The sequence below is a fragment of the Streptomyces sp. NPDC055254 genome, assembly GCF_053606025.1.
Genome location: NZ_JBSGQV010000040.1, coordinates 1 through 54759 on the forward strand (window position 1 = coordinate 1; position 54759 = coordinate 54759).

Consider the following 54759-nt stretch of genomic DNA (forward strand, 5'->3'; position numbering starts at 1 on the left):
TGTCCGCTCGTGCCGAGGTGCTCGATGACCTCGGCGAGGGTGCAGAGCCGGACGCCGGGCGCGATGGTGCAGCCGCGGGTTGCGAGCAGGGGCCGAACCTCACCGATGGCGCGCGTGATCGTGGAGCGGTCTACGCCGAACCAGCAGGCCAGCACGTCGTGAGTGGCACCGTGACGAAGGTGCACGAGCGTGGCCAGGAGCCGGTCGATGAAGACCAACCGGTGCTTCGCACCTGCGCCAACGGCCCGCTGGCGTGGCCTGGACTCCAGTCTCGCCTGGTGCCGTTCGTGCCATAACGGCCCTACCTCCGCGACGAGTTCGGCGATCACATCGGCCGAGAGCCCTGTGATCCTCCGGTCGCTGATGATCGCTGCACGAGACCCGTTCCCCACCACACCAACATGATCAGGGACCACGATCCAGCGCCGTACCGCCAACCATGCACGAGCTCGTTAGGCTCTTTGCGGTGACGACCGAGAACCCAGCTGCAAACCGCTTCCTCGGCGAATTCAGGGAACTGGAGCACGGGAACCCGGACGGACCCTCCCTGATCGCTGCTCCGCGCAGTGAAGGTGACCCGCACGAGGAGGACCTGGTGCGATACCTGCGTGCCGGCAGCGTGATCGCCGCTACTGGATCAGCCGTCTACGACTTCCTCAGTCCCACCAACGAGCCCATCGACAGCCTTCAACTCCTCACCGATGGTGCATGGTTCTGGTACACCGACCTCGCCTACTACGTCGAGCGGTACCACGTTCCCGTTGATGACCGATTCGTCGATCACGCACGCCTCCGTGGGTGGGTTCCCGCGCAGCTGAGTGACGACCGGCTCGTGCATATCGCGGACACCTTCTTCCCCGACGGCGAAGCATGAGACGTGACTCCGCGCGACCCCAGCAGAGCGGAGCTTGACGGTTTAGCTGCAATGAGCTGTCTTTCCAGGACGGCGGAGCTCGCGCCATGGACCGCCTCCTGCACCACTGCGACGTCATCTCCATCAACGGCCCCAGCTGACGGCTCAAGAACCGGCTCGCCGCCATCGAGCGCGACACCGACGCAAGCTGATCACGACCAGGACTCCCTCGCCGAGCCTGCCCAGAACCCGCTGGGTCCCTGACCCGTCCAGCGGGGCGGCGTAGCCGCTCGGCTCCGCCAGTAGTCCGCATCATGCGGATCCACCAGCCAGCCGACCAGTCGCTCAGAGCCTGCCGCAAACGCCTGGACCAGTGACGTCCCCTCGTCGACAACAAGCGTGAGTTCGTCGATGTCATGGGTGGCGTGGTCGGTCTCGCACCAGCAAGCCACGTTCACCGCCGCGTGCACGGCGATCTGCCCCTGATCCGTCCAGAACACCTGCAGCCAGAACTCAAGCTGGTCGCCCCCGTCCGCAGCCACGATGACGTCGGCCATGAGGACAACGGCCACACCGGGCTGCGGACCAGGACACACGGCCTGCCCCGGCGCCCATTCCCACTGCGGCGCGTCTTCTTTGACGCGAGCCGCATCGGCAGCGCCGGCCACGACACGCATGACTTCCAGGTCAGCGGGTGTCAGCTGCGGGAACAGTGCGGACAGCGGAACATCATCGAACGTACCGCGGCTCATGAGCATGGACCTGATCATTCATGCGAAACGGACCAGCGAACAACGGGCTCGCCTAAAGAGTTTGCGGTACAGTCCCGCCCGCTCACGTCATCTGGGGGCCAACGAAGTGAGCACCCTCGTCGGTACATGCCTGAGACTTCAACACGTACGCCGACAAACGACCTTCTCCGGGATGACGGCATCTGCGCCAACGGGACGAAGCGTTGGCGTTCCTAGGCGCTGGGCGACAGGCGGTTTGCGGCCTGGTCCCATGAGTGCGGTTCGATCAGGGCGTCCCTGTCGGAGGCGTCTTCCTCGAACCAACCAGTTCCCGCAAGCCAGGTCTCCAGCCATGCTGCCAGGCTGGGGGAGTCGAGAAACCAACACTCCTCCCACGACCCGCCGCTATATGGGTTCGGCTCAAAGAGCAGGACCTGACCAGCCTCACTGAGACAGTCAACACCTGCATACATGGCACAGCCCCAGGTCAGGATCGGCGCGACGCCTTCGGGCCACTCCGGGTGCTCTACTCCAACGGACGCCTCACGTCGCGTGAGGTATTCGCCGACGACGCTGGAGCCCGGACCGAAGCAGCGGCAAAAGACAATAGTCGGGACCGAAGCCACCGTCAGCGACTTCGAGATAGAGGCGCGTAAGCAGGGGATGCAGTGCGAAGCCCAGTTGGGCTTCGGCCTCCGCAATCTGCGCATCGCCGACGGGCGCGGGAAGGTCCTCGTTTTCCGATGCGGCCCGGATGGCGACGCTTTGCACTATGTCGTCAATGTCGATCATGACCGTGATGCTGTCACAGCCCACTGGCACGTCGGCGACCAGCCACCGACAACGAAGAGGGGCTGCGGCCACGGGCTCGCCGTCGCACGAGAGCGACCTCCTCCACGAAAGCTCTGTGGGGCTGGAGAACCCCCGACGACCTCGATACGTCCGCCAAGCGCTCGACGAGACCGCCCAGCGCCGCGGCAAGCCCCGCTACCCCCGGGACGGCTTAACCGCATGAGTTGTCTTCCCCACGCAGTTGCCGTGGGCAAGAGGGGCGCCGCATTGCCCGGCCGGCGACGAGGACGACGCTGACGAAGCGCCTGCCCCGTGCTCTCGCTCGCCCGGTCCCGTGACCGTGTCTCCACCGGGGAGACGGCATGCGTGTACGGGACGGCGCCGCCGAAGGGTCGCTCGCTGGTGCGGTGTTGGAGTGCCGACGGAGCGGGCCCGCATGGTGACGGCGACGTCGTGCCACCAGGACCGGAATGCTCCCGTGGCGTGGGAGCGCGGAATGCGACGAACCCGCCGAGGGTGAGGACCGGGTCGAGCTGCCGGGCCATCCAGCGGAGCCTCGAAGATCACCGCACGGGACACACCACTGACGCACGCCTGGGGCCCGCCCGTGAAGATCCTCAAGGCTCCGCCCGAAAGCGTTGGGCCTGCTGCTGCCGACCTGCGATGATGAATCTCAAATCGCATCCGGACAAGGCGGCTCGCTTCGCACGTGAATGTGTATAGAAATGCTAGAGAGGGAATCCATGACAGTCCCGGAGGCGCGCCTTGATTGAGATTTCAAGGTCGCTGCGGAGAGCGGTTGCGTTGGGTCCTCTCTGGTCCGAAGGCGCCTCAAGTTCTTTCGCGTCTGCGCTGTCTGAATCCGTTGCCGGACTGGTTGACTGGGATGGGAGCGTGCCAGAAGACTGGATTAGCGTGGTGGTGGGGGATGTGAAGGTGGGCATGGTTGCCGTGCGTTTTCCATTGATCATCGCGACTGAAGGCATCTCGCGCGAATTCGCGGCCAGTTCTTTGGGTGGAATTCTGATACTCGTGCCGTCGCTCGACGCCCCAGTCCTCGAATGTGATGTCTCGACACTCGAGGATGTGTTCGGTGCAGGTGGTGGTTTGTCGACCTTCCGCGCTGATAGATTCTCGGCGAATGATTTGTGGTTTGCCACGGTGTAAGCTCGAATGGGATCGGCGGTAGTCTGCCGGGGCATGCTAGCGCGTTGTCCACGAACGTTCGCCGGGTCGGGTGACAGGGGCGATTGGAATTCGCGGTAAGGGGCAGCTCAGAAGGGCTGATCCGTTGGCCCCGCACGGAGTTGGGGCCCAGCAGCGCCTTCACCTGGATCGGCGCGGGATCCTCCTGTACCCCGGCACATCATCCGTGGAAGCGCCGTCGTGGCCACGCGGTTCACGTGTCGCCCACTCCCGAAGCCCCGCGGACCCACGTCGGCGTCGTCGCAGGCGGGACGTACGGCGTGGCCAGGGAGGGCCGGCTGGTCTCCGTACGCGTCCTCGACTGCCAGGGCTCGGTCACCACCGCGGGAGTGATCGCCGGCGTGGACTGGGTGACCGCGAACGCGGTCCGCCCGTCCGTCGCCGACACGACCCTCGGCGGCGCCGCGAACACCGTGCTCGACGCCGCGGTACGGGCCTCCATCCGCGACGGCGTCACCTACACCGCAGCGGCCGGCAGCTCGGCCCGCCCCGACAGGGCCTGCACCCTCTCGCCCGCCAGGCTGCCCGAGATCATCACCACCCGGGCGAGCGGGAGCCTCGACGGTCGGGCCGCCCCTCCAACTACGGTAAGTGCGGCGCCCTGTTCGCGCTCGGCGTGCCGTCCCCTCGGGCTGGAAGGACGGCGACACCGTTACGGGCACGCTCAGCGGCGCCTCGGCGGTGACCGCCCACACCGCCGGCGCCGCCGCACTGCGCCTGGCCGTCCGCCCGGCGGACACCTCCGCCCAGGTCAAGCAGGCCCTCGCCGCTCACGCGAGGGCCGGCGTGCTCCGGGGGACACCGCCGGTCGCACCGAGCCGGTGGCTGTACACCCTTTACCGGCCGCGGCGCCCGGTCGGCGCCGCGGGGAGCCGCGGTTCAGCCGCTCCGTACGGACGCCGCCGCGTCGAGCGGCGTCCGCACGGGCCGCCGCGGCGGGGCCAGCGCGATGGGCCGCCGGAAGCCGCCCGAGCGGGCGATCTCCTGCACCGTCAGGCGCAGCGCCTCCTGGAAGTCCCCCATGGTGCGGCGGGCCTGCGGGGTGTCGACGTAGATCGAGTTCATGTGGAGGCCGTCCTCGTCCCGCTGGAACCAGGAGCAGGCGCCGTTGGCCCGGGCCGACCACACATGGGTGGTCGGCCGCCATTCGACGTGGCGTTCGGCGCCCTCGCACTTGCGCATGTCGATGTACGAGAAGAAGTTCACCGGGTACGGCCAGGACCGGGCGGCGAACTCCTCGGGCGCCAGCAACTCCCAGGCCCGGACGAACGGCACGTCGATGTGGCCGATCATCTCGCCGAACCCGCTTCGGACCGAGTCCATGACCTGGCCGAAGTCCCGGCCCGGCGAGGCGTCGAACTCGATGGGCATGGTGTTCACGAACCAGCCCACCGAGTTCGTCCACATGCCCCGCCCGCGCTCGCTCACCGGCATGAACCCCCGGTAGACACCGGGGCCGCCGGCGTCGCGCAGGCACACGGCGACGGAGGCCAGCACACCCATGAAGGCCTTGCCCCCGACCGTCATGCAGGTCTTCTCGAACACCTCCGCCTCGCCGGCGTCCAGCAGCGGCGGGGCTTCGTTGACGATCGGGTACATCTCGCCCGGCTCGACGCCGAGGTCGAGCGGGAAGCGGGGGAAGAACGCGCCGCCGCGCGCGATGAATTCCTTCCAGTAGCCCAGCCGTTCGTCGCGCGCGTCGATGGAGAGGTAGCGGCGGCGCTGCTCGTCGGCGAAGTCGAGATAGCTGGGCGCGGGCGGGAGCTGGGCGTCCTCGCCGCGGCACAGTGCCTCGTAGGCGGTCAGCACCTCGCGGACGACGATGGGCATCGACATGCCGTCGCACACGATGTGGTCGAAGGCCAAGTACACCGTGGCCGAGTCCTCGCGGAGCACCGCACCCATGGTGAACAGCGGCCAGGACAGGGTGTCGATGCTCCGCTTGAACCGCTCGACGAGGAAGTCGCCCAGCTCCTGCGAGGTCGCGAAGGTGCCCACCCGCTCCGCTTCGAGGGCCAGTTCGGTCGGGTCGAAGGGCTCGCAGGCCAGTTCTCCGGCAAGCCGCCGGAACGCGCAGCGCAGCACCTCGTGGCGCTGGACGAAGGCCAGCAAAGCCTGGGCCAGGGCGCCTTCGTCGAGAGCCCCGGTCACCTCGAAGGTGATCGCGATCCACGACGCGACGGGGTCGTCGGCCGCCCGGCTCTCCTCGGCGACCGTGAAGTGCTTGTCCTGGTTGAAGGAGGCCCTCCTGCCCGCCGCGTCGATCCGCGCGGCGGGCAGGCCGCCGGGGCGACCTCCCGCCTCCGCCGCCGTGGACCGCAACCGCCACTCGACCACCCGGCCGGGTGCCACCTGGTGCGCCTCCAGAGGAAATTGCCGCATACCGTCATCCCTTCGCCCCCGAGTCAACCCCCTGCCCCTAACGACCCCCGGGGCGCGGAGGTGACGCACACCGCCGGGGACAGGCGGTCCGCCAGGGACAGCAGCAGAGCGACGGCGCGGGAGGCGGTGGCCAGTTCGACGCGGAACCCGGCCCGGGCCCAGTGGTCCAGTACGTGCAGCAGGGCCGAATCGCAGAAGGTGACCCCGTCCGCGTCGAGGGCGAGGCGGCGGGCGCCGTGCGCGGGGCGGTCGTCGAGGAGACCGCGCAGCGGGGCACACGTGTAGTGGTCGAGCTCCCCGGCCAGGCTGACGGTGAGGACGCCGTCCCCGCCGAGCGCGGCCCGTACGCGGGCAAGGGGGGCGGGGCCCGGGCCCTCCGGCCCAGCGTCGGAGGAGTCGGGAGGGTCGGAGGAGTCGGGAGGGTCGGGGGAGCTGGGGGAGCCGGGGGAGCCGGGGGAGCCGGGGGAAGCGGTGACCGCGAGGGTCGCCCGGGCGTCTATCGGGGTGTCTGTCGGAGTGCACATGGACCCCCCAACGGCCGCCGGGGCGGGCGGGAAGCGGCGGTGGCCGGTCTTTCACCCGCGCGGGCCGCGCGCTGCGCCGTTCCGGCGATCTTTTCCGGCAACCGGCGGCGGAGTGCTGCGAACGGCGGCGCACGGACCGGGCGCGTTCCCCCGTCCACGTGCGCCGATGTCGGACAGTGGGCGGCGTGGATGTGGACGAGGTCATCGACGAGCTGTACGCACTTCCCCCCGCGCGCTTCACGGCGGCGCGGGACGAGGCGGCGGCCCGCACGAAACGCGCCGGGGACCGTGCGGCGGCGAAGCGGATCGCGGGGTTGCGCCGCCCGACGCTCGCGGCGGGGGCCTCGAACACACTGGTGCGGGCGAAGCCGGAGGAGGTCGAGCAGTTCCTCCGGCTTGGGCGGGCGCTGCGGGAGGCGCACCGGTCGCTGGACGGGGAGCAGTTGCGCCACCTGTCCCACCGGCAGCACGTGGTGATCGGGGCGCTGGCCCGTGAGGCGCTGCGGCTGGCGGAGGCGGCCGGGACGCCGGTCTCGGAACCGGTACTGCGGGAGGTCGGCCGGATCCTCTACGCCGTGCTCGCCGATCCGGACGCGGCCGATACCTGGGCCTCCGGCCGGCTGGCGAAGACCCCGGAGCCGAAGACGGACTTCCCGGTACCGGACCCGGACGCGGTGCCGCCCCCGCCACCCGCCCGGCCCGAGCCGCGGACCCCGGCCGACTCCCCGCCGCCCGCGCCGCCCCGGCCCGTTCGCCGGAGCGATCCGAGGCTCGCGGCGGCCCGTGCCGCGGCGCAGGACGCGCGGTCGGCGGTGGCGGCACGCGAGGACGAACTCGGCTCGGCGCAGGAGGCCCGGCAGCGCGCGGTCGCCCGGGCGACGGCCGCCGACGCGGAGCTCGAACGCGCCCAGGGCCTCCGGGACGACGCGTACGCCGTGCTGGCGGAGGCCGAAGGGCGCCACCGCGAGGCGGCCCGGGCGGCGCAGGAGGCCCGCCGCGCGGCGGAGGCCGCGGGGGAGCGGGTGCACGCGCTGACGGCCGGGTCGGCGCCCCCGCCGACGAAGGGGGGCGGCAGCGGCCGGGGCGGCCCCGGCGGCGGCTGATCACCGCCGGTACCGCGCCGGTACGGGTGCTCCGCCCCGCGCGGGGAGGAGCACCCGTATCCGGAGCCGTCCACGGCGGTATCCGGCAGCCGCCCGGGCCGACGCGCGGCAGCTCAGGCGGCCGCGGCGGCGTCGGCGAGGGCTGCGGCCAGCGCTTCGGCGCAGGGCCGCGCGCGGCGCCGGCGCGGGGTCACCACGCCGATGTGCCGGGCCGGGCGCGGCGGTTCGACGGGGACCACGACCCGGCCGGGAGCCGGTGCCAAGGAGACCTGCGGGACCAGGGAGACGCCCACCCCGGCCGAGACGAGCGTCTGCGCGAAGAAGTAGTCGGTGGTGGAGGCGGCCACTCGGAGCTCGAACCCCGCGAGGGCCGCGTACCGGCGCAGGAAGGCCTCCGTCTTGAGGCACCCGAGCACCCAGCGGTCGGCGGACAGTTCGGCGGGGCTCAGCGAGGGGCGCCCGGCGAGGCGGTGGCCGGCGGGCAGGACCAGGGACAGCGGGTCCGGCATCAGCGGGGTCCAGTCGAGCCCCGGGCGCTCGTCGGGCCGTACCGGGGGCGGCCCGTCGAAGTGGTAGGTCAGGGCGAGGTCGGCGGCTCCCGAGCGGACCATCGGCACGGCGTCCTCGGGCTCGCGCTCCACCACCGTCAGCTCCACGTCCGGGTGCGCGGCCACGAAGCGGGACAGGGCGGCGGGCAGCAGGTGCCGGCCCCCACTGGTGAAGGTGGCCACGGTCAGGCGCGGGCGGGGCGCGGTGAGCCGGTCGATCTCGCGGCGCACCTGGTCCAGTTCGGCCGAAATCGTCTCCGCGGCCTCCACCAGGAGCCGACCGGGCTCGGTCAGCGTGACGCCCCGGGGGCCGCGCACCGCCACCGGGTGACCCAGGGTGCGCTCCAGTGAGGCGATGTGCTGCGAGACGGCGGAGGGGGTGAGCAGCAGGGCGCCCGCGGCCTTGTTGAAGCTGCCGTGTTCGGCCACAGCGCGCAGGACGCGCAGCCGCTGCACATCGATCACGGCTCTTCCCCCATGCCTTCCCCCGTACCCGTACCCGTACCGGCATCCGCACCGGCACCGTACCCGCATCCGTACCCGTCCGCGTTCGTCCGGCCGCCGGTTCCGCCGGCCCGCCGGTTCACCCGGTCCGCCGCTTTCACGCGTTCCACGCGTTCCACCGCTCCGCCGCGACGATACAGCGGGCGCCGCCATGCGGTCCGGTGGGCAGGGGGCCGGCCACCGGCTGTGCGTCACCGGTCGCCGGTGCGCCGTTCCAGCGGCGTGGCCGCTGCCGAGTTGCTCACACTGAAGGTGACGCTGCCGGCGCGGTACCGGTCGTCCGACCACTCGATCGGGCGGCCGGTCGCGGTGGCCGACACGTGCCGCTGGCGCAGCAGGGGGGCGCCGCGCCGGATTACCAGCAGCCGGGCGTCCTCACTGCCCGCCGGGAGCGCGTCGATGAGGTGCTCGCCGTAGTGCGCGACGACCCCCGAGTCCCGGGCCAGACCGTCCATGACGGACCGGCAGTCCTGCGGCATCGCCTCGACGGCCCCCGCGACCCAGTCCGCGTAGGCGGTCCGTTCCACCATCGTCGGCTCGCCGTCGAGCAGCCGCAGCCGCAGTACGGCCAGGATCTCCGTCTCCGGGGGCAGGGCGAGCCGTTCCGCCTCCTCGGCCGTCGCGGGCCGCCGGGTGCGGGACAGGAAGCGGCTGTCGGCCCGGTGCCCGACGCCCTCGGCCCACTGCGCGAAGCTGTTCAACTCGCCGAAGCTGTGCCGCCGCTCGTGGCGCAGGACGATGCGTCGGGCGCCCTGCCGTGAACCGATCAGGCCCTCCGCGGCCAGAGTGGCGACCGCTTGGCGGACCGTCCCCCGCGAAGCGGACCAGCGGGCGGCCAGATCGCTCTCCGAGGGCAGGCGCGCGCCCACCGGGATCTCGCCGGAGGCGATCGCCGCGCGCAGTGCCTCGGCGATCTCCAGGTACCGGACCGTTGCCATGCCGTTCGCCCCCATACGCCGCGTGCCGGCTCCGTGCCGGGCACCCATGATCACCCCGGTGACCACCCCATTGATCATTTCAGCACGTCTGTCACGACCTCTTCCGGTCAATCTCGTCTCTTCGTCGAGCCGTGCCCCCGGGGACGGGCGCCGTTCACCGCCCGTACAGCGGGGCCGGGCGAACTGGAGCCAACTTGTTCAGACAAGTCAACTCCTGCCTTCACCCTCGTCTCCGGGAGAGACCGTGCTCAGTTCCTCCGCCCGTCGCGGTGCGGCCGTACTGCTCGGCGCCGCTGTCCTCACCACGCTCAGCGCCTGCGGTGCCGCCCCCGACCAGCAGCCCGCCGGCGGTGCCAAGAACGGCGTGCAGCCGGGCGCCGCGTCCTCGGTGGCCGATTTCGGCTCCATGGACGCCCTCGTCGCCGCCGCGCAGAAGGAGGGCCGGCTCAACGTGATCGCGCTGCCGCCGGACTGGGCGAACTACGGCGAGATCATCAAGGCCTTCGAGGCCACGTACAAGATCAAGGTCAACAGCGAGAACCCGGACGCGTCCAGCTCCGACGAGATAGCCGCCGTCAAGTCCCGCAAGGGGCAGGACCGCGCCCCCGACGTGCTGGACCTCGGCATCGCCTTCGCCCGCAGCGGCGCCGCCGAGAACCTCTTCGCCCCGTACAAGGTGGCCGCCTGGGACAAGATCCCCGCCGCTCAGAAGGACGCCGACGCACGCTGGTACAACGACTACGGCGGCTACGTGTCCATCGGCTGCGACGCGGCCCGCGTCGCCGTCTGCCCGCAGACCTTCGCCGACCTGCTCAAGCCCGAGTACAAGGGCAAGGTCGCCCTCAACGGCAACCCCACCAAGTCCGGTTCGGCCTTCGGCGGCGTCTACGCCGCCGCCCTCGCCAACAAGGGCTCCTTCGCCGACATCCAGCCGGGCATCGACTTCTTCGGACAGCTCAAGAAGAGCGGGAACTTCATTCCCGTCGAGTCCACCCCGGCCACCGTCGAGAAGGGCGAGACGCCCATCTCGATCGACTGGGACTACCTGAACGCCGGCTACGCCGACCAGTTCAAGGGCAAGGGCGTCGACTGGAAGGTCGCCGTCCCCACCGACGGCGTCTTCGCCCAGTTCTACTCGCAGGCCATCAACAAGGAGGCCCCGCACCCGGCGGCCGCCCGCCTGTGGATGGAGTTCCTGTACAGCGCCGAGGGCCAGAACCTGTGGCTCAAGGGCTACGCCCGCCCCGTGCTGCTGCCCGCCATGACCCAGGACGGCACCGCCGACAAGGCCGCCGTCGGCAAGCTCCCCCAGGTCCAGGGCACCCCCGCGTTCCCGGCCTCCGCCGAGCTCGACCAGGCCAAGGCCACGCTCGCCGAGAAGTGGGACAAGGCCCTCTCCTGATGCCGACCACCGCCACCGCGCCCGTCCCGCAGCAGGGGTCGGCGGGTGCCCCGGGGCCCCGCGCCGCCGACGGCAGCCGCCGCCGGCGGCGCGGGCCGCGCACCTGGCTCGCCGCCCTTCCGCTCCTGGTCTTCACCTCGCTCTGCTTCGGCGTCCCGCTCGGCGCGATCGCCTTCGGCGCCGTCACCCGCACCGACCCGGCCGGCGGCGCCACCCGGCTGACCGGCGAGCACCTCGCACGCTCCCTCCAGGGCCCCTACCTCGGCTCGCTCGTCGGCAGCGTCCAGCTCTCCGCGCTCACCGCCCTGATCGGCGCCGTCCTGGGCGTCCTGATCGCGCAGGCCGTGGTCACCGGCTCGCCGGCCCTGCGCGGCGCGGCCCTGACCGCCTCGGGCGTCCTCGCCAACTTCGGCGGGGTCCCGCTCGCCTTCGCGTTCATCGCCACCGTCGGCATCTCCGGGGTGGTCACCCGGCTCGCCGACCTCGGCGGCCTCGGCTGGAACCTGTACTCCTTCACCGGCCTCGCCGTGGTCTACCTGTACTTCCTGATCCCTCTGATGGTGCTGGTGATCGCCCCCGCGCTGGACGGACTGCGCCCGCAGTGGCGCGAAGCCGCCCAGAGCAGCGGAGCCACCGGCCCGCAGTTCTGGCGGCACGTCGGGCTGCCGGTGCTCGCACCCTCCCTGCTGGGCGGGTTCGTCCTGCTCTTCGGTACGGCCTTCGCCGCGCACGCCACGGCGGCGGCGCTCGTCGGCGGTTCCGTGCCGCTGGTCACCCTCAAGATCGCCGACGCGCTGTCCGGCAACGTGCTCACCGGCCAGGAGAACGTGGCGCTCGCCCTCGGCCTCGACATGATCCTGATCGCCGGCCTGGTCATGGCGGTCTACCTGCCCCTCCAGCGACGGAGCGCCCGATGGCTGCGATGACCTCACCCCCCGAGCCCGACGTCGACGCCGGCGCACCGTCCGCCGGGCGGGCCCCGAGCAGCGGGACCCGAGCCCCGGCCCGGCCCGGCGTCCCACGGGACGCCCGCCCGGACACCCGGGCCGTCCCCCGGGGCGCGCGCCGCCGGCCGCGCCGGGTCTGGCGGGGAGCCGTACTCGCGCTGGCGGGCGGGTACTTCCTCGTCCCGCTCATCGCCTCCTTCGTCTTCACCGTGCACGTGCCCGGCCGGGGAATCACCTTCGCGGCCTACACCGAACTGCTCGCCGCCGAGGGCTTCACCGAGAGCCTGCTGCTGTCCCTGGGCCTCGCGGCGGCCACCATCGCGCTGTCGCTGCTCCTCGCGGTGCCCGCCCTGGTCGCCGTACGCCTGGGCTCCCCGCGACTGCGGCCGGTCGTCGAGGTGATGTGCATGCTGCCGCTCGTGGTACCGCCGATCGCGCTGGTCACCGGGATCAGCACGGTACTGCGCTGGGGACCGGAGCACCTGTCGCGCACCCCGCTCTACCAGACCTTCCTCGCCGTCCAGAACGAGAAGTTCCCCCTCGTCCTGGTCCTCGCCTACACCGTGCTGGCGCTGCCCTTCGTCCACCGCTCGCTCGACGCGGGCCTGCGCGCCGTCGACGTGCCCACCCTCGTCGAGGCCGCCCGCAGCTGCGGCGCGAGCTGGCCGTACGTCGTCCTGCGCGTGCTGCTGCCGAACCTGCGTGCGTCGCTCGCCGGCGCCGCGTTCCTCACCCTGGCCCTGGTGCTCGGCGAGTTCACCATCGCCTCCCTGCTCGGATTCCAGCCCTTCGCCGTGTGGATCGTCTCCATCTCCGGAGCGCAGGCCCGGATGTCCGTGGCCGTCTCCGTCCTCAGCCTCCTCATCACCTGGCTGCTGCTGCTCGCCCTCTCGCGGGCCGGTACCGCCCCCGCCACGACCGCCGCCGCGCCCGCCACCTCCTCCCGCAAGGAGCCCTGAGCCCATGCCCACCACGCCCACCCTCCGTCCGGCTGCCGGGAATCCGGCGGACTCCGGCGCCCCCGCGGGCGCGCGCCTCCAATTCCGCGGCCTGCGCCGGGCGTTCGGGACCACCGTCGCCCTCGACGGCCTCGACCTGACCGTGGAGCCCGGCGAACTGATCGCCCTGCTCGGCCCGTCCGGCTGCGGCAAGACCACCGCGCTGCGCGTCGTCGCCGGCTTCGAGCAGCCCGACTCCGGCGAGGTACTGGTCGACGGACAGGACATCACCCGGGTCCCGGCCAACCGCCGCGACGCCGGGATGGTCTTCCAGTCGTACAGCCTCTTCCCCAACCTCAGCGCCCGTGACAACGTCGCCTTCGGCCTGCGCGTGCGCAAGGTCGCCGCGGCGGAGCGCCGCGAGCGGGCCGCCGAACTCCTCGACCTGGTGGGCCTCCCGGACCACGGGGACCGCTACCCGCACCAGATGTCCGGAGGCCAGCAGCAACGCGTCGCGCTCGCCCGCGCACTGGCCCTGCGGCCCCGCGTGCTCCTGCTCGACGAACCCCTCTCCGCGCTGGACGCGAAGGTGCGCGCGAACCTCCGCGAGGAGATCCGCCGGCTCCAGCTCTCCCTCGGCATCACCACCGTGTTCGTCACGCACGACCAGGAGGAGGCCCTCTCGATGGCCGACCGGGTCGCCGTCCTGAACGCCGGGAAGCTGGAGCAGTGCGCCGCCCCGGCCGAGCTGTACGACCGCCCCGCGACGCCGTTCGTCGCCGAATTCGTCGGCACCATGAACCGGCTGCCCGGCCGGCTCGCGGACTCCGGCCTCGTGGACGTGGCCGGGGCCCGGCTCCCGGTGGACGGCCCCGTCCCGGCGGCGCGTGAGGTGGAGGTCCTCGTGCGCCCCGAGAACGTGACGGCGACCGCCGACGAGACCGGCACGGCCACCGTCGTCTCGGCCTCCTTCTTCGGCTCCGTCACCCGGCTCCACCTGGAACTGCCGGGCCGCGTCCCGGTGAAGGCGGACCTCCCCTCGCGGGACGCCGGCGCCCTGGTCCCCGGTGCGCGCGCCACCGTGGGGCTCGCCGTACGCCCCGTGCTCGTCGTAGCGAGGAAGGGGTGAGCACGCTGGGCGCCGTCCTCTTCGACATGGACGGCACCCTCGTCGACACCGAAGCGCTGTGGTGGCGGACCGCCGAGGAGATCGCCGGCGGCCTCGGCCACCGGCTCACCGACGCGGACGCCCCGGAGGTGGTCGGCCGGGCGGTCGCGGACACCGCCGCACACCTCGTCCGGACCACCGGCCGCGGAGCCCAGGCGGCGGTCGCGGCCGCGCTCACCGAGGACTTCCACCGCCGGGTCCGGGAAGGAGCGCCGATGCGGCCCGGCGCCGGGCGGCTGCTCAGCGCACTGGAAGCGGAGGGGGTGCCGTTCGCGCTGGTCAGTGCCTCACCCCGGGTGGTCGTCGACACCGTCGTCGGTGGCTCGCTGGCCCAGGTGCCGTTCGCCCTCACGGTGTCCGCCGACGACACCGCACGGACGAAGCCGCACCCGGAGCCCTACCGTGCGGCCGCCGAACGGCTGGGCCTCGTACCGCAGGCCTGCGTGGCGGTGGAGGACTCGCCCGACGGCGCCGCCTCGGCGGAGGCCGCCGGCTGCGCGGTCCTGGTGGTCCCGTCCCTGCTCCCGGTCCCGGACTCGCCTGCGCGGACCTTCGCACGGTCCCTGGAGGAGGTCACCGTGGCGCTCCTGCGCACGTGCGCGGGGTCCGGGGCGGCGCGGCCCTGAACCCCGGCGGGAGCATCCGCGGCCGGACCGCGCCGGACGGAACCGCGACCGGGGGGCCTTCGTCTGAGACCCCGTGTGGACGAGACGAAGAATTCTGGCCCTGCTGTTCGCCCTGCTCGCGACCCAGTTGGGTTCGCTGATCAGCCCGGCGTACGCCTGCGGCTGCGGGGCGATGGTCGCGGACGGGCAGTCCCGCATCGGAGTCGCCCGGGAGACGTCGGTCGTGCGCTGGGACGGCCGCACCGAGGAGATCCTGATGCGGTTCACCGTCGGCGGGGACGCGAAGCGGGCCGCCTGGATCATGCCCGTGCCGGGGCGCGCGGCGGTGGAGCTGGGTGACGGGGCCGTGTTCGGCGAACTCGACCGGCTGATCCGGCCCGAGCGGCGCACCCGCACCTACTTCTGGCCGCGCGACGGCGACTGGCCCTTCGCCTCCGGCCGCGGGGACGGCGCCGGAGCCGTGCCACCCGGCGCCGGGGACCCGGCCGTCGGCGTCATCGGCCGGGAGCAGCTCGGCGACTTCGACGTCGCGCGCCTGACCGCCACCGACCCCGGCGCCCTGAAGCAGTGGCTGGAGTCCAACGGCTTCGTGCTCCCCGACCGCCTCGCCGCCGAGGTCCAGCCGTACGTCGACCAGAAGTGGGAGTACGTCGCGGTACGGCTCGCCCCCCGGGACCAGGGGAAGGTGCTGCGGGGCGATCTCGACCCGCTCAGGATCCGTTTCGACAGCGACCGGCTCGTCTATCCGATGCGGCTCTCCCGGCTCGCCCGGACCCCGCAGTCCCTCGGCCTGTACGTACTGGCCGACCACCGCATGGAGCCCGCCTCGCGGATCGGCGGTTCCGCGCCCGAGGTGACCTTCGCCGGGAAGGTCACCCCCGAGCCCGGCCGCCCCCTGGCCGAACTCGCCGGCGGACAGGAGGTGTTCCTGACCGCCATCGACCAGCGGTTCCCCGAGCCCGGCCGCATCGACGCCGACCACGAGCTGCGCGCCACCGCCTCCGACACCCCGTACCGGCGGGTCGTGCACCGCGAGGAGCTGCTCACCGTGGGGGGCGGGGTCCCGGTCTGGTTCCTGACCGTAGCGGTCGCCCTCGTGGCCGCCGCCCTGTCGGTGCTCACCGTGCTGCGCGGGCGGCGGCGCAGGCGGCTGCGGCTCCGGCTCCGGGAGGAAGCCGCGTAGCTGCGTAACGACGGGAGGGCGGCACGCACCGCGCACCGCCCGCCCCGCCGGAGATTGGTTACGGGCGCAGCCCGCGCCGCGCGGGGTTATGCCAGGGCTGCTGCGAGCGCGGAGCCGGGGGCGCGGCCCAGCAGCTGGCGCAGATCACCGCCGGTGCGGGACATGAACCCGGCCGCGATGGCGGAGTAGGTGCCCACCAGCATCGGCACCTGGAACGGCTCGGCGTCGGAAGCGGCAAGACGTGCGCGGGCCCGGGCGAGGGTTTCCGGCTCGTAGACGACGTGCGGGCCGTGCGTGCGGGCCAGTTCGGCGCCGCCGATGGCCTGCTCGCCGACGAGTTCATAGATGCGCCCCGCATGAGCGGGTGCCTCCACCGTCACACGTACCGCGGCATCGGCCAGGTCCGCCCGTGCGACGGCGGCCAGTCGGCCCTCACCGAGCGGGGCGGTGATCCGTCCGTCGGCCGACGGCGCCGCGAGGCCACCCAGCAACTCCGCGTACAGGCCATTGCGCAGGATCGTCCAGTCCATGGTGCTGTCCTGGAGCCGACGCTCGGTCCAACGGTGCGCCAGCGCGTAGGGGAGGTGGTCACCGTCGGCGGTCAGGCTCGTATAGACGACATGCCCCACACCGGCCTTCTCCGCGGCGTCGATGGCGGCACCGTGCCGGGCTATGACGGTGTCGTCCTCGCCGTAGCCCGCAGAGATCATCAGCAGCACATCCACAGCCTCGAAGCCCCCGGCGAGGGTGCCGGGCTCGTCGAAGTCGATGCGGCGGACCGGCAGCGGGGCCTTGAGCTGCTGAGGGGCGCGCGTTCCAAGGACGGTGTCGTCGCGGTCGGCCAGCCGCTCGGCGATCAGCGTGCCCAGGGCGCCGGTGGCGCCGGTAACCAGGATCATCAGGGTCTTCCGTTCCGGTAGGTTCTCTTCCGTAACCGGGATCATCCTGCGGTTTCGCACCAGGGAGCGTAAGGGGGCACTTCCATGTCAGTGGGGCACACCGGGGTAACCGCCGAACCCGTCGTCAGCTGCGGCGACGAGCACGAGGACTGCGGCATCCGCGAGGTACTCGACCGGATCGGCGACAAATGGTCGGTCCTGGTCATCGTCGAACTGGCCCAGGGAGTCCGCCGTTTCCGACAGCTGCAGCGCGCCGTCCCCGGTATCTCACAGCGGATGCTGACGCTCACCGTGCGCCGGTTGGAACGCGACGGCCTGGTCACCCGGACGGTGCACCCTACGGTGCCCCCGCAGGTCGAGTACGAGCTCACGACGATGGGCCACAGCCTCACCCATCTGGTCAAAGCCCTCACGGACTGGTCGGCAGAACACCGCGACGCCATCGCGCAAGCACGCCGAGCATGGGATGCCGAACATCCCGACTCCGGAATCCGGTAAGCAGGCCGGCCGCCCGCGAGAAGTGGGCGGAGGCCATCAAGTAGCCCTACGGGCAGGCAGGGGCGCCCGGTCCCGTTCACGGTGCGCCCTCCCCGGCCCGCGCGAGTGCGAGTACGGCCGCGCAGATCAGCGCGACGCCCAGCACCTGGGGGAGCAGCCACCAGCCGCCCCGCAGGTGCTCCTCGTACAGGAGCACGCCCAGCGCGACGCTCACGCCCGCGTCGCCGAGGGTCAGCGCGGGCTGCGAGGCGACGAGGGGGCCGCCCTGCATGGCGTGTCCGAGCAGGAGCAGGGCGCAGATGCCCGTGGCGCCGAAGGCGTACGTCTCCCAGGTCGTCAGGAACGCCTCGAAGCCGCCCTCCTGCAGTACGTGCACGGCGGACTTCATCAGGGCGGCCGTGAGCGCGTAGCAAACGGCCGTGGCGGCGCCGAGACAGCCGGCCCGTGCCCGGCCGGGCGGCCGCCGCAGTCCGGCCCCCGCGAGGGCGGCGACCGCGACACCGCACGTCACCAGGGCCACGACCCACCGGCCGAGCGGTACGTCGGTACGGTTCCCGGCGGGCGAGGCCGCGACCAGTGTGATCCCGAGCCCAGCCACCACCCCCGCCACGGCCCACCACAGGGATCCGGAGAGCCGCTGCCGCGCCATCAGTGAGGCGATGAGCAGCGCGAGCGGCAGCTCCAGTACGAAGAGGGGCTGTACGAGGGCCAGTGGGCCGGTGGCCAGCGCCGCGGCCTGTCCGGCACCGGCCGCGATCACGGCGAGGATGCCGCCGAGCCACAGCGGCCGCCGCAGCAGGTCGAGGATCAGTCCGAAGCGGAAGCCTTCGCTCTGCGGCACGGTGAGGGAGGCCCGGCGCTGGAGCACCGTACCGAGGGCGTTGCTGAGCGCGGCGAAGAGCGCGAAGAAGACCGGCAGGACGACGCCCATGGCCCGATCCTCACGGCGCCCGCCGCCCCGGCACCTTCCGACACCGGGCGGGGCCCGGGGTATTCCCCCGTCCGGCCCCGGCGGCCGCTCGCTCCACCGCGGTCCGAAGGGGCGCGCCCACACGAACGCGGTGTCCCGGCCGGCCGCACCGCCGCCCCCTGCTGACGCCGCCCCGAGCCCGGAAGCGCGCACCGCCCGCCCGGAAGCGCGCACGTCATCCGCCGCCCGCCGACCGCCGCCCGCCCCCGAAAGCCCGCGGCCGTCCCGCCGTCCCCCGCTACCGCCCGCCCTTGGCGGCCCGGCGCAGGGCCAGGGCGGCGAGGGCCTGCGGGGCGCCGTCCTGGCCGCGGATGCCGGGGAAGGCGTTGACGTCGACGATCAGCGGGGTCCCGGCACCGGCGTCGATGAGGTCCACACCGTAGACGTCCAGTCCGAACACCGCGCCGACCTCCCGCACCAGCGGGGCCCACCCCGCGGGCAGCTCCGCCAGCGGCAGTGACCGGGTCGGGCCACGCCCCTGCGGCGCGAGCTCGGAGCGGCGCAGGGCCGCGAAGACCCGGTCCCCTATCGCCCACAGTTTGTGGTCCCAGCCGCTGTTGGGGGTGAAGTCCTGCACGATCACCGGCTCCTGCGGCCAGAGCGCGGCCAGTTCCCCGAGCCGGACCGCGTCGTCCACACGGGCGACCAGGTCGCCCCGGCGGCTGAGGCGGCTCTTGACGACGACGGGGGAGGGCAGGACCGGGGTCCCGGCGGCCCACGCCGCGAGGGAGCGGTGGGTCCGGGTGGCCGCGAACGGCAGCCCGGCCCCCAGGGCGCGCTCCGCCATCAGCGTCCGGTCCTGGCACAGCGCGGTCGCGGCGGCGGAGTTCACCACGGGTACCCCCCGCTCCTCCAGGTACCGGGCGAGCCCCAGGGCGGCCGGCGTCCTGGCCTTCAACAGGTACACGTCGGCGAGCGGCGGCGGCACGTCCGCGACCACGACGGGATCCAGCGCCTCGACGACGTGCTCCGGAGTCAACAGCGCGGTGGCGGCCGCCAGCAGCGGATGCTCCGGTTCCGGGGTGATCAGGCCGATCCTCACGCGTGCTCGCCCGCCCTCGCCGGCATCTGGAGCGGAACCGGTGTCGACGCCTGTGCCGGAATCGAGAGGGGCAGGGCGTGCGGCGCGAGCGCCGTGGCCGGGGCCGCCGAGCCGCCCCCGCCTCCCGCCAGCCCGAGCACCGCGCGGGCCACCCGCGCCGCCGCGTCCGGTACCTGACGGAAGCTCGGGAAGTCGTTCACGTCGACGACCACCGGACCGTCCGGGCCGAGCAGCACGTCCACCCCGTACAGGTCGAGTCCGTACACCGAACCCACCCGGGCGGCGATCTCCGCGACCTCCGTCGACAACGGCACCCGGCGCTCCCGCACCGACGGGTCCGGGTGCAGCGGGGAGCAGCGCTCGGTCGCGAAGAGCTCTCCGCCGACCCCGTAGACCTTGATGTCGGTGCCCGAGTTGGGCACGTACGGCTGGGCGACGAGCATGCCCTCACCGGCGAGTAGCGGAAGCATCGCCTCCAGGTGCTCCGGCGAGGAGACCAGGTGGACGGCCCGGCCGGAGCTGCCGTCCGCCGGCTTCACGACGAGGGGGTACTCGGCAAGCGGTATCTCGCGGAGCAGCTCGGGGAGGGCCACGGCGTAGGTGGGCGGTACCGGCAGTCCGCGGCCGTGGCCGATGGCGGCGGCCAGCGCCTTGTCCCGGACCCCGCGGATCGAGCGTGCGTCGTTGACCGTGGTGATCCCGGCCGAGGCGGCGGCTTCGAGCAGGGTCAGTCCCGGTCCTCCGGAGACGGTCTTGAGCACCCAGGCGTCGTGCGCGCCGGCGTCCAGCGTCTGCGACATGCGCAGCAGCGAGCCCCCCGGCCGTACCACGTCGACGCGGTGTCCCCACGCGGTGAGCTGCCGGATCACTTCGTTGGGCATGCCGTCGTGGCGGTAGTGCTCCTCCACCAGGAAGCAGAGCCTCATGGACCTTCCCCATATTCCGCGGACGTCCGCCGATTCCGTCCGGCGAGTTGTGACGTCACAGGATGTCATGAACCCCAATGTGATGATCGGTCCGACTCCGTCCGGCCCGCGAGACGCGGACCCATGAATTGATCGGAAACTGCTTCACATCGACCTCAAGCGGTCGTTACGGAGCGTGATAGTTGCCCGGGGCTATCCAAAACGATCAGTAACTCTCTTATAGTGAGCCCTCGTTACCCACAGGAACCCTCTCTTCCATATACGCCCGGTTTGAGGCTTTGATTGATGACGGCGTCGCCCTCCCCCCTTCGCCCCTCCGCACTCGCCCTGCTGCTCACCGCAGCGGTCGGCGGCGCGTTCTCCACGGCGGCGGTGGCCGCGGCCCCGTCCTCCGTCGCCGTGCCCCTGGCGTGGTTCTCGGCCTCCGGCGTGCTGCTCCTGTCCGTGGCGGCCTTCGCGGTCACCTGGACGGCGCGCAATGCCCGGCTGCTGCGGGGCCGGCTCTCCGGCCTCACCGCCGAACTCGACGCCCGTGACGCGTACATCGCCCGGCTGACCGCCGACGCCGCACGCGCCGCGGCCGCCCACGCCGCCGAGCGCGGCCGGCTCACCGCCGCGCACGCCGCAGAACTGGAGCGGCTCACCGGCGCACACGCCGCCGAGCTCGACCACCTCGCCGCCGCCCAGGCGGTCTCCCGGGAACGGCTCGCCGGCCAGCTGCGGCGCGCCGAGTCCGGGCGGGCCGCGGCGATGGCCGCCGCCGCCAACGCGGCCGGCCGGATGCAGGCACTCGCCACCGGCATGCTCGCCGACCTGCGCGACATGGAGCACCGGCACGCCGACGAGGACGTCCTCGGCGACCTGCTCCACCTCGACCACCGCACCGCACAGGCGGGCCGTCTCGCCGACTCCATCGCCGTACTGACCGGCGCCCGTTCGGGTCGCAGGTGGGCGAAGCCCATCGTCATGGAATCGATCCTGCGCGGCGCGATGGGACGCATCGGGGGCTACCAGCGGGTCCGGTCGCACTCCACCAGTGACGCCGCCGTCGCCGGCCACGCCGCCGAGGGCGTCATGCACGCCCTCGCGGAACTCCTCGACAACGCCGCGAACTTCTCCCCGCCCACCGCCGAGGTCCACGTCTACGTGGAAGAGGTGCCGGCCGGGATCGTCATCACCGTCGAGGACAGCGGTCTGGTCATGAGCGAGGTCCAGCTGCGCCGCGCCCAGCAGGCCGTGTCCGCCGAGTCGCTGGACCTGGCGGGCCTCTCCGGCACCCGGCTCGGCCTCGCCGTGGTCGGCCGCCTCGCCCGCAAGCACGGCCTGACCGTCTCCTTCCGCCCCTCCGCGCGCGGAGGTACGGGCGCGCTGATGATGCTGCCCCAAGACCTGATCAGCCGGACTCCGGCCGAGACCGGGGCAGCGCCGGAGGCGACCGCGGTGACCCGGGCGACCCCCACCACCACCCCGGCCCTCGCCGCGCGGGCGACCCCGGCCGCGCTGCCCGCACCGGCCGTCGAGGCCGAGCCCGAGGCCGCTCACGACACGGCCCCCGCTCGGGACGCGGCGACCGCGCCCGACACCGCCGCGCCCGACGCCGAGCGGGCGCAGGACCGTACGGCCGCGCGGGGCGCGGAGCGCGGTGCGCCCTCGGACACCGCCGCGCCGGGACGGTCCTCCGCCGGGTCCGCGGCCCCCGGCCCCGATTCGGCTGCCGTGGAAGGTGGTCTCCCGCAGCGCAGGCGCGGCCGGACCCTGGCCGCCGCCCACCCCGAGTGGCCCGACCCGGCCGGCCCGGGGACCCGTACGGCCGCGCCCGGTACCGCGTCCGCCGCCGCTCCCGCCGGCGCGTCCCGGTCGGCGGCCCGCTTCGGCAGCTTCCGCCAGGCGGTCCGCGGCGCCGCCGCCACGACATCCGCACAGCCCGAACCGTCCCCGAACCCCCCGCACCCGGAAGGCATTACGGAATGACCGGCTCCACCACCGACGAGACGCTCAGCTGGCTCCTGGAAGGGCTCCTCGAACGCACCCCCGGCGCCCGCCACGCCCTCGTGCTCTCCCGCGACGGCCTCAAGCTGTGCCGCACCCCGGAGCTCTCCGTCGACCAGGCCGACCAGCTCGCCGCGATCGCCGCCGGCATCCAGAGCCTCTCGCACGGTGCTTCCATCGAGTTCGGCGACGGGACCGGTGGCGTCCGCTCCGCGATGGCGGAGTTCTACGGCGGCCTGCTCTTCATCGTCGAGGCCGGTGAGGGCGCGCACCTCGCACTGGTCGCGGCCGAGGACGCCGACGCGGGCCTGGTCGGCCACAACATGTCCGAACTGGTCGAGCAGATCGGCGAACACCTCGTCGCCCGGCCCCGGGGATGAGCCGGAGCAGACCGGGCCGGGACGACTCCCCGGACCGGCTGTACACGCTCACCGGGGGCCGCAGCCGCGCCGGCTGCGACACCTTCGACCTGGTCACCCTGATCGTCACCGAGTCAGACCCGGTCCCCGGCATGCAGTCGGAACACGCGGCGATCCTGCGCATGTGCCGCTTCCCGACGGCCGTGGTGGAGATCGCGGCCGAGCTGGGCCTGCCGGTGTCGATCGTCCGCATCCTCCTCACCGACCTGCTCGGCACCGGACGCATCAGCGCCCGGCACCCGCGAACCACGACGTTCCGCCTTCCCGAACCCGAAATCCTGGAGCAGGTGCTCGTTGGACTCCGCAACCTCTGACCAGAGCGAACCCCGCCCGACCCTGCAGAGCACCGCCGACAACGGTCTGAAGATCGTCATCGTCGGCGGATTCGGCGTGGGCAAGACGACCATGGTGCGCTCGGTCAGCGAGATCCGCCCGCTAAACACCGAAGAGACCATGACCAAGGCCGGCGAGCACGTCGACCACACGGACGGCGTCGCCTCCAAGACCGCCACCACCGTGGCCTTCGACTTCGGCCGGATCACCCTCGACGCGCGCAACGTGCTCTACCTCTTCGGCGCCCCGGGGCAGGAACGATTCTGGTTCCTGTGGGACCGCCTCTTCGCCGGCACCCTCGGCGCCGTCGTGCTCGTCGACACCCGCCGGCTCGCCGACTCCTGGTACGCCATCGACCGCCTCGAACACCACGGCACGCCCTTCGTGGTGGCCTGCAACGACTTCGGCGGCCCCCAGCACACCCCGGACGAGATCCGCGCGGCCCTCGACCTGCCCGCCGGCGTCCCGCTGGTGTTCTGCGACGCCCGCTCCCGCGAGTCCAGCAAGCAGGTCCTGATCTCCCTCGTCCAGCACCTCCAGACGGCCCTTGCGCCCAGCCCGCAGAAGACCCCGGAGACCACCCCGTGACCTGCCCCGCCGCACCCGAGCACCGGCCCGTCTATCTCGGCGGCCCCCGGTTCCAGACCGAACCGACCGAGCTGTACCGCGAGATGCGCCGCGACCACGGCGCCGTCGCCCCCGTGGTCCTCGACGGCGACGTACCGGCCTGGCTGGTGCTCGGCTACCGCGAGCTGCACCAGGTCACGAGCGACCCGGTGCTCTTCTCCCGCGATTCCGACCTGTGGAACCAGTGGGACCGCATCCCCGCCGACTGGCCGCTCCTGCCGATGATCGGCCGCAAGCAGCCCTCCATCCTCTACACCGTCGGCGCACGCCACAGCGAGCGCGCCGCCGTCATCTCCGAGGCCCTGGAGTCGGTGGACCCCTTCGAACTCAAGGGCCACGCCGAGCGGTTCGCCGACGAACTGATCGACGCCCTGTGCGGCAAGGGCTCCTGCGACATCGTCGGTGAGTACGCGATGCTCCTGCCGCTGCGCGTGCTCGCCCGCATCTACGGCTTCTCCGACGACCAGGGCCCCGGGCTCGTCACCGCCATGAACGACATGATCAACGGGCGGGAGGGCGCCCTGGACGGTCAGCGCCACCTCGGCGGTTCCATGTACGCGCTGCTCGCCGCCAAGCAGGCCGAACCCGGCCCGGACGTCGTCTCCAGGATGCTCGCCAACCGGGCCGGCTTCACCGTCGACGAGATCGCACAGGACCTCATGGTCATGATGGCCGCCGGCCACCAGCCCACCGCCGACTGGATCGGCAACACGCTGCGCCTGATGCTCACCGACGACCGCTTCGCGGCCTCCCTCGCGGGCGGCCGCCACAGCGTCGGGGAGGCCATGAACGAGGTGCTGTGGGAGGACACCCCCACCCAGAACGTGGCCGGCCGCTGGACCTCCCGCGACACCCACCTCGGCGGCCGGCGCATCGCCCGCGGCGACCTGCTGCTGCTCGGCCTGGCCGCCGCCAACGCCGATCCGCACGTGCGCACCGACGCCGGAGCCCTCACCGGCGGCAACAACGCGTTCTTCTCCTTCGGACACGGCGAACACCGCTGCCCCTTCCCCGCCCAGGAGGTCGCCGAGGTCATCGCGCGCACCGGGATCGAGGTCCTCCTGGACCGGCTGCCCGACGTCGACCTCGCCGTCCCCGCCGCCACGCTCGCCCGTCGCCCCTCGCCCTGGCTGCGCGGCCTCTCCGAACTCCCCGTGACCTACACCCCGACCCCCGCCCTTGGAGCCATCCGATGACGTGCCCGATCGACCACTCAGGTACCCGTGGCCCCGCCGCCATCACGCTGGACCCCTTCGTCAGCGATCTCGCCGCGGAGGGCGCCGCGCTGCGCGCCGCCGGACCGCTGGTACCGGTCGTCCTGCCGGGCGCGGTGGGCGTCTACGCCGTCACCCGCCACGCCGAGGCCCGCAAGCTGCTGACCGACCCGCGGATCGTCAAGGACATCGGCGCGTGGGGTGCCTGGCAGCGCGGCGAGATACCGATGGACTGGCCGCTGATCGGCCTGGCCAACCCCGGCCGTTCCATGCTCACCGTCGACGGTGACGAGCACCGGCGCCTTCGCACCCTGGTGGCGCAGGCCCTGACGGTCCGCCGGGTGGAGAAGCTGCGGGCCGGCATCGAGGCGCTGACCACCGGGATGCTCGACCGGCTGGCGCAGCGGCCGGCCGGCGAACGCGTCGACCTGAAGGCCGAGTTCGCGTACCCGCTCCCGATGAACGTCATCAGCGAGCTGATGGGCGTGGACGCCGCCGACCACCCGAGGATGAAGGCGCTCTTCGAGAAGTTCTTCTCGACGCAGACGCTGCCCGAGGAGGTGCCGCAGATGATGGCGGACCTCGGCGCGCTGTTCTCGCGCATCGTGGAGTCCAAGCGGGAGAACCCGGGCGACGACCTCACCAGCGCCCTCATCGCCGCCTCGGAGGACGGCGACCGCCTCAGCACGGAGGAGATCACCAACACCCTCCAGCTGATGGTCGCGGCCGGTCACGAGACCACCATCAGCCTCATCGTGAACGCGGTCGTCGCGCTGGAGACCCACCCCGAGCAGCGCGCCCTCGTCCTCAAGGGCGAGGTGCCCTGGGAGAACGTCGTCGAGGAGACCCTGCGCTGGTCCACGCCGACCTCGCACGTCCTGATCCGGTTCGCCGCCGAGGACGTCGAGGTGGGCGACCGGGTCCTGCCGAAGGGCGAGGGGCTGATCGTCTCCTTCGGGGCCATCGGGCGCGACGAGGAGCAGCACGGCGAGACGGCGGGGGAGTTCGACGTGACCCGTACCCCGAACCGCCACATCTCCTTCGGCCACGGCCCGCACGTCTGCCCCGGGGCAGCGCTGTCCCGGCTGGAGGCCCTGGTGGCCCTCCCTGCCCTGTACGCGCGCTTCCCGGACCTCACGCTGGCCGTGGCCCCCGAAGAGCTCCGCAACAAGCCCGTCCTGACCCAGAACGACCTCTTCGAGCTGCCCGTCCGGCTGGCCTGACCGGCCGGGCGTTGGGTGGCAAGCAGGGCCCGGGAGCTGGACGTGCTCCCGGGCCCCGTCACCTCCCCGGCGCCGTGCCGGCCCCGGTCACACCGGTACGGACACGAACGTCCTGCCCGCCTCGTTCTCCACCAGGACGGCTTTCACGTCGCCCGGGTCCACGGCAGCCGAGCCGTCCAGGGCGGCACCCTTGCCCTCGCCGTTCTCCTGGCCGCCGACCACCCAGCCGCCCGCGACCGTGCGCGTCCCGTCCGCGGAGACCACGACCAGCCGGCACCGCTCGCCCCGGGGAACGCCGGTGACCGCCGCGTGCACCCGTACCCACTTCGCGGCGGGCGTCATCCGTACGGTCATCCGCGCCCCGGTGCCCCGGTCGACCGCGGAAGCGACCTTCGTCCCGGGCACGGGCGGCACGGGCGACGCCGAGGACGTCGGCGGGGGCGGCGGCGGAAGGGCGAGGCCGCCGTCCCGGTCGCCCGTGCCCCACTGCGTACCGGCCCAGAACACGGCGGCCAGAGAGGCCGCCGCGGCCAGTCCCGCGAGCCCCGCCCGGCGGCGCCGGGCGCCGTCCCGCTCGCCGCGCATCTGCCGCAGCGTGCGCTGGAGCAGCAGGTCCCCGCCCTGCGGCGGGCCGTCGAGGAACGCCTCCTCGGGCACCTCTCCCAGGGCCGCCTCCATCTCGCGCAACGCGGCCACCTCCTCCCGGCACCGCACGCATCCGGCCATGTGCTCCTCGATCCGGCGCGCTTCCTCCTCGTCGAGGACGCCGAGCACGTACGGGCCGAGCAGTTCCTCCTCGTGCAGCTGCCGGTTCATGCCACCACCTCACGCAGTCCGGCGGGCTGCTGGGGCGGCCTGCCCGATCGTTTGCCTTCTCTGGAACCGCTGTCCCTGCCGCCGCCGTCCCCGAACACCTCGCGCAGGGCCTTGAGGGCGTAGTGCGAGCGCGATTTGACCGTACCCGCCGGGATGCCGAGGGTGTCGGCCGCCTCGGCCACACTGAGCTGCCGGTAGTACAACTCCTTGAGGACGTCCCGGTGTTCCGGGGACAGCTGGTCGAGGGCCCCCAGGACCGTCATGCTGTCCACCACCGCGTCGGCGTGGTCCATCTCCACCGGCGGCGCCGCCGACGCCCCGGAGACCTCCGGAGGCCGCGCGGCCTTGGCCCGGTACCGGTCGGTGATGATGTTGCGGGCCACCGTGAGCAGCCAGCCGCGTACCGAGCCCTTCCCGTTGACCAGGACGTCGGAGTGCCGCCAGGCCCGGATCAGCGTCTCCTGGACGACGTCCTCGGCGGCGGCCCGGTCTCCCGTCAGCCGCGTGGCGTACGCGAGCAGCGCGTGGCCGTGCTCCTCGTACACCGACTTGATCAGTGCCTCGTCGGTCGAGCCCCGCCGAGTGCGGGGCCGCAGTGGTCCGGCCATCTCACCCTCTCCGTCTTCCTCGTTGAGGTAGTGCGAACGGAACACGCCATCGGGGCCGACTCGGTTCAGGTGATGTGCGTCACTCAGGTGCGGCAGGTGCGGCCTTCGTTGAGGCACGAGACGACCGCCTCCATCTGCTCCTCGCTCATCGCGTTCACGAACATGGCGTGGTCCGTCTTGGGGCTGTGCCGCTGCTCCGGGAAGGAGTCGAGGGCGGTCAGAACGCCCGGGGGGACCTCGTAGGCGAGCGTGATCCGCAGCTCGGGCACGGGGAAGGTGTCCTGCGGGCAGACGCCGCCCGGCGCCGGGAACCGCAGGTGCGAACGGTGCCCGGCGGAGGTGGTGTCGAGGCCGTTCCAGCAGCTGGGGAAGGCGAGGGTGCGGGTGACCCGGTCGCCGGCCGGGCAGCGCGGGTAGCGGGTGGTGGCGCGGTCGGGGGAACCGGAACAGCCCCAGCGGGCCCGCACGTCGCTGTCGCCGCCCGCCGTGAACGCCACCGCGTCACCGGTCGTCCCGCGCAGGAAGCGCGGCATCGCCACCACCTTGCTCACCGGGTTGCCCCGGAACTCCACCAGGACCGAGGCCTCCGCGAGGATCTCGCCCGCGTTGCCGTGCCCGGCCGCGCGCTCGTGCGCCCGCGTGCCCGGACGGTCGAGGCGGCGCAGGACGGGCCAGTAGTAGGTGGAACGGTCCCCGCCGCGGCAGCTCGTGGCGGCCGCGTCCAGGGAGGCGTCGGTCGACATCGCGTCCGCGGACAGGTTCCCCACGTACGCGTGCGTGTGGTGGGCGCCCGACCGGAGCCCGGGGGAGACCACCGGGTTGTCCTCGTTGTAGTGGCCCTCCTCGTTGCGGCCGCAGTCCACCCGCACCGCGCCCGCCGAGGCGTCGGGTCCGGCGACGGGGGAGTGGGCCGTCTCGCGCGGGACGTCGCGCATGTCCACGTAGTCGGCCGCCGCCGGGCGCACCGCCGCTCCGGAGGGGGACCCCGACCGCGGGCCGGCCACTCGCGAGGCCCCGAGCGCGGCGGCGGTCAGCGCGCCGCCCAGGACCAGGCAGACGGCGAGTGCGAGCAGTCGGTTCTCGATCCCCATGGCGGTCACGGTTACCGGTGGCGACGGCGCCGTCAACCCGGGGCCGGCCGGGCGGGCCGCAACTTTTCATTCCGGATGGCGGTTTATACGCAAAAGCCACCATCCTGCGCAGGCCTCCTCATCGCCGGAAGGAACTCCCCCTCCGTGACAGCTGCCAACCCCCTCCTGCACCGGGTGATCCAGGAGACCGGCCTGACGTACGAGGCCCTGGCCCACCGGCTCAACGCGAGCGCCCGGGCGGCAGGCCTCAGCACCGCCTACGACCGCACGTCCATCGCCCACTGGCTCCGCGGCAGTACGCCCCGCGACCCGCTGCCGGGCCTGCTCTGCGAGATCCTCTCCCGCCACCTCCGCCGGCCGGTCGGTCCCGCCGACATCGGCATGGGGCACGCCCCGCCGTCCGGGCCGCCCACCAGCGCGGCGGACCTGCTCGCGGGCGTACCGGGGCTGCGGCCGCAGCCGCACCGGCGTCGCCGGGCCGACCACGGGGGCCTCCGCGTGCCGGAACAGCGCGAGACGCCTGACGGCCGCGGCGGGTCCGGCGCGCCCCCCGCACTCGGCGAACCCCGCCCGCCCGGCGAACCGGTGCGGTCCGGCGCCTCCCACCCGCCCGGCGCGCCCCACTCGCCCCGCGCGTCCGGTCAGGGCTCTCCCGCGGGCGCCCGCATCGCGGCCCTCTCGCACAGTGGACTGCGCCGGACGGCCGAGGTGTTCTTCGCCGGGCAGGCCGACGCCCTCGGCGGGGACGCCACGGCCCCCGTCCTCCTCGCCTACCTCCAGAGCACCTTCCGCCCCGTCCTCACCGCTTCCGTCGGCTCACTGACGCCGCCCGAGCTGAGCCACGCGGCCCGCACCGTCCTACTGCTCGCCCGCAGCTACGCCGACCAGTGCGCCTTCGCCGCGTCCCGCCGGACCCTCGGCCGGGCCGCCTCCCTCGCCGAGCTGGCCGGGGAGAGCGCCACCCGGGCCATCGCCCTGCGGATGCTGAGCCAGGACGCCCTCGACCACCACCAGTCCGCCGTCGCCCTCTCCTACGTCCGCCAGGCACGGGAGGCGGCCTCGGGCGCACCCGCCGCCGTCCGGGCCTACGTAGCCGCCCAAGCGGCCCACGTACACGCAGCCCTGGGCCACCGGGACTCCGCCCTGGCCTGGCTCGACACGGCGGGGCGGCTGCGCGGCCGACTCCCCGTGGACCCCGACCCCTTCCACACCTACCGTCCGACCGCCCTCGACTTCAAACGGGCCGTCGTCCTGGGCCTGCTCGGCGACTACGAGGCCGCCCACGCCGCCCTGGACGCCTCCCTGGAGACCCGCCCCGAGGAGCAGGAACGGGCGATCACGCTCACCCACGTGGAACGGGCCCGGCTGTACCGCCTGGACGGACGGGAAGCGGACGCGGCGGCCGAACTGCGCCGCGCCCAGCACCTCAACCGGGGCGTCCGCTCGCCCCGGGCCGGCCGCGAGATCGAGCGCCTCGGCCCGGCGGCCCACCCGCGGTGATCGCGCCACGGGAGCCGCCGGATCGACCGCGCGCACGGTTGCCGACCGCGGGCGCGGCGCAGCACAGTACGGCCCATGACCTCCGCGCCGACCTCCGCCATGACGCCCGCCGAACTGCTGCGGGCCTTCGCCCGCACCCGTGCCTCGCTCGACGGCGCCGAAGTGACCTTCTGGTGGGCCGGCGACGTCCACTCCTGGGGTCCCGGTGAGCCCTACCGGCGCCTCTTCGGCTTCGAGGGGGTCAACGTGGCCCGCCTCGTCCCGGACGAGGAGACCGGCGGCTTCCAACTGCTGAGCAGGGAAGCGGCCTTCTACCTGGACCCGGTGACCCGCGAGATCGTCGAGACCTGGGAGGGCAAGCCGGTGGTGCACGTCTGGAACGACCCGGCCAACCAGAAGCTGCGGCCCCACCCGGTCCCCCTGACCGACCTGGGCGACCAGATCTGCTTCAGCCTGGAGATCCCGCTGTCCTACCCCTCGCCGCTGCTCGTCGCGCAGTACCCGGCCCACTCGGCGGACGACACCTACCGCGCACTGGAACTCTTCCAGTTCTTCGCGCCCGCGACGGCGCTCACCACCGACGGACCGAGCGTCCCCGCCACGATGTCCTGGACCCGGATGTCCCCCTGGCTCCCCTGGATGGAACAGGGTGACCGGCCCGGCGGCCTCGCCTTCCACTGCCGGGGGCGGAAACTGGCGTCCTACGCGGAGGTCCCCGAACGCACTCGCTCGTACATCGCCGCCCACCATCCGCAGTTCGCACACGCACCGCGCAAGTGGTCCGAGCCGAACGAGACCAGCTGGACCTACTTCCGCAAGCTCTTCCCGCCCCGGACCGCCTGAGGACATCCCCGGCAGGGGCCGCCGGACGCGGCCCCGACGAGCCCCGCAGGCCTCCCTCAGGGGGTACGGGAGGGGCGGACAAGGGTTTTCCCCGTATCGAGTTCACCCCGCATTTGCCTACTGTCTGCCCACCGGCGATCATCTCCTGGCCGCATGGCCCACGCGCCAACCCCACATGGCGTGATGCCGCGCGGACCAGGAGGAGCCGCCGGTAACGCCGTTGCCCTGCCCCGCCGTCGCGGCCGGAGCAACGAGGCGCGCGGCGGCGGCCGGGGCGGGTTCGACCAGCCCGCACCGGCTCCGCAGCCGCCGGTACACCTCCCACACTGCACCGACCGGCCGATCCGGCCCGCCCGGAACGGCCCGCGAAAGGGAACACTGTGCACGCATCCAGACGAAGGCTCATATCCGTGGTGGCGATGTCCGTCACCCTGCTCGCCGGATCCGCCACCACCTCCGTGGCCCTGGCCACCGCGGACCCCGCCGCCGCCCCCGCCGCGGTTCCCGCGCCCGCCGCACCGGTCGAGAACCTCATCGTCGGATACAAGTCCTCCGCCAGCGAGGCCAGCTCCAACACCGCGGCCGCCGACGACGCCGCCGCCAAGGGGAAGAAGGCCGGCAAGAAGGCCACCTTCGACCGCCGCCTCGGTACCGGAGCCGCGCTCGTCAACCTCGGCTCGGCCGTCGCCCCCGCCGAGGCCGCCGACGTGATGGCCCAGTTCCGTGCCGACCCGGACGTCGCCTACGTCGAGCCGGACTCGCGCGCCTACGCCCTGGCCACCCCGAACGACACCGAGTACGCCCGCCAGTGGGACCTCTTCGAGCCGACCGCGGGCATGAACGTCCCCGCCGCCTGGGACAAGACCACCGGCTCCGGCGTCACCGTCGCCGTGATCGACACCGGCTACGTCGCGCACTCGGACCTCGCCGCGAACGTGGTCGCGGGCTACGACTTCATCTCCAGCTCCACCGCGTCCCGTGACGGCAACGGCCGCGACAACAACCCCGCCGACGCGGGCGACTGGAGCGCGGCCGGCGAGTGCGGCGTCGGCTCCAAGGCCAGCGACTCCTCCTGGCACGGCACCCACGTCGCGGGCACCATCGCCGCGGCCACGGGCAACGCGAAGGGCATCGCCGGCATCGCGTACGGCGCGAAGATCCAGCCCGTCCGCGTCCTCGGCAAGTGCGGCGGCGCCACCTCGGACATCGTCGACGCCATCACCTGGGCGTCGGGCGGCACCGTCCCCGGCATCCCGGCCAACGCCACCCCCGCCAAGGTCATCAACATGAGCCTCGGCGGCTCGGGCGCCTGCGGCACCAGCTACCAGAACGCCATCAACGCCGCCGTCGGCCGCGGCACGACCGTCGTCGTCGCCGCCGGCAACAGCAACGCCGACGCGTCCGGCTTCTCGCCCGCCAGCTGCAACAACGTGGTCAACGTGGCCGCCAGCAACCGCACGGGCGACCGCTCCTTCTACTCCAACTACGGCGCGATCATCGACGTCGCCGCCCCGGGCGGTGAGACCCGCCGCGCCACCGACACGCCCGGCACCATCACCACCCCCGAGAACGGCATCTGGTCCACCCTGAACGCCGGCGCCACCACCCCCGGCGCCGAGAACTACGAGCCGTACCAGGGCACCAGCATGGCCGCCCCGCACGTCGCGGGCCTCGCCGCGCTCCTGGTCGCCGCCAAGCCCACGCTCACCCCGGGCCAGATCGAGTCGGCGATCAAGACGAACGCCCGTCCGCTGGCCGGTACCTGCACCGGTGGCTGCGGCGCCGGCCTCGCCGACGCGGCCGCCACCGTGACCGCCGTCACCTCGGGCCCGACCACCCCGGCCCTGGAGAACCTCACGGACTACACCATCGCCGACAACGGCACGGTGGAGAGCCCGATCACCGTCTCCGGGATCACCGGCAACGCCCCGGCCACCCTCAAGGTCGGCGTGACCATCGCGCACACCTACATCGGTGACCTGAAGGTCGACCTGGTCGCCCCCGACGGCTCCGTGTACGTCCTGCACAACCGCGCGGGCGGCGGCACGGACAACATCAACACCACCTACACGGTCAACGCCTCCACCGAGGTCGCGAACGGCACCTGGAAGCTCCGCGTGAACGACAACGCCGGCGGCGACACCGGCAAGATCGACGCCTGGAAGCTCACCTTCTGATCCGTCCGGTCCCGCCCGGTCCGGTCCCCCGACCAGGCCTGACGGGGCGATAGTACGGACCAACGCAGCCCGTCGGACCTGCCTGTACACCCGTACCGGCAGTTCCGGCGGGCTTTTGCGCGAGCCGACTGATTTCTGCGTCACAATCCGGGTCCACCCGGCATCCGACCTCGTATTGTCGCGTCTCACAGGAAAGGCACAGGAGCTGGGGATCGAGAGGCTGGTGGCTGTGCGTGGTGGCGGCGACGGGGCACGCTGACACAAAGGTCGGACAGGGCGAACTGATCAAAGCGGTGGACCGCGCGCTGACCACGCACGGCCGGGCACTGCTCACCGGGCCGGCCGGCGCGGGCAAGACCGAAGTGGTGCGCGCCGTCGCGGCCGCCGCCGAGGCGCGCCAGGAGACGGTGCTCCGCCTCGCCCCCGAGGCCGCCGACCAGTGGATCCCCGAAGCGTCCGCCGCCGCACTGCTGGCCTCCGTACCCGCCGCCGCGCTGGAGGGGCTCTCCGGACCCCAGCGCACCGCGATCGCCCTGCTCCGCCGCGAGGCCGACGCCCCCGGCGCCGGCCGCGACCACGTCGCGCTGCGCCTGGCCGTCGTCGAGGTGCTGCGCACCCTCGCCGCCCGCCGACCCGTGCTGCTCGTCCTCGACAACGCCCAGTGGCTCGACGCCGAGAGCACCGGCCTGCTGCGCTTCGCGCTCCGCCTCACCCCGCCCCGCGTCCGGGTCCTGGTCGCCGAGTGCGTCCAGGGCGGAACCCCGGTGGGAGAACCCCTCTGCGGCCCCGGTACCCCCGCGATACGGGTCCCCCCGCTCGGCGCCGACGAGGTGGCCGAACTCCTCTCGCGCCGGGGCCTGCCCGCCCGCCTCGCCGGCCGCATCCACCAGGCGAGCGGCGGAAACCCACGCCTCGCCCTCGCCCTCGGCCACTCCCTCGCCGAGTCCCGCGACGGCTCCGCCCACCACGCCGACACCCTGCCCATTTGCGGACAGGCCCGCGAGGTGGCCCGCCGCCTGCTCGCCGAGGCCCCCGCGCAGGCCCGCCGCACCCTGCTGCTCGCCGCCCTCGCGGCCCGCCCCACGACCGCACTGCTGCGCCGGGCCGGCCGCCCCGACGCCGAGGCGGAACTGGCCGAGGCCGAACGGGCCGCGCTGATCCGTGTGGCCGAGGACGGCACGGTCGAGTTCACCGCCGGGGCCCTGCCCACCGCGCTCGCCGCCGACGCGGGCTGGCCCGAGCGCTCCGCCGCGCACGCCGCGCTGGCCTCCGCCGTCGACGACCCGATCCAGGCCGTACGCCACCGCGCACTGGCCGTCGACACCCCCGACCAATGGCTCGCCGCCGAGATCACCGAGGCCGCCGCGGCCTGTCGCCGGCGCGGTCAGCGGGCCCTCGCCGCCGAGCTCGGTCTGCTCGCGGCCGACCGCACGCCGTCCTGGCTCGCCGGGGAGGAACTGGCCCGGCTCGTCGGCGCCGCGGAGGACGCGGGCTGGGCCGGCCGCGCCGACCTGGCCCGCCGCGCGACCCGGGCGGTGCTGGCCCGCGACGCCTCCCGGGCCGACCGGGTCCGGGCCCGCCTCGCCGTCATCGACGCCGCCGGGCAGGCGCTCGGCGCCCTCGACGAAACCTTCGCCTGCGCCACGGACGACGCGGCCGGGGACCCCTCCCTCATGGCGGCCGTCCAGCTGCGAGTCGCCTGGAAGAACAACCTCAGCGACGGCGACCCCGTCCGCTCCCGCGACGCCGCCGCCGAAGCCGGCGCGCTCGCCGCCCTCGGCGGCGACCAGGTCGCGGAAGCGATGGCCCTGACCGTACGGGCCCGGATGGGCCGCATCCTCGGGGACCCGGACGCCGAGGAGATCCTCGCGGAGGCCCTCGCCCTGCCCGCACCCGAGGTGCCGCTCGGCATGCGCCACGCGCCCCAGTACCTCGCCGTCCGGCACGCGCTCTTCGACGACCGGGTCGGCGAAGCACGCCGCCAGCTGATGGTGCTGCTGCCCGCCGTGCAGCGGACCGGTTCCGCGGAGGACGTCTTCGAGGTGCTGCGCAGCCTCACCGAGGCGGAGCTGCGCGGCGGCCACTGCGCAGCCGCTTCCGCGCATGCCCGACGGGCCCTGGAGCTGACGATCGAGGCGGGCCTCTCGCCCGGCCCCGCCTGGTACGTGGCCTCGAAGGCCGAGGCGATGGGCGGCAGTTTCGCGCGCGCCGCCGGATACGCGCGGCGCGGCATCCAGGCCTCGCGGGAGGAGCACGACCAGGTCTTCCTCACGCGCAACCTGCACGCCCTCGGCCTGGTCGAGCTGGCCACCGGCGAGGCGGCGAAGGCCGTGGCCACCCTGAGCCGGGTCGCCGAGCTGGAGGCCGCCCAGCAGGTGGTGGACCCCTCGATCCTGCGCTGGCACGGTGAGCTCGCCGAGGCCCTGGTCGCGGCGGACGCTCCCGGCGAGGCCGCCGAACTGATCGACCGCGTCCGTACCGTCGCCGTCTCCCTCGGCCGCACCGGGGTCGTCGCCGCCCTGGACCGGGCCCGGGGCCTGTGCCTGTCCGCCCGGGGCGACGCCGACGAGGCCGTCCGGCTGCTGGAGGACACGGCCGCGCGCTTCGCCGAGCTGCGCCTGCCGCTGGAGCGCGGCCGGACGCTGCTCGCCCTGGCCCGGGTGGAGCGCCGCCGGCGCCGGCGGGCCCCCGCCCGCGCCGCGCTCACGGCGGCGGCCGAGGTGTTCGAGCGGGCCGGCGCGACCCCGTGGGCGGAGCTCGCCCGGGAACCGGCGCCCGCGGAGGGGAGCCGTACGGAGGCGGCGGCGACCCTGACCGAGGCCGAGACCCGGCTGGCCCTGCTCGTCAGCCAGGGGGCGAGTAACCAGGAGGCGGCGGCGAAGCTGTTCCTCAGCGTGAAGACGGTGGAGGCGCGGCTGACCCGGATCTACCAGAAACTCGACGTGCGGTCCCGGGCCCAGCTCGCGACCGCGCTGCGCGCACCCTGAACGGAAGCGGCCGCCCGGCTCCGGGGAGCGGGCGGCCGGCACCGTAGGGGAGGGGTCAGCAGGTGAGGTTGCCGCCCGGGGTCACGCCCAGCAGCTGGGTGAAGCTCTGGTACTTCGAGACCCGGCTCTGGACCTGGGCGGGGTTGCCGCCGTTGCACTCCAGGGCGCCGTTGATGGAGCGGATCGTCTCGCCGAAGCCGGCGCCGTTCACCATCGCGGCGTGGGCGGTCATCGTGCCCGGACCGTTCTGGGTGTTCCAGTACCAGAGCGCCGTCTTCATGGCGATCGCCGGGTCCTGCTCCACGAGGTAGGGGTTGGCCAGGAGGTTGAGGCCGAGGGCGTCCCCGGCCGCCTTGTAGTTGAAGTTCCAGCTCAGCTGGATCGGCCCGCGGCCGTAGTACGCGGCCTTGCCCGCCGGACAGCCGTAGGGCTGCGTCGCGTCGCAGTAGTGGGGGTAGTTGGCGGTGTTCTGCTCGACGATGTGGACCAGTCCGCCCGTCTCGTGCGAGACGTTGGCGAGGAAGGCGGCGGCCTCCCGGCGCTTCACGGTGATGTCACCGGTGTTGGCGAAGGCGGGGTACGCGGACAGGGCCGAGACCAGACCGTTGTACGTGTAGAAGGGGTTCCGGTTCGGGAACATCTGGTTGAACTGGGTCTCGGAGACCACGAAGCCGGAGGGGTCGGGATCGGGGTTCTGGCCCCCGTCGCCCCCGCAGGCGCCCTGGTCCGACCAGACGCCCCACTGCCCGGTGGTACCGGGCGTCTCGCCCTGGGTCCACCACTTGGCCTGCCAGTTGCGGCCGCCGTGCGAGGCGTTCATGCCGTTCGTGTACACGGCGGACGAGCCCCAGGGGCTGGCGCAGGGGGCCGCGGCGGAGGCGGGGGAGGAGGGAAGGGCGATGGCGAGGCCGACGGTGACGGCCGCGGCGGCGGCCAGGGCCAAGGCACGGCGGCGTAGCGCGCTTATCACGGAACTGCTCCTTCGGTGGGGGGAGTTGCCATGGAGGTGGCAGTACGGCCCACTGAAGCGAAACTGGTCTGGACCTGTCAAGGTCTAGACCAAAATAAAATACGCCGACGCGACAGGGTGTCGCGCCGGCGCGGAGAGGAACGGAGCGTCAGCTGCGGTTGGAGAGGTTGCCGGAGAGGACCGGGATGTTCTCCAGGATGTGCGAGGCGGAGTCGTCACCCTTGGCCTGGGTGGAGTTCTCGGCGCACTGCTGGTTCTGCGGGTTGGCGAGGACGTTGACGTCCTGGACGCCGATGTTCGCGAGGACCGCGAACAGGGACTGGGCGTTGACCTTGGCCGGCAGGCCGATGCAGAGCTTGTTGAGGGAACCCTGGACCGCGCTCAGCTGCGGGCTCATCGCCCCGCGCGTCTCCTGGTTGCCGTAGACCTGGGCGGAGCCGTTGCCGTTGACGGTGTTGACGCCGTTGTCGTTGCCGATCGCCATCGCCGGGGCGGCCGCAGCGGCACCCGCGCCGAGCACGGAGGCGGTGACCGCGGCGGTGGCCATGAACTTCTTGAGCATGATGGGGAATCCTTCTGTCGGACTGTCGCATGAGCTAGCTGCCCTCGGCGGGACGAGCTGATCAACTGATGCGAGAGCCCGGGGTTATCCCCACTCACCCGGGCGGCCCAACGGTGGATGTGGCGCACAGGGGGCGTCCCGCCGCCGCGGCGGCGAGACCGGCCCCTCCTCCGCGAGGTCAGCCGGTCTTGCGACGGACCTTCTTGTTCTTGCCGCCGGGGCCGCTGCTGGAGCCCTGGACCTTCGCACGGCTCTGGTGCGCCTGCTGCGACTGGGTATTCGCGGCGTTGCGATCCAGCGCCTCGCGGAACTTGCGCTTGGCGGCGTCGGCCGGAGTTTCGTCCTGCGGGGTGTCGGTTTCGTCTGCCATTTGTCCTCCTGGGGTGATCAAGCCGTTTCAGTCTGTCAGGTGGCGTGTCCGCTGACCAGCGCGTTCGCTACGGGCGGGGCCGCGGGTGGGTGGCGGGGCGGGGGTGGGGGCCCGCGCCGCCGGTCGGGCCCCGCAGGTGGTCCGCCCGAACCCCAAGGAAGCCTTGGGAGGGTCATAAGTTCTGATTATGGGGTCATAAGGCGAGACCGGGTGCCGGGTTAGGATTACCTCAGTTTAGGGTTCTCCTTGATCCAGCTTGCTGTCGAAGGGAACCCTGCCATGCCTCGCCCTCTGCGGGTAGCAATCGTCGGTGCCGGCCCCGCCGGCATCTACGCTGCCGACGCGCTCCTGAAGTCCGAGGCCGCCGTGGAGCCCGGGGTGTCCATCGACCTCTTCGAGCGGATGCCCGCCCCCTTCGGCCTGATCCGGTACGGCGTCGCTCCCGACCACCCCCGGATCAAGGGCATCATCACCGCGCTGCACCAGGTGCTCGACAAGCCGCAGGTCCGCCTCTTCGGGAACGTCGACTACCCCAACGACATAAGCCTGGACGAGCTGCACTCGTTCTACGACGCCGTGATCTTCTCCACCGGCGCCACCGCGGACCGCTCGCTCACCATCCCGGGCGTCGACCTGGACGGCTCCTACGGCGCCGCGGACTTCGTCTCCTGGTACGACGGCCACCCGGACGTCCCGCGCACCTGGCCGCTGGAGGCGGAGAAGGTCGCGGTGCTCGGCGTCGGCAATGTGGCCCTCGACGTCGCGCGCATCCTCGCCAAGACGGCCGACGAGCTGCTGGCGACCGAGATCCCTGCGAACGTCTACGACGGTCTCAAGGCCAACAAGGCGCTGGAGGTGCACGTCTTCGGCCGCCGAGGACCGGCCCAGGCCAAGTTCAGCCCCATGGAACTCCGCGAGCTGGACCACTCTCCCACCATCGAGGTCATCGTCAACCCCGAGGACATCGACTACGACGAGGGCTCCATCGCGACCCGCCGCGCCAACAAGCAGGCCGACATGGTCGCCAAGACCCTGGAGAACTGGGCGATCCGGGACATCGGCGAGCGGCCGCACAAGCTGTTCCTGCACTTCTTCGAGTCGCCCACCGAGGTGCTCGGGGAGGACGGCAAGGTCGTCGGGCTGCGCACCGAGCGCACCGAGCTCGACGGCACCGGCAACGTCAAGGGCACCGGCCGGTTCACCGACTGGGACGTCCAGTCCGTCTACCGGGCCGTGGGCTACCTCTCCGACGAGCTGCCCAAGCTCCCCTGGGACGTCGAGTCCGGCACGGTCCCGGACGAGGGCGGCCGCGTGATCGAGGCCGGCGGCCACCTGCAGTCGACGTACGTCACCGGGTGGATCCGGCGCGGCCCGGTCGGTCTGATCGGCCACACCAAGGGCGACGCCAACGAGACAGTGGCGAACCTGCTGGCCGACCACGCCGAGGGCCGCCTGGGCGAGCCGGCCGCGCCCGCGCCGGAGGCCGTCGAGTCCTTCCTCGCCGAGCGGTCCGTCCGCTACACGACGTGGGAGGGCTGGTACAAGCTGGACGCCGCCGAGAAGGCGCTGGGCGAGCCCCAGGGACGCCAGCGCGTGAAGATCGTCGAGCGCGAGCACATGCTCGACGCGAGCGGAGCGTAACCGCGACGCACGGAGGGGCCCGCCGACGAGGCGGGCCCCTCCGTCGTCCTCGCCGCGGCGCTCGCCTGCTACCGCTCCAGCAGGCCCCGTACGAAGGCGGCCTGCCCGGCGTGCTGGAGGTCGTCGGACAGGACGCTGACCAGGCGCACCCCCAGGGTGACCGGGGGGTCCCAGCGTTCGTCGACCACGCGTTCCAGATCGGCGGCGGCCAGACCACGCACGAACCGCAGGGTCCGCTCGTGGACGGCGTCGAAGTACCCCAGGAGCAGCTCGCCCGAGGCGACCCGGACCGTACCGGCCTGCCGGGCCGTGTGACCGTACCCCGTGGATGCGGCGGGCAGGGGCAGCGCGAACCGGTCCGCCCAGCCCTGGGCCTGCCAGACCTGGTCCAGTTCCGCCGCGTCCGCCACGTGGTCGTCCTGGATTCGCGTCAGGTGCCAGACGAGCCAGGTGATCGAGTTCGCCCCGGGGTCGACGCGCGCGTCCAGCAGCTCCGGCGCGAGACCTTCGACCACCTCGTGCACGATGTCGTGGATGCGGCCGAATCCGTCCGCGATGACGTCCGTAGCCTTCATGCCTCCACCATGCAAGGCCCCTCGTTCCGTGCGGCGGGAGCGACACGCGGGGCCTGCAGGCCGACCCGGCCGAGGTCGAGGGTCGGCGCGCCGAGGAAGCCGTCCGTTCAAGCGACTGCCGACCGTAGGGGCCGATGGTTGAGGTGGTGAACAATGGATCATATGAGCGTTGTGCGTAGGCTCCGGACATGAGCGACACCGCCCCGGCCACCCCTGCCGAACTCCAGGTCCGCGAGCGCGACGGGGTCCGCGCCCACGGCGGAGTCCGCGTCCTGCGCGCGGCCGACCGCGGCGAGACCGTCTGGAAGAACGGCGGCGGCGTTATCCGGGAGATCGCGGTCCGGCCCGAGGGGGCCGGTACGGGAGACTTCGCCTGGCGGGTGAGCCTGGCCGACGTCCGCGCCGACGGCCCGTTCTCCGCGTTCCCCGACGTCGACCGTACGCTGACCCTCGCCGAGGGGGCCGGTATGGACCTCGCGGTGGCGGGCGCACACCGGCTCGTCGACGAGCGCTACGCCCCGCAGGACTTCGCCGGCGACGAGCCGACCGACTGCCGGCTCCTGGCCGGCCCCGTCGTGAACTTCAACGTGATGTTCCGCAGGGGGAGCGTCCGAGCGCGGACCGCCGTCGTCCGGGGGGCCCTCGGAGTCTGCGTCCCGGCCGGCGAGACGCTGCTCGTGGTCGCCCTGGAAGGGACGGCCGTGCTCGAAGGCGCCGGCGAAGCGCCCGCCTTCGGGCTGGACCCGTACGACGCGCTCCTGGCGGACGGCCCGTACGACACCACCGTCCGCACCGCCGGGCGCGCGGCCGTGGTCCGGTTCGCGCCGGCGGACCCCGGCGCGGGAGGGTGCGAGGACGCCTCCCGCTGAGCGTCAGCGGACGCCCAGCTTCACCCACTTCGCGGCGCTGGGCACGCCCTTCGCGTCGAGCAGGAACAGCATGTAGTAACCGGGCGGGGCGTCGGCCGCGCTCGGCGGGGTGCGCAGCCCGACGGCGGTACCGCGGATCCCGGTCGTCCTGAGCTCCAGATGGCGCTGGCTGGTGTTCACCGAGTGCGTGACGGTCGTCGGCGCCAGCAGCACGGCGCGCCGGACGTCCCCCGCCGTCGAGCTGGTCACCTGGAAGTCCGTGTCGTGGGCGAGCTCGCCCGCCGGGACCCGGTCGAGCGCCGGACGGCTGCCCCGGTGCAGGTAGGCGGGCTCGTAGAGTTCGATGCTGCCGTCCATCGCGTCCCGGATGTCCGGGTCGTTGGCGATCTGCTGGAGCTCGTCGCCGGTGACCATGACCCGGCCGTCCGGCATGACCAGGGCGTTGGAGTGGTAGCCGCGCGGCAGGCGCTGGACCGGCCCGAGCCGCCAGTGGCCGCGCGCGTCCCGCAGTTCGATCTGGCGGTATTTCAGGTCGGCCTTCGGATTGAAGGGTCCGTGCCCGTAGTCCCGGGTGTCCAGGGCGCCGTTGACGGTGAGCAGGGTGGCGTCCGGCAGGATCAGGGTGGCGTCCTGGGTGCGGCCGAAGGCCCTCGGCTCCGCCGCGTCCCAGTGGCCGTCCTTCAGCAGGTACGTGTTGCGGTCGCGCGGATCACCGCCGAGCACCAGCACGGAGTCCGGACCGCGGAAGCCCGCCGGCAGCGGCACGGCCGATCCGTAGCCCCGGAAGTCCGCGGGGCGCCGGGGCAGATCGGTCCGCACGTCCTTCACCGGATCGAATCGCCACTGCTGATCGGCGTCGCGGCCGAGGCCGTAGATCATCCCGTCCCGCAGCGAGAAGAGGTGCGGGTAGTCGTTGCGGAACGGCGCCTCGGACCGCAGCCGCTCCGAGGGGACGTCCACCGGGATGTCGAAGGGACGCCAGGGGACGGGCGTGCGGAGCGCCGGGAACCGCTCCACCACCGGCGTCGGAGTGCCCGTACCGCGCTCCGACTGGCCGGACATGATGATCTGACGGCCGTCCGCGGCGGTCACGACCGAGGGGTACCAGCGGCCGACGGCCATGTCGCGGTTGCGGTACCAGGTCTCGGTCCACGGGTCGAAGACGAAGGACAGCTTGGCGCCGCTGCCGCCCTTCCCGCCGACGTTGCCGCCGAAGACCGCGACCATTCCGTTGGGCAGGAAGGAGTGCCCGGCGCAGAAGAACGGCGCCGGACGCGGGGCGTAGGTGCCGTCGGGCACCAGGACCACCGGCGGCGGCACCTTCTTGAAGGCTCCCGCCCCGGTGCCGAGGGCCGGGTTCCAGAGGAAGGCGCGGCCCGCGTTGGTGCGGCCGACCGTGTTCGTGGGGCCGGTCTCCTTGGTGGGGTCGGACTCCACCCGCTCGAAGGAGAAGAGCAGCACCTTGCCCGTCGGCAGCTGGGCCACGTGGACACCGAAGTCCGGTGACGGGAAGAACTGGGCGAAGCGGCCCGCATCCGCCGCGCGGAAACGGGCGTTGGCCTGGTGCTGGGACTCCTGGAGGGAGGCCAGGCCGGCCGTGCGGGAGGCCTGCGGATAGCCCTTCGCGCCCTGCGCCGCCCGCCGCAGCCGCGCGTGCGCGCGGGCGTGCTCCTCGCCGAGTACGGCGGCCTCGCCGGCGACGGCGACGGCTCCGGCAGCTCCGGCGGTGGCGCCGCCGTCGTCGGCGTGCCGGTGCGCCGCATGCGGTGCGGCCGTACCCGGGGCGGCGGTGGCCGGAGCGGGGCAGAGCGCGGACAGGGCGAGGGCCGGGGCGATCAGCCAGGCCGCCGGCGCGGCGCATCGGTGGGCGCGGAACATGGGACTCCTCACCGCGGAAGCCCCGGCTCCGGCGTCCTGGCCGGCTCCCGGGACCCGCTGATGGGCCGACGGATATCGCCGATACTAGGACAAACATGATCAATCGAAGGATGCGACGCGAGGGGACCCGCCCGAGGACCGCGCCCGGGCGGGGCGCGAGGGGGCCCGGCCGCCCGGCCGTTCAGGCCGTCAGGCCGACGCCCGCCGCACCAGTTCCGTCGCCGTGATCACCGGACCCGGCCGCACTCGGTCCTTCCCGCCCCCGTTCAGGGTGCGCATCAGCAGCCGCGCCATCAGGCGCCCCATGCCCTCGATGTCCTGGCGTACGGTCGTCAGCGGCGGATCGGCGCTCTCCGCCACCGGTTCGGCGTCGTCGAAGCCGACCAGCGCCACGTCCCCGGGGACGGTCCGGCCCCGCTCCCGGAGCACGCGGAGCGCGCCGGTCGCCATCAGGTCGTTCCCCGCGAACACGGCGTCGATCCCCGCGTCGCGGTCCAGCAGTTCGGCCATCGCCCGGGCGCCGCCGGCCGAGGTGAAGTCCCCCTCGACGAACAGCTCGGGGCTGTCGGCCGCGAGCTCGTCCAGGTACCCGCTCAGCCGGTCGGCCGCCGAGGTCTGGTCGAGCGGGCCGGCGATGTGCGCGATCCGCCGCCGCCCCTGCGCGCGCAGGTACCGTACGGCCTCGCGCGCCCCGCCCCGGTTGTCCGCGTCCACGTACACCACACCCTCGGACTCCCCGGGCCCGGGCGTCCAGCCCGGACGGCCGCCGTAGACGGTGGGCATCCCGATGCGGCGGGTGATGGCGGGCAGCGGGTCGTCCGTGTGCAGGGAGAAGGCGAGCGCCCCGTCGACGTGGCCGCCGGCCAGATACCGCTCGATCCGGTCGTAGTCACTGCGGTCCTCCACCAGCAGCAGGACCAACTGGGCGTCGTGCGCCGTGAGTTCCTTGCTGATGCCGCGCACCTGGCGGGAGAAGAAGGGGTCCGTGAAGATCCGGATCTCCGGCTCGGCGATGATCACCGCCACGGCGCCGGTGCGCCGGGTGACCAGCGTGCGGGCCGCGTGGTTGGGGACGTACCCCAGGTCCCGGATCGCCTCGCGCACCTTGTCCACCAGATGGGGGCGGACGCCGTCACCGCCGTTGACCACACGCGACGCGGTGGCCCGGGACACGCCGGCCAGCGCCGCGACGGCCTCCAGGGTGGGTCGGTTCCCGGAGTGCGTTTCGGGCACGGGTGCTTCCTCCATGTGTCCAGGGGCGGCGGCCTCGCCGGACAGCAGCGTAACCGGTCGGACCGGGGGAGCGGAGGGCGCTCCCGGCTGTACCGGCCCGGGGCCGTCACCGGTACCCGGTGACGGCCCCGTTCACCCGTGCGGCGCAACACGGCGCACCTATCGGGGCGGTGGCCCGAGCACCCGTTCGGCGCCCGGCAGGTCGTACACCCCGGCGGCCGTCCCGGTCAGGGGCAGGAGCCCGTCGAGGGGGCACGGCACGGGCGTCTCGTGGTCCACCTCCCACAGCCAGGCCGCCTCGCCACCGGCCGGATCCCTGGTGCGGACGGAGTACAGATGGCCGGCGCAGCCCCGGCACAGCAGGGCCCCGTGGCCGCTCACGGCCGCCCCGGCACGGGTGCGGAGCGGCCGGAGGCGGTCCCGCCCGAAGGAAGCCGGCCGCCCGAACTCCGCCCGCGGCGCGCTCCGCAGGGGCCCGCGGGGCCGTGCTCCGGAGTGCCGGGTCCTCCCCGCGCTTGTAGCGTCGAGGGCGTCAGGAGTCCTGGTGACCCGACAGGGATCCACCGGCCGGTACGCACGTCAGGGCCATGCCCCGCCAGCGTGCCGAGCCACCCGTGTGCCGCCCGCGTCAGCGCCGAGCCGGTCCGCCCCTCGCGCCACCGGCGACACGCGCAGCCCCCGTACGAGAGGCCGTGCCGATGTCGAACGATGTGCCGACAGCGAGCCTGCTGCGGATCGAGAAGGGCCTGGCCGCACCCGAGGAACTGGCCGCGATAGCGGTCGTGGTCGCCTTCTTCGCGGGTCGGTCCGCCGCCGCCGGGCGCCCGGGGCGCGACGGGGCGAACAGCGCGCGCGCCGCCTCCGGACGCCGCCCCCACATCCGTCCGGGAGCCGGTTGCTGGGCAGGGTGCTGGGCCTGCCGCTGAACCCTCCGCGCCGGCCGCGGGCACGGCCGGCGCGGAGGGGAACCAGGTCCTCACGCCCGGCGCAGCACCGTCGACAGGACGTCGAGCAGCGTCGCCCCGGGATCGGCGACCGCGCCCTCCGACCGCCAGGCCACGAATCCGTCGGGGCGTACGAGCACCGCTCCCTCGGGCGTCAACCCGTGGGCCTCCGCCCAGTCGGCGCCGGTCTCCTGGAGCAGGTCCGCGCCCGGACCGGACCCGACGGTGTAGGCGTCCAGGCGCACCGACAGCTCAAGCGCGGCCTGTTCCGCCGCCTCGCTCCAGGGCGTTCCCGGGCTGCTGAGCAGCACGAAGGACTGCTCGTAGAGGTCCAGCGAGGAGATCCGATCGCCGGCCCGGGTCAGCCACACGTGCGGTGCCCGGGTGCCGGTGTCACCCATCAGGCGCAGCGCCTGCGGGATGATCGCACGCCCCGGCTCGCCGCCGACGACGGCGCCCTCGGGGTAGCAGTAGCCCATCGCGGTGGGCAGGACCCCGCTGCCGGGCCCGCCGCCCATGGTGGGAGGCGGCGCGTACCCGGGATGGCTGTGCTCGGCGGAGCGCGCCGAGGCGCGCTCACTGGTGGCCTTGGCCACGGGCAGCCGCTCCGCCTCGTAGGTGTCGAGGAGCTCGATGCCGGCGGAGCCGTTCAGCACCGCCGCGATCTTCCACGCGAGGTTGTGCCCGTCCTGGATGCCGGTGTTGGAACCGAACGCCCCGGTGGGGGACATCTCGTGGGCCGCGTCGCCCGCCAGGAACACCCGTCCGGACGAGTAGTGGCGCGCCACCCGTTCGGCGGCGTGCCACGGGGCCTTGCCACCGATCTCCACGTCCAGGTCGGGCGCGCCGATCGCCTTGCGGATCTGCTCCGCGCACCGCTCGTCGGTGAAGTCCTCCAGGGTCTCGCCCGTCTCGGGGTGCCAGGGGGCGTGGAAGACCCACTGCGCCGCGTTGTCCACGGGCAGCAGGGCCCCGTCGGCTCCCGGCTTCATCAGGTAGCAGACGATGAAGCGCAGATCGCCCAGGAGCTCGGCGAGCCGCTCCGAGCGGAAGGTGATGCTCACGTTGTGGAACAACTCGCCGTTGCCCGTCTGGGGGATCCGCAGCGCCTCCCTCACGGGGCTGCGCGGGCCGTCCGCCGCGATCAGGAAGTCGGCGCGCACGGTCAGGTGCTCGCCCGTCTCCCGGTTCTTCACCAGGGCGGTCACGCCCGTCTCGTCCTGTTCGAGGTTCATGAGTTCGGTGGAGAAACGGATATCGGCGCCCATGGAGCGGCTCTGCGCCGCGAGCACGGGCTCGATGTTGTTCTGACTGCACAGGCACCAGCCGGTGGGGCTGAACCGGGCCAGCGCCCCGGACGGGTCCACCGACTTGATCAGCCATCTGCGGTCGCCGTCGATCAGTGATTCGGCCTGCAGAATGCCCTGGTTCTCCTCCAGCACGGACGCCGCCCGGCGGATCGCGCGCTCCGCTCCCGCCGTGCGGAAGAGCTCCATGGTCCGGGCGTTGATGCCGCGGCCTCGCGGGTGCGTGGAGGTGCCGGCGTGCTTCTCGACCAGCAGGTGCCTCACTCCGTGGCGGCTCAGGAAAAGCGAGGTGGACAGGCCCACGAGAGAGCCGCCCACGACGAGAACCGGTACGCGAACATCGGCGTTGTCTTCCATCAGCTGCGGGCTCCTGTTTTCTGTGTGGGGGAGTGGTCTCTTTATGCCCCCGATCGTCGATCAGGCCCAGTTGATTCGCCCGTTGTCACCCGCTTGATCCGGACATGTAGCGGTACGTGCCCACCCGGATGACGATGAGCGACAGCGGCTCCCCTGAGATGCGCCCGCCTGCCGTCCCCCCGACCGAGGCGGCCGTCGGCCCGGGCGGTGCCACCGGTGACGGACGAGGGGTCCGTACGCGATGGATCTCCACCCCCTCATGAAGGAGTGAGTAGATGACAACCACGCTGTCCGAACGGGTGTCGCAGTCAGCCTTCGACGGCTCCATGCTCCGGGTCGTCCTTCTGATGGACCTCCACGAGGGAACCCAGCAGCAGTTCTTCGAGGCGTACGAACAGCTCCGCCACGCCATCGCGTCGGTCCCGGGACACATCAGCGACCAGCTCTGCCAGTCGTTCGAGAACCCTTCGCAGTGGCTGATCACCAGCGAGTGGGAGAGTGCCCCGCAGTACCTCGCATGGGTCAACAGCGAGCACCACGCCGAACAGGTGAAGCCGCTGGGCGTCTGCGCCCGCGCCATGCGCCCGCTCAAGTTCACCGTGCTGCGCGAGACCGGCCGCCGCTACGACCAGGCGGCGCGCCCGTCCACGGCACGGCTGCAATCCGTGCCCCGGCTCGGCGCGGGCATCGTCCGCCACGCCCTGACCTTCACCGTCAAGCCGGGCAGCGAGAAGCAGGTCGCGTCCATCCTCTCCAGCTACGCCTCCCCGGCGGCCCGGGTCGACGACCACACCCGCCTCTGCCGTACGTCGCTCTTCATGCACGGCAACCGCGTCGTACGCACCGTGGAGGTCCAGGGCGACCTGATGGCGGCCCTGCGCCACGTCTCCGAGCAGCCCGAGGTGCGGGCGGTGGAGGAGGCCATCAACCCGTACCTCGAACAGGACCGGAACCTGGGCGACCCCGAGTCCGCCCGCATGTTCTTCATGCGCGCCGCGCTCCCGGCCGTGCACCACATCGCCGCCCCGGAACCGGAATCCTCCGACGTCCGGCGGCACGCGCTCTACTACCCGGCGAAGCCCGGCTGCGGCGCTGCGCTCGCCGAGTTCCTCGCCCGCCAGGACGAGGCGGCGGCGCAGCGGCCCGACAGCCCCGTGCGGAGCAGCAGCATCTTCCAGCGCGACGACATCGTCGTCCGTCTGGTCGACGTGAGCGGCCCGCTGGACGCCGGGGCGCAGACGGCCTTCGGTGTCCAGGGCGCGCGCAAGGCGGCGGTGCTCGACCGCCTGATGGCCGTATCCGGGAAGCGGAGTCGCGCCGCGCACCACACCATGAACCTGATCACCGACCGCCGGGCAGCCGCGCAGTCCTGATCGCCGCGGACCCGGCCGGGGACCGGACCGGACCGGGTCGTGCACCCGGTCCACGACCGAGTCCCGGCCCCGGTCCCACCCCCGGCTCCCGGCCCCGGGCCCCGCCCGGCCCCCGTCCTCGGGCCCCGGACCCAGGTCCTCGACCGGTCCTGGCCCGGGTCCGACTCCCACCCCCAGCTCCGACTCCCACCCCCCAAGCCCCGTCCAGGCACCCCACACGCCAGGAGGAACCCGCCATGACCAGACAGCGCCCACGCATCGTGGACCTCAGCGAGACGCCGCCCAACCGCCGGCGCGGAGGCGACCTGAGGGCCGTGCTGACCCCGACTTCGGTGGGCTCCACCAGCGGCTTCATGGGCCTGGCTGTCATGGCCCCCGGGGAGTCCATCGCCGAGCACTACCACCCGTACTCCGAGGAGTTCGTGTACGTGGTCGCCGGGCAGCTCGAAGTGGACCTCGACGGCGAGGCCCACCCGCTGCGCACCGACCAGGGACTCCTCGTGCCGCTCAACGTGCGCCACCGGTTCCGCAACGTCGGCGACACCGAGGCCCGGATGGTCTTCCACCTCGGCCCGCTCGCCCCGCGCCCCGAACTCGGCCACGTCGACACCGAGGAGGCCCCGCATCCGGAGAGCACGGCCTGGGCGCAGCCTCCCGACCGGACCGGAGCGGCCTCGTGACCCGCCGCCGGGTGGCCGTCACCGGCGTCGGCGTCGTCGCCCCGGGCGGCATCGGCGTCCGGGCCTTCTGGGACCTGCTGTCCAACGGCCGGACGGCGACCCGCGGGATCACCCTCTTCGACCCGGCCGGGTTCCGCTCCCGGATAGCCGCGGAGGTCGACTTCGACCCCGCCGCGCACGGCCTCGACGAAAGCGACGTGGCCCGCGCGGACCGGTACATCCAGTTCGCCCTGGTCGCCGCCCGCGAGGCCGTGGACGACGCCGGACTCGACCTCACCGAGGACGACGCCTGGCGGACCGGGGTCTCCCTCGGCACCGCCGTCGGCGGCACCACCCGTCTGGAGCACGACTACGTCGCCGTGAGCCAGTCCGGCTCCTGGTGGGACGTCGACCACAAGCTCGCCGGCCCCTTCCTGCACCGGGCGTTCACGCCCGCCACCCTCGCCTCCGCGGTCGCGGAGCAGACGGGGGCGCGCGGCCCGGTGCAGACCGTGTCCACCGGCTGCACCTCCGGACTCGACGCCGTCGGGTACGCCGTCCACGCCATCGAGGAGGGCCGGATGGACGTCTGCATCGCAGGCGCCTCCGACTCGCCCATATCGCCGATCACCGTGGCCTGCTTCGACGCCATCAAGGCGACCTCGCCGAACAACGACGACCCGGCCCACGCCTCCAGGCCGTTCGACGCGGACCGGGACGGATTCGTCCTCGGCGAGGGCGGCGCCGTCCTCGTCCTCGAAGAGCTGGAACACGCCCGCGCCCGCGGTGCGACCGTCTACTGCGAGATCGGCGGGTACGCCACCTTCGGCAACGCCCACCACATGACCGGACTGACCACTGAGGGCCTGGAGATGGCCCGGGCCATCGAAACGGCCCTCGACCACGCCCGGATCAGCGCCTCGGACATCGACTACGTCAACGCCCACGGCTCCGGGACCAAGCAGAACGACCGCCACGAGACGGCGGCGGTCAAGCGGGTCCTCGACGACCACGCCTACAAGACGCCCATGACCTCGATCAAGTCGATGGTCGGGCACTCGCTCGGCGCCATCGGCGCGATCGAGCTGGCCGCCTGCGTGCTCGCCATGGCCCACGGCGTGGTGCCGCCGACGGCGAACTACGAGACGCCCGACCCCGAGTGCGACCTCGACTACGTACCGCGCACCGCCCGGAGCCGGACCATGCGCAACGTGCTCTCCGTCGGCAGCGGCTTCGGCGGCTTCCAGTCGGCGGTGGTCATGACCCGGCCGAAGGAGGAGGTCTCGTGACCAGCCGTACGGTCATCACCGGCATCGGAGTCGTCGCGCCCAACGGCATCGGCGCCGACGCCTTCTGGAAGGCGACCCAGTCCGGCCTCAGCGTCCTGGACCGCATCACCCGCCGGGGCTGCGAACACCTGCCGCTGCGCGTCGCGGGCGAGGTACGGGGCTTCGACCCCGGCGCCATGGTCGAGGAGCGGTTCCTCGTCCAGACGGACCGCTTCACCCACCACGCCCTGTCCGCCGCGGACCTCGCCCTGGAGGACGCCCGGCTCGGCCGGGCCGACTACGAGGGCGACCCCTTCTCGGTCGGCGTCGTCACCGCGGCCGGGTCCGGCGGCGGCGAGTTCGGCCAGCGCGAACTGCAACGGCTCTGGGAGCAGGGCCCGCACTACGTCGGCCCGTACCAGTCGATCGCCTGGTTCTACGCGGCGAGCACCGGCCAGATCTCCATCCGCCGGGGCCTCAAGGGCCCCTGCGGCGTCGTCGCCAGCGACGAGGCGGGCGGCCTGGACGCCTTCGCGTACGCCGACCGGGCCATCCGCCGGGGCAGCCGCGCGATGCTGGTCGGGGCGACGGAGGCGCCGCTGGCGCCGTACTCCATCGTCTGCCAGCTGGAGTACGAGGGGCTGAGCACCGGGGACGACCCCCAGCGCGCCTACCGGCCGTTCACCGCCAAGGCCAGCGGCTACGTCCCCGCCGAGGGCGGCGCCATGTTCCTCGTCGAGGACGAGGAGCGGGCCCGCCGCCGGGGCGCCACCGTGCGCGCCGTACTCGCCGGCCACGCCGCGACCTTCACCGGAACCCGGCAGCGGGACCCCGCCGGCGAGGGGCTGGCCCGGGCGATCAGGGGCGCGCTGCGGGAGGCGGACTGCGCCCCGGAGGAGATCGACGTGGTCTTCGCCGACGCGCTGGGCACACCGGAGGCCGACACGGCCGAGGCGGCGGCCATCGCCGACGCCCTCGGCGCGCACGGCCGCAAGGTCCCGGTCACCGCGCCCAAGACCGGTACGGGCAGGGCGTACTGCGCCGCACCCGCCCTGGACACGGCCGCGGCGGTCCTCGCCCTGGAGCACGGCATCGTCCCGCCGACCCCGAACGTCTACGAGGTGTGCCACGACCTCGACGTGGTGACCGGTAGCGCCCGCCCGGCGGAGCTGCGCACCGCGCTCGTGCTCAGCCGCGGCCGGATGGGCTCGAACTCCGCCCTCGTGCTGCGCAAAGGCTCCTCGGCGTCCTTGTAGTCCCCTCCCAGGAAGAGAGAAGTCACCATGTCCGACCGACTGACCATGGAGGAGCTGGCGGCCCTGATGAAGACCGCCGGCATCACCGTCGACCCGAGCGAGATGGCGGGCCGTCCCGAGTCCGCCTTCGAAGACTACGGCCTCGACTCGCTGGGCCTGCTGGGCATCGTCGGCGAGCTGGAGAACCGGCGCGGCCGGGCACTGCCCACCGACGCCGACCGCTGCAAGACCCCGAGGGAATTCCTCGACCTCGTCAACAACAGCCTCATGACAGGAGCCTGACATGCCAGGACACACCGAGAACGACATCATCGTCAACGCGCCCGTCGACGTCGTGTGGGAGATGACCAACGACCTGCCGAACTGGCCGAACCTGTTCAGCGAGTACGCGTCGATCGAGATCCTCGCGCAGGAGGGCGACACCACCCGCTTCCGGCTGACCATGCACCCGGACGAGAACGGCACCGTCTGGAGCTGGGTCTCGGAACGCACGACCGACCGAGCGGGCCGCACCGTACGGGCCCGGCGGGTCGAGACCGGCCCCTTCGCGCACATGGACATCCACTGGCAGTACTTCCAGGTGCCCGGCGGCACCCGGATGAAGTGGACCCAGGACTTCGCGATGAAGCCCGACGCGCCGGTCGACGACGACTGGATGACCGCGAACATCAACCGCAACTCGAAGGTCCAGCTGGAGCTGATCCGGGACAAGATCGAGCAGCGCGAGCGGGAGAGCAGCACCCCCGCCGTCAGCCGCCGCTGAAGCGAAAGGCAGCCATCGAGATGCACCGCGCTCTCATCGTCGCCCGCATGGCGCCGGGCTCGGCCCCCGACATCGCCGAGCTGTTCGCCGGCTCGGACGCGGGCGAACTCCCGCACCTGGTCGGGGTCACGCGCCGCAGCCTGTTCCAGTTCGGCGACGTCTACCTGCACCTGATCGAGTCCGAGCGGCCCCCGGGACCCGCCATCGCGCAGGTCACCGACCACCCCGAGTTCCAGGACCTCAGCGACCGGCTCACGGCCTACATCAGTCCGCACAACCCGGACACCTGGCGGAGTCCGAAGGACGCGATGGCCCACGAGTTCTACCGCTGGGAGAACCCGGGCGCGAAGTGACCCGGCGGACCGGGCCGGGACCCGCACACGGTGTGTGCGGGTCCCGCCGCGTGTGCCCGGCCAGGACGGGCGCGGGCGCACGGGACGGCAGCAACGGCAGCGACGGCAGCGACGGCAGCGACGGCAGCGACGGCAGCAACGGCAGCGACGGCAGGAGACGGCATTGAATGCGACCGACCACGACCACTTCCCCGCGGATCCGGCCCGACCGCACCACGGCGCGCACACCCGTGCCTCCCTCCGCGTGCTCGTCCTGTCCGGATCCTCCCGCCGGGGCTCGGTGAACACCCGCCTCGCCGCCCTCGTCGCGGCCCTGGTGACCGGCGCCGGCGCCACCGCCGACCTCGCGACGCTCGGCGACTTCCCCATGCCGTCCTACGACGGGGACGCGGAGGCGGCCGACGGCCTGCCGCCGGGGGCGCTTGCCCTGTGCGACCGGATCGCCGAGGCCCAGGCCCTGGTCATCGCCTCGCCGGAGTACAACGCCTCCGTGCCCGGCGTGGTGAAGAACGCCGTCGACTGGGTCTCGCGCGTCCGGCCCCAGCCCTTCAAGGACAAGCAGACCCTGCTCGTCTCGGCGTCCCCCTCCATGGTCGGCGGCAACCGCGGCCTGTGGGCCCTGCGCGTACCGTTGGAACATCTCGGGGCCCGCGTCTACCCCGACATGTTCAGTCTGGCCATGGCCCACCAGGCCTTCGCCGAGGACGGAGCCCTCGCCGACGCCGGCCTGGGCGAGCGGCTGGGCGCGACGATCGGCGCCTTCCTCGACCTCGCCGAGGCGGACACCCGCTACTTGTGCCTGCAGCGTCGCTGGTACGAGTTCCTCGGCGACCGCACCGACGCGCCGGTGACGTCCCGCGCCCAGGACTGATCTTCGTCGGCCACAGGGCGTGAGCTATGTTTGAGCGCGAGTGACATGAGTAAGGAGGCCCTCCGGTGTCATCGGGGCAGCAGGCTCGGGCCCAGGCGGCCGCGATCACGCCGGGCAGCCAGCCGTCGGAGCAGGGGCGTCCCCCGGCGGACCGGCTCCTGGCCCTTTTCGACGGCCATCGGCTGTCCCCGGGCCAGCGGCGCATCGCCCAGTACCTGATCGACCACCTCACCGAGGCCGCCTTCCTCTCGATCACCGAGCTCGCCGACCGCGTCGGCGTCAGCCAGCCCTCCGTGACCCGTTTCGCGGCCTCCCTCGGGTTCAGCGGCTATCCGGCCCTGCGCGAGGTGCTCCAACCGATCGCGCTGAGCGCCGTCGCAGGCTCCCCGGACATCCGCGAGCAGATCCGCCGCAACGAGCTGCAGGCCGCCGTGGACGCCGAGATCGAGAACCTGGAGAACGTGCGCCGACTGCTCGCCGACACCAACCAGGTGCTGGACATCGGCCGGGAACTGGCCGCGTCCGTGCCCCTGACGGTGCTCGGGCTGCGGATCTCGGTCTCCCTCGCGGAGTACTTCGCGTACGCGGCGCGGCGCATCCATCCCGATGTGCGCCTGGTGACGCGCGGCGGCAGCGTGGCGTACGACGCGCTGCTCCAGTCCCGCTCGGCGGGCGGTAGCTGGGTCCTGGCCTTCGCCATGCCGAGGCACGCCAAGGAGACCCTGGCCGCACTGCGGGCCGCCCGCAGCACCGGGCTGCGCGTCGTCCTGATCACGGACCCCACCGTGGGACCGCTGGTGGACGAGGCCGATGTGGTCCTGACCGCGGGGACGGGTTCGCGGCTGGTGTTCGACTCGTATGCGGCGCCCGGGATGCTGTCCGCCGCTCTGCTTCAGGCGATGGCGGACGCCGATCCCGAACGTACGCAGGCTCGGCTCGAAGGGTACGAGCAGGCCGCTGACCAGCACGGTTTCTTCCTGTAGGGCGAGCACCGCGGCGTTTGGGCAGGATCGGACGCGACACCCCTTTTCAAGGGCGTATTCAGCCATCGACGTGCATGAAATTTTTCATACTCTTGATTACTCGACGGTATATATGTTTACTGACGGCGGCGCTCCGGATCCACCAGATGCCAAGGAGGACGTCCCCACGTCCGCCTAGAACAGATTCGCGGTGCGACGACCTCCTCACGTCGCGACCGCGGGCCGTCGGGCTTTCGGATCCCGCTGAGCGCCCATGGCGGCCTCGGTCAACCCCTGGGCCGAGGCCGCCCCAGCAACGTCTCGATCAGAGTTCGACACCACTCGGAAGTGACGAGAATGCCCCAGACGGCCACCATCACGCGCAGTCCCGACTGGCCCTTGCAGGTCAAGGCCCCCGGGACCCATGACTGGGAACGCACGGCCACGCGCTGGCTGCGGGACCTGCTCCCGGCCCGCTACGGCGGCTACCTGACCCTCAACCGTCATCCCGCGATCCTGGCCCGGCACGCACAGCTCCAGC

The 54759-nt window shown here is 72.9% G+C and carries 56 protein-coding genes and 1 pseudogene (1 of these 57 only partly in view); 34 read left to right on the top strand and 23 right to left on the bottom strand.

The window, feature by feature from the left end; genetic code table 11:
- On the bottom strand, window positions 1-218 hold a 218-nt coding region (locus tag ACWFQ8_RS27625), incomplete at its 3' end, for a helix-turn-helix domain-containing protein (protein ID WP_453788990.1).
- 248 nt (window positions 219-466) lie between these two features.
- On the opposite strand from ACWFQ8_RS27625, the gene ACWFQ8_RS27630 reads away from it, so the two are divergent.
- On the top strand, window positions 467-874 hold the full coding sequence (locus ACWFQ8_RS27630) for a hypothetical protein (protein WP_453788991.1): 408 nt from the start codon (window positions 467-469) through the stop codon (window positions 872-874).
- Window positions 875-1065: 191 nt separating this feature from the next.
- On the opposite strand, the gene ACWFQ8_RS27635 is transcribed toward ACWFQ8_RS27630, so the two are convergent.
- Both ACWFQ8_RS27635 and ACWFQ8_RS27640 read right to left on the bottom strand, forming a co-directional pair.
- Entirely contained in the window at window positions 1066-1611 is a 546-nt protein-coding gene (locus ACWFQ8_RS27635; RefSeq protein WP_453788992.1) for a hypothetical protein, read from the bottom strand.
- Window positions 1612-1817: 206 nt separating this feature from the next.
- Window positions 1818-2376 (bottom strand): annotated as a pseudogene (locus tag ACWFQ8_RS27640) (SMI1/KNR4 family protein).
- A gap of 7 nt (window positions 2377-2383) precedes the next feature.
- Here ACWFQ8_RS27640 and ACWFQ8_RS27645 point away from each other — a divergent pair.
- Window positions 2384-2599 (top strand): DUF6009 family protein, encoded by a 216-nt coding sequence (locus ACWFQ8_RS27645; RefSeq protein ID WP_453789048.1) that lies wholly within the window; start codon window positions 2384-2386, stop codon window positions 2597-2599.
- Between the two features lie 671 nt (window positions 2600-3270).
- A complete protein-coding gene (locus ACWFQ8_RS27650) occupies window positions 3271-3543 on the top strand; it encodes a hypothetical protein (RefSeq protein WP_453788993.1) in 273 nt (90 codons plus the stop codon).
- A 232-nt stretch (window positions 3544-3775) separates the two neighbouring features.
- Here the strand turns inward: ACWFQ8_RS27650 and ACWFQ8_RS27655 are convergent, their stop codons facing one another.
- The 3 genes from ACWFQ8_RS27655 to ACWFQ8_RS27665 all read right to left on the bottom strand — a co-directional run bounded on the left by ACWFQ8_RS27655 (window position 3776) and on the right by ACWFQ8_RS27665 (window position 6488).
- The gene (locus ACWFQ8_RS27655) at window positions 3776-4024 is read right to left on the bottom strand and encodes a hypothetical protein (protein ID WP_453788994.1); all 249 of its coding nucleotides are present in this window, start codon (window positions 4022-4024) and stop codon (window positions 3776-3778) included.
- 437 nt (window positions 4025-4461) lie between these two features.
- Window positions 4462-5964 (bottom strand): condensation domain-containing protein, encoded by a 1503-nt coding sequence (locus tag ACWFQ8_RS27660; RefSeq protein WP_453788995.1) that lies wholly within the window; start codon window positions 5962-5964, stop codon window positions 4462-4464.
- A 23-nt stretch (window positions 5965-5987) separates the two neighbouring features.
- Window positions 5988-6488 (bottom strand): STAS domain-containing protein, encoded by a 501-nt coding sequence (locus ACWFQ8_RS27665; RefSeq protein WP_453788996.1) that lies wholly within the window; start codon window positions 6486-6488, stop codon window positions 5988-5990.
- Between the two features lie 185 nt (window positions 6489-6673).
- Between ACWFQ8_RS27665 and ACWFQ8_RS27670 the strand changes: the two genes are divergently transcribed.
- Entirely contained in the window at window positions 6674-7591 is a 918-nt protein-coding gene (locus ACWFQ8_RS27670) for a hypothetical protein (RefSeq protein WP_453788997.1), read from the top strand.
- Window positions 7592-7704: 113 nt separating this feature from the next.
- Here ACWFQ8_RS27670 and ACWFQ8_RS27675 read toward each other — a convergent pair whose 3' ends face one another.
- Window positions 7705-8604, bottom strand: a complete 900-nt coding sequence (locus tag ACWFQ8_RS27675) for a LysR family transcriptional regulator (RefSeq protein WP_453788998.1) — start codon at window positions 8602-8604, stop codon at window positions 7705-7707.
- Between the two features lie 230 nt (window positions 8605-8834).
- The gene (locus ACWFQ8_RS27680; RefSeq protein WP_453788999.1) at window positions 8835-9581 is read right to left on the bottom strand and encodes a GntR family transcriptional regulator; all 747 of its coding nucleotides are present in this window, start codon (window positions 9579-9581) and stop codon (window positions 8835-8837) included.
- Window positions 9582-9825: 244 nt separating this feature from the next.
- Here ACWFQ8_RS27680 and ACWFQ8_RS27685 point away from each other — a divergent pair, with 244 nt between their 5' ends.
- The 6 genes from ACWFQ8_RS27685 (at window position 9826) to ACWFQ8_RS27710 (ending at window position 15845) form a co-directional block, all read left to right on the top strand.
- The gene (locus tag ACWFQ8_RS27685) at window positions 9826-10983 is read left to right on the top strand and encodes an ABC transporter substrate-binding protein (RefSeq protein WP_453789000.1); all 1158 of its coding nucleotides are present in this window, start codon (window positions 9826-9828) and stop codon (window positions 10981-10983) included.
- Window positions 10983-11909, top strand: coding sequence for an ABC transporter permease (locus ACWFQ8_RS27690; RefSeq protein ID WP_453789001.1), 927 nt, complete (start codon window positions 10983-10985; stop codon window positions 11907-11909). Before ACWFQ8_RS27685 ends, ACWFQ8_RS27690 begins: the two co-directional genes overlap by 1 nt.
- Window positions 11897-12889, top strand: a complete 993-nt coding sequence (locus ACWFQ8_RS27695) for an ABC transporter permease (protein WP_453789002.1) — start codon at window positions 11897-11899, stop codon at window positions 12887-12889. The genes ACWFQ8_RS27690 and ACWFQ8_RS27695 overlap by 13 nt, the downstream gene beginning before the upstream one ends.
- A gap of 4 nt (window positions 12890-12893) precedes the next feature.
- Complete coding sequence (locus ACWFQ8_RS27700) at window positions 12894-13997, top strand: ABC transporter ATP-binding protein (protein ID WP_453789003.1); 1104 nt, start codon at window positions 12894-12896, stop codon at window positions 13995-13997.
- Window positions 13994-14662, top strand: a complete 669-nt coding sequence (locus tag ACWFQ8_RS27705) for an HAD family hydrolase (RefSeq protein ID WP_453789004.1) — start codon at window positions 13994-13996, stop codon at window positions 14660-14662. Before ACWFQ8_RS27700 ends, ACWFQ8_RS27705 begins: the two co-directional genes overlap by 4 nt.
- A gap of 73 nt (window positions 14663-14735) precedes the next feature.
- Entirely contained in the window at window positions 14736-15845 is a 1110-nt protein-coding gene (locus ACWFQ8_RS27710; RefSeq protein ID WP_453789005.1) for a DUF2330 domain-containing protein, read from the top strand.
- 86 nt (window positions 15846-15931) lie between these two features.
- Here the strand turns inward: ACWFQ8_RS27710 and ACWFQ8_RS27715 are convergent, their stop codons facing one another.
- Window positions 15932-16744 (bottom strand): NAD(P)H-binding protein, encoded by an 813-nt coding sequence (locus ACWFQ8_RS27715; protein WP_453789006.1) that lies wholly within the window; start codon window positions 16742-16744, stop codon window positions 15932-15934.
- An 84-nt stretch (window positions 16745-16828) separates the two neighbouring features.
- On the opposite strand from ACWFQ8_RS27715, the gene ACWFQ8_RS27720 reads away from it, so the two are divergent.
- Window positions 16829-17242, top strand: coding sequence for a winged helix-turn-helix transcriptional regulator (locus ACWFQ8_RS27720; protein ID WP_453789007.1), 414 nt, complete (start codon window positions 16829-16831; stop codon window positions 17240-17242).
- Window positions 17243-17318: 76 nt separating this feature from the next.
- On the opposite strand, the gene ACWFQ8_RS27725 is transcribed toward ACWFQ8_RS27720, so the two are convergent.
- The 3 genes from ACWFQ8_RS27725 to ACWFQ8_RS27735 all read right to left on the bottom strand — a co-directional run bounded on the left by ACWFQ8_RS27725 (window position 17319) and on the right by ACWFQ8_RS27735 (window position 20180).
- Window positions 17319-18173 (bottom strand): DMT family transporter, encoded by an 855-nt coding sequence (locus tag ACWFQ8_RS27725; RefSeq protein WP_453789008.1) that lies wholly within the window; start codon window positions 18171-18173, stop codon window positions 17319-17321.
- Between the two features lie 277 nt (window positions 18174-18450).
- Window positions 18451-19254 carry an ATP-grasp domain-containing protein gene (locus ACWFQ8_RS27730; protein ID WP_453789009.1) on the bottom strand — a complete coding sequence of 268 codons (804 nt, stop codon included), beginning with the start codon at window positions 19252-19254 and terminating at the stop codon, window positions 18451-18453.
- A complete protein-coding gene (locus ACWFQ8_RS27735) occupies window positions 19251-20180 on the bottom strand; it encodes an ATP-grasp domain-containing protein (RefSeq protein ID WP_453789010.1) in 930 nt (309 codons plus the stop codon). The genes ACWFQ8_RS27730 and ACWFQ8_RS27735 overlap by 4 nt, the downstream gene beginning before the upstream one ends.
- A gap of 285 nt (window positions 20181-20465) precedes the next feature.
- Between ACWFQ8_RS27735 and ACWFQ8_RS27740 the strand changes: the two genes are divergently transcribed.
- Genes ACWFQ8_RS27740 through ACWFQ8_RS27765 form a run of 6 tightly spaced genes read left to right on the top strand, consistent with a single transcriptional unit; the run spans window position 20466 to window position 25985 of the window.
- On the top strand, window positions 20466-22151 hold the full coding sequence (locus ACWFQ8_RS27740; protein WP_453789011.1) for an ATP-binding protein: 1686 nt from the start codon (window positions 20466-20468) through the stop codon (window positions 22149-22151).
- Window positions 22148-22549: a roadblock/LC7 domain-containing protein gene (locus tag ACWFQ8_RS27745; RefSeq protein WP_384531624.1), complete on the top strand. Its 402-nt coding sequence runs from the start codon at window positions 22148-22150 to the stop codon at window positions 22547-22549. The genes ACWFQ8_RS27740 and ACWFQ8_RS27745 overlap by 4 nt, the downstream gene beginning before the upstream one ends.
- On the top strand, window positions 22546-22902 hold the full coding sequence (locus ACWFQ8_RS27750) for a DUF742 domain-containing protein (RefSeq protein WP_453789012.1): 357 nt from the start codon (window positions 22546-22548) through the stop codon (window positions 22900-22902). Before ACWFQ8_RS27745 ends, ACWFQ8_RS27750 begins: the two co-directional genes overlap by 4 nt.
- A complete protein-coding gene (locus tag ACWFQ8_RS27755; protein ID WP_453789013.1) occupies window positions 22883-23509 on the top strand; it encodes a GTP-binding protein in 627 nt (208 codons plus the stop codon). Before ACWFQ8_RS27750 ends, ACWFQ8_RS27755 begins: the two co-directional genes overlap by 20 nt.
- Window positions 23506-24744, top strand: coding sequence for a cytochrome P450 (locus ACWFQ8_RS27760; RefSeq protein WP_453789014.1), 1239 nt, complete (start codon window positions 23506-23508; stop codon window positions 24742-24744). Before ACWFQ8_RS27755 ends, ACWFQ8_RS27760 begins: the two co-directional genes overlap by 4 nt.
- Window positions 24741-25985, top strand: a complete 1245-nt coding sequence (locus tag ACWFQ8_RS27765; RefSeq protein WP_453789015.1) for a cytochrome P450 family protein — start codon at window positions 24741-24743, stop codon at window positions 25983-25985. Before ACWFQ8_RS27760 ends, ACWFQ8_RS27765 begins: the two co-directional genes overlap by 4 nt.
- A gap of 87 nt (window positions 25986-26072) precedes the next feature.
- Here ACWFQ8_RS27765 and ACWFQ8_RS27770 read toward each other — a convergent pair whose 3' ends face one another.
- From ACWFQ8_RS27770 to ACWFQ8_RS27780, 3 genes are all read right to left on the bottom strand, one after another.
- Complete coding sequence (locus tag ACWFQ8_RS27770; RefSeq protein ID WP_453789016.1) at window positions 26073-26801, bottom strand: anti-sigma factor family protein; 729 nt, start codon at window positions 26799-26801, stop codon at window positions 26073-26075.
- A complete protein-coding gene (locus ACWFQ8_RS27775; RefSeq protein ID WP_453789017.1) occupies window positions 26798-27409 on the bottom strand; it encodes a sigma-70 family RNA polymerase sigma factor in 612 nt (203 codons plus the stop codon). The genes ACWFQ8_RS27770 and ACWFQ8_RS27775 overlap by 4 nt, the downstream gene beginning before the upstream one ends.
- Before the next feature lie 83 nt (window positions 27410-27492).
- Window positions 27493-28500, bottom strand: coding sequence for a DUF1996 domain-containing protein (locus ACWFQ8_RS27780; RefSeq protein ID WP_453789018.1), 1008 nt, complete (start codon window positions 28498-28500; stop codon window positions 27493-27495).
- Window positions 28501-28644: 144 nt separating this feature from the next.
- Between ACWFQ8_RS27780 and ACWFQ8_RS27785 the strand changes: the two genes are divergently transcribed.
- The 4 genes from ACWFQ8_RS27785 (at window position 28645) to ACWFQ8_RS27800 (ending at window position 36007) form a co-directional block, all read left to right on the top strand.
- Window positions 28645-30000, top strand: coding sequence for a hypothetical protein (locus ACWFQ8_RS27785; protein WP_453789019.1), 1356 nt, complete (start codon window positions 28645-28647; stop codon window positions 29998-30000).
- Between the two features lie 75 nt (window positions 30001-30075).
- Window positions 30076-30843 carry a DUF1838 family protein gene (locus ACWFQ8_RS27790; RefSeq protein WP_453789020.1) on the top strand — a complete coding sequence of 256 codons (768 nt, stop codon included), beginning with the start codon at window positions 30076-30078 and terminating at the stop codon, window positions 30841-30843.
- Between the two features lie 419 nt (window positions 30844-31262).
- Complete coding sequence (locus ACWFQ8_RS27795) at window positions 31263-33020, top strand: S8 family peptidase (RefSeq protein ID WP_453789049.1); 1758 nt, start codon at window positions 31263-31265, stop codon at window positions 33018-33020.
- A 233-nt stretch (window positions 33021-33253) separates the two neighbouring features.
- Window positions 33254-36007: an AAA family ATPase gene (locus tag ACWFQ8_RS27800; protein ID WP_453789021.1), complete on the top strand. Its 2754-nt coding sequence runs from the start codon at window positions 33254-33256 to the stop codon at window positions 36005-36007.
- Window positions 36008-36062: 55 nt separating this feature from the next.
- Here the strand turns inward: ACWFQ8_RS27800 and ACWFQ8_RS27805 are convergent, their stop codons facing one another.
- The 3 genes from ACWFQ8_RS27805 to ACWFQ8_RS27815 form a co-directional block, all read right to left on the bottom strand.
- Window positions 36063-36950 (bottom strand): glycoside hydrolase family 19 protein, encoded by an 888-nt coding sequence (locus ACWFQ8_RS27805; RefSeq protein WP_453789050.1) that lies wholly within the window; start codon window positions 36948-36950, stop codon window positions 36063-36065.
- Between the two features lie 175 nt (window positions 36951-37125).
- A complete protein-coding gene (locus tag ACWFQ8_RS27810; RefSeq protein WP_453789022.1) occupies window positions 37126-37539 on the bottom strand; it encodes a rodlin in 414 nt (137 codons plus the stop codon).
- 178 nt (window positions 37540-37717) lie between these two features.
- The gene (locus tag ACWFQ8_RS27815; protein ID WP_453789023.1) at window positions 37718-37909 is read right to left on the bottom strand and encodes a DUF5302 domain-containing protein; all 192 of its coding nucleotides are present in this window, start codon (window positions 37907-37909) and stop codon (window positions 37718-37720) included.
- A gap of 279 nt (window positions 37910-38188) precedes the next feature.
- Here ACWFQ8_RS27815 and ACWFQ8_RS27820 point away from each other — a divergent pair, with 279 nt between their 5' ends.
- Window positions 38189-39550, top strand: coding sequence for an FAD-dependent oxidoreductase (locus tag ACWFQ8_RS27820; RefSeq protein WP_453789024.1), 1362 nt, complete (start codon window positions 38189-38191; stop codon window positions 39548-39550).
- A gap of 68 nt (window positions 39551-39618) precedes the next feature.
- On the opposite strand, the gene ACWFQ8_RS27825 is transcribed toward ACWFQ8_RS27820, so the two are convergent.
- The gene (locus tag ACWFQ8_RS27825; RefSeq protein WP_453789025.1) at window positions 39619-40125 is read right to left on the bottom strand and encodes a mycothiol transferase; all 507 of its coding nucleotides are present in this window, start codon (window positions 40123-40125) and stop codon (window positions 39619-39621) included.
- Window positions 40126-40313: 188 nt separating this feature from the next.
- Between ACWFQ8_RS27825 and ACWFQ8_RS27830 the strand changes: the two genes are divergently transcribed.
- Window positions 40314-40994 carry a HutD/Ves family protein gene (locus ACWFQ8_RS27830; RefSeq protein WP_453789026.1) on the top strand — a complete coding sequence of 227 codons (681 nt, stop codon included), beginning with the start codon at window positions 40314-40316 and terminating at the stop codon, window positions 40992-40994.
- 3 nt (window positions 40995-40997) lie between these two features.
- Here ACWFQ8_RS27830 and ACWFQ8_RS27835 read toward each other — a convergent pair whose 3' ends face one another.
- The 3 genes from ACWFQ8_RS27835 to ACWFQ8_RS27845 all read right to left on the bottom strand — a co-directional run bounded on the left by ACWFQ8_RS27835 (window position 40998) and on the right by ACWFQ8_RS27845 (window position 44486).
- Window positions 40998-42872 (bottom strand): galactose oxidase-like domain-containing protein, encoded by a 1875-nt coding sequence (locus tag ACWFQ8_RS27835; RefSeq protein ID WP_453789027.1) that lies wholly within the window; start codon window positions 42870-42872, stop codon window positions 40998-41000.
- A gap of 189 nt (window positions 42873-43061) precedes the next feature.
- Window positions 43062-44105: a LacI family DNA-binding transcriptional regulator gene (locus ACWFQ8_RS27840; RefSeq protein WP_453789028.1), complete on the bottom strand. Its 1044-nt coding sequence runs from the start codon at window positions 44103-44105 to the stop codon at window positions 43062-43064.
- 159 nt (window positions 44106-44264) lie between these two features.
- Window positions 44265-44486: a hypothetical protein gene (locus ACWFQ8_RS27845; RefSeq protein ID WP_453789029.1), complete on the bottom strand. Its 222-nt coding sequence runs from the start codon at window positions 44484-44486 to the stop codon at window positions 44265-44267.
- 317 nt (window positions 44487-44803) lie between these two features.
- Here ACWFQ8_RS27845 and ACWFQ8_RS27850 point away from each other — a divergent pair, with 317 nt between their 5' ends.
- A complete protein-coding gene (locus tag ACWFQ8_RS27850) occupies window positions 44804-45031 on the top strand; it encodes an acyl-CoA carboxylase subunit epsilon (protein ID WP_453789030.1) in 228 nt (75 codons plus the stop codon).
- Window positions 45032-45081: 50 nt separating this feature from the next.
- Here ACWFQ8_RS27850 and ACWFQ8_RS27855 read toward each other — a convergent pair whose 3' ends face one another.
- Entirely contained in the window at window positions 45082-46713 is a 1632-nt protein-coding gene (locus ACWFQ8_RS27855; protein WP_453789031.1) for an FAD-dependent oxidoreductase, read from the bottom strand.
- 275 nt (window positions 46714-46988) lie between these two features.
- On the opposite strand from ACWFQ8_RS27855, the gene ACWFQ8_RS27860 reads away from it, so the two are divergent.
- The 10 genes from ACWFQ8_RS27860 to ACWFQ8_RS27905 form a co-directional block, all read left to right on the top strand.
- Window positions 46989-48086: a SchA/CurD-like domain-containing protein gene (locus ACWFQ8_RS27860; protein ID WP_453789032.1), complete on the top strand. Its 1098-nt coding sequence runs from the start codon at window positions 46989-46991 to the stop codon at window positions 48084-48086.
- 236 nt (window positions 48087-48322) lie between these two features.
- Window positions 48323-48766, top strand: a complete 444-nt coding sequence (locus ACWFQ8_RS27865) for a cupin domain-containing protein (RefSeq protein ID WP_453789033.1) — start codon at window positions 48323-48325, stop codon at window positions 48764-48766.
- Window positions 48763-50034, top strand: coding sequence for a beta-ketoacyl-[acyl-carrier-protein] synthase family protein (locus tag ACWFQ8_RS27870; protein ID WP_453789034.1), 1272 nt, complete (start codon window positions 48763-48765; stop codon window positions 50032-50034). The genes ACWFQ8_RS27865 and ACWFQ8_RS27870 overlap by 4 nt, the downstream gene beginning before the upstream one ends.
- Window positions 50031-51269, top strand: a complete 1239-nt coding sequence (locus ACWFQ8_RS27875) for a beta-ketoacyl synthase N-terminal-like domain-containing protein (RefSeq protein ID WP_453789035.1) — start codon at window positions 50031-50033, stop codon at window positions 51267-51269. Before ACWFQ8_RS27870 ends, ACWFQ8_RS27875 begins: the two co-directional genes overlap by 4 nt.
- Before the next feature lie 27 nt (window positions 51270-51296).
- Window positions 51297-51551, top strand: a complete 255-nt coding sequence (locus ACWFQ8_RS27880; protein ID WP_453789036.1) for an acyl carrier protein — start codon at window positions 51297-51299, stop codon at window positions 51549-51551.
- Between the two features lies 1 nt (window position 51552).
- A complete protein-coding gene (locus ACWFQ8_RS27885; RefSeq protein ID WP_453789037.1) occupies window positions 51553-52032 on the top strand; it encodes an SRPBCC family protein in 480 nt (159 codons plus the stop codon).
- A gap of 20 nt (window positions 52033-52052) precedes the next feature.
- A complete protein-coding gene (locus ACWFQ8_RS27890) occupies window positions 52053-52385 on the top strand; it encodes a TcmI family type II polyketide cyclase (protein ID WP_453789038.1) in 333 nt (110 codons plus the stop codon).
- Window positions 52386-52548: 163 nt separating this feature from the next.
- Complete coding sequence (locus ACWFQ8_RS27895) at window positions 52549-53256, top strand: NADPH-dependent FMN reductase (RefSeq protein WP_453789039.1); 708 nt, start codon at window positions 52549-52551, stop codon at window positions 53254-53256.
- 65 nt (window positions 53257-53321) lie between these two features.
- Entirely contained in the window at window positions 53322-54239 is a 918-nt protein-coding gene (locus tag ACWFQ8_RS27900) for a MurR/RpiR family transcriptional regulator (protein ID WP_453789040.1), read from the top strand.
- Between the two features lie 336 nt (window positions 54240-54575).
- Window positions 54576-54759 carry the 5' portion of a hypothetical protein gene (locus tag ACWFQ8_RS27905; protein ID WP_453789051.1) on the top strand. Its footprint extends 203 nt past the window's final position, so only the first 184 of its 387 coding nucleotides appear in the window; it begins with the start codon at window positions 54576-54578; the stop codon falls past the right edge of the window.

Bases quoted from the DNA above. Each gene is read 5' to 3' on its own strand.
- ACWFQ8_RS27635 (WP_453788992.1), bottom strand. From the start codon at position 1,611: ATGCTCATGAGCCGCGGTACGTTCGATGATGTTCCGCTGTCCGCACTG.
- ACWFQ8_RS27645 (WP_453789048.1), top strand. From the start codon at position 2,384: ATGCTGTCACAGCCCACTGGCACGTCGGCGACCAGCCACCGACAACGA.
- ACWFQ8_RS27655 (WP_453788994.1), bottom strand. From the start codon at position 4,024: ATGGAGGCCCGTACCGCGGCGTCGAGCACGGTGTTCGCGGCGCCGCCG.
- ACWFQ8_RS27660 (WP_453788995.1), bottom strand. From the start codon at position 5,964: ATGCGGCAATTTCCTCTGGAGGCGCACCAGGTGGCACCCGGCCGGGTG.
- ACWFQ8_RS27665 (WP_453788996.1), bottom strand. From the start codon at position 6,488: ATGTGCACTCCGACAGACACCCCGATAGACGCCCGGGCGACCCTCGCG.
- ACWFQ8_RS27680 (WP_453788999.1), bottom strand. From the start codon at position 9,581: ATGGCAACGGTCCGGTACCTGGAGATCGCCGAGGCACTGCGCGCGGCG.
- ACWFQ8_RS27690 (WP_453789001.1), top strand. From the start codon at position 10,983: ATGCCGACCACCGCCACCGCGCCCGTCCCGCAGCAGGGGTCGGCGGGT.
- ACWFQ8_RS27695 (WP_453789002.1), top strand. From the start codon at position 11,897: ATGGCTGCGATGACCTCACCCCCCGAGCCCGACGTCGACGCCGGCGCA.
- ACWFQ8_RS27700 (WP_453789003.1), top strand. From the start codon at position 12,894: ATGCCCACCACGCCCACCCTCCGTCCGGCTGCCGGGAATCCGGCGGAC.
- ACWFQ8_RS27715 (WP_453789006.1), bottom strand. From the start codon at position 16,744: ATGATCCTGGTTACCGGCGCCACCGGCGCCCTGGGCACGCTGATCGCC.
- ACWFQ8_RS27720 (WP_453789007.1), top strand. From the start codon at position 16,829: ATGTCAGTGGGGCACACCGGGGTAACCGCCGAACCCGTCGTCAGCTGC.
- ACWFQ8_RS27725 (WP_453789008.1), bottom strand. From the start codon at position 18,173: ATGGGCGTCGTCCTGCCGGTCTTCTTCGCGCTCTTCGCCGCGCTCAGC.
- ACWFQ8_RS27735 (WP_453789010.1), bottom strand. From the start codon at position 20,180: ATGAGGCTCTGCTTCCTGGTGGAGGAGCACTACCGCCACGACGGCATG.
- ACWFQ8_RS27740 (WP_453789011.1), top strand. From the start codon at position 20,466: ATGACGGCGTCGCCCTCCCCCCTTCGCCCCTCCGCACTCGCCCTGCTG.
- ACWFQ8_RS27745 (WP_384531624.1), top strand. From the start codon at position 22,148: ATGACCGGCTCCACCACCGACGAGACGCTCAGCTGGCTCCTGGAAGGG.
- ACWFQ8_RS27750 (WP_453789012.1), top strand. From the start codon at position 22,546: ATGAGCCGGAGCAGACCGGGCCGGGACGACTCCCCGGACCGGCTGTAC.
- ACWFQ8_RS27765 (WP_453789015.1), top strand. From the start codon at position 24,741: ATGACGTGCCCGATCGACCACTCAGGTACCCGTGGCCCCGCCGCCATC.
- ACWFQ8_RS27770 (WP_453789016.1), bottom strand. From the start codon at position 26,801: ATGAACCGGCAGCTGCACGAGGAGGAACTGCTCGGCCCGTACGTGCTC.
- ACWFQ8_RS27775 (WP_453789017.1), bottom strand. From the start codon at position 27,409: ATGGCCGGACCACTGCGGCCCCGCACTCGGCGGGGCTCGACCGACGAG.
- ACWFQ8_RS27780 (WP_453789018.1), bottom strand. From the start codon at position 28,500: ATGGGGATCGAGAACCGACTGCTCGCACTCGCCGTCTGCCTGGTCCTG.
- ACWFQ8_RS27790 (WP_453789020.1), top strand. From the start codon at position 30,076: ATGACCTCCGCGCCGACCTCCGCCATGACGCCCGCCGAACTGCTGCGG.
- ACWFQ8_RS27795 (WP_453789049.1), top strand. From the start codon at position 31,263: ATGTCCGTCACCCTGCTCGCCGGATCCGCCACCACCTCCGTGGCCCTG.
- ACWFQ8_RS27810 (WP_453789022.1), bottom strand. From the start codon at position 37,539: ATGCTCAAGAAGTTCATGGCCACCGCCGCGGTCACCGCCTCCGTGCTC.
- ACWFQ8_RS27815 (WP_453789023.1), bottom strand. From the start codon at position 37,909: ATGGCAGACGAAACCGACACCCCGCAGGACGAAACTCCGGCCGACGCC.
- ACWFQ8_RS27820 (WP_453789024.1), top strand. From the start codon at position 38,189: ATGCCTCGCCCTCTGCGGGTAGCAATCGTCGGTGCCGGCCCCGCCGGC.
- ACWFQ8_RS27825 (WP_453789025.1), bottom strand. From the start codon at position 40,125: ATGAAGGCTACGGACGTCATCGCGGACGGATTCGGCCGCATCCACGAC.
- ACWFQ8_RS27830 (WP_453789026.1), top strand. From the start codon at position 40,314: ATGAGCGACACCGCCCCGGCCACCCCTGCCGAACTCCAGGTCCGCGAG.
- ACWFQ8_RS27835 (WP_453789027.1), bottom strand. From the start codon at position 42,872: ATGTTCCGCGCCCACCGATGCGCCGCGCCGGCGGCCTGGCTGATCGCC.
- ACWFQ8_RS27850 (WP_453789030.1), top strand. From the start codon at position 44,804: ATGTCGAACGATGTGCCGACAGCGAGCCTGCTGCGGATCGAGAAGGGC.
- ACWFQ8_RS27855 (WP_453789031.1), bottom strand. From the start codon at position 46,713: ATGGAAGACAACGCCGATGTTCGCGTACCGGTTCTCGTCGTGGGCGGC.
- ACWFQ8_RS27860 (WP_453789032.1), top strand. From the start codon at position 46,989: ATGACAACCACGCTGTCCGAACGGGTGTCGCAGTCAGCCTTCGACGGC.
- ACWFQ8_RS27865 (WP_453789033.1), top strand. From the start codon at position 48,323: ATGACCAGACAGCGCCCACGCATCGTGGACCTCAGCGAGACGCCGCCC.
- ACWFQ8_RS27880 (WP_453789036.1), top strand. From the start codon at position 51,297: ATGTCCGACCGACTGACCATGGAGGAGCTGGCGGCCCTGATGAAGACC.
- ACWFQ8_RS27885 (WP_453789037.1), top strand. From the start codon at position 51,553: ATGCCAGGACACACCGAGAACGACATCATCGTCAACGCGCCCGTCGAC.
- ACWFQ8_RS27890 (WP_453789038.1), top strand. From the start codon at position 52,053: ATGCACCGCGCTCTCATCGTCGCCCGCATGGCGCCGGGCTCGGCCCCC.